We start from the raw sequence: 57,671 nt of genomic DNA, 5'->3' as shown, positions 1-57,671 counted from the left end.
TCCCGCAGCCATTCCAATTCCCATGATTGGCCCCATAAGAGGAGAGATTAGCATGGCTCCAATGATCACAGCAGTAGAGTTGACATTCAAACCAACGGATGCCACAAAGATGGCAAATATCAAAATCCAAAGGTTGGCTCCACGGAACTCGATATTTTTTCGGATGTAGTCGATGGTCTCCAATTCATCCTCTTTCCCTTCATGCAAATCAAATCGGTCACGAAAGAATAGGAGGAGGCTCATGATCTTATTTCTTAATCCAAAAGCGGTATTTTTTGAACTCATAGCTATGTTTATTTCGAAGCCCAAACTACTCAAAAAAAAGGAAATTCGATAAAGCCCCTAGTTAGGTCAGCAAAAAGCCCTAGAATACTCAGGGTCCCTAGTCCAATTTTTTCTTAAAAAGGGTATACCGATTTATGCTAATACTTTTTAAAGCTTTAAATCGCGTATATGGATATAACTGTCAGAAAAAAAGCGAGTTAAAGTACATTTAGCCGAATCTAAATTTGCCAAGGCTAAATTATTTAGCCTATCCTAATAGTTAAAAGACGTAAAATTTTGTCACTACCCACGTTTAAGTTTTTATATTTGTATGGTTACAAAAGGCAACACTTCTATTTTGCCATGTGGGAATGTGTGAGAAGCTTAATTTCAATGAACTAAATTTTATCCCAGATTATGAGTAAAGCAATCCAAACAATTGTTTTTGTTGATGATGATAGGATCCAGCATATGATTAATCGAAAGAATATGCTTCGGTTGAAGGAGGATTTGAATTTGCAATTTTTTGAAAATCCATTTAGCGCATTGGACTGGTTTGCTTCAAATGATGCAGATCTATTGATATTGGATGTGAATATGCCAGAAATGAAAGGATGGGAATTTCTGGATAGATTGAAAGTGTTGAATAAGACAATTGAAGTTAAAATGCTCACCTCATCGGTAGATCCAGATGACATAGAAATCAGTACACAGTACAACATGGTTTCGGGTTTTTTGGTTAAGCCTTTGAAAAATGATATCATGGCTGAAATCCTAGGCCTATAAAGGACTCTAAAATGAATTTATGATAAACTTAACCAACGATAAAAAACCAGTTTTATCAAAAAAGATAGATAAATTTTTTCTAGGCCTTTACAATGCATTTTCTTTTGTAAAGCGCTTTTTCAAAGAGGTGTGGTTTCCTCCTTACGAATTTAGGGAAATCATGCGTCAGTGTTATGAAATTGGCTACCGATCCTTGCCTTTGATATCCTTAACAGGATTTATTATCGGAGTTGTATTTACCAATCAGTCTAGGCCTTCCCTAGCTGAATTTGGGGCTACGTCCTGGCTGCCAGCCTTGATTTCTATTGCCATCGTGCGAGCTATGGGACCATTGGTAACGGCACTGATTGCTGCTGGAAAAGTAGGTTCAAGTATCGGAGCCGAAATTGCATCCATGAAAGTTACCGAGCAGATTGATGCCATGGAAGTTTCTGCCATCAATCCTTTCAAGTATTTAGTGATAACCCGTGTATTGGCTACCACATTAATGATTCCTGTATTGGTGATGTACACTGATTTTGTTGCTTTGATGGGAGCTTTTGTCAATGTCAATCAAAACGAGTTAGTGTCACTTTCTACTTTTTTTGTACAAGTATTTGAAGCGATTTCCTTCTTAGATATTTTTTCATCCATTATCAAATCCTTTGTATTTGGTTTTACAATCGGAATTGTTGGTTGTTACAAGGGATATACTTCAAATAAGGGCACAGAAGGTGTAGGTCAAGCTGCCAATTCTTCCGTGGTAATGTCGATGTTTTTGATTTTCATTGAGGAATTATTGGCTTTGCAAATTGTAAACGCTATCAGATATGCCTAAACAAAGTTCAGAAGCGGTCATTGAAATCAGAGGTCTCTATAAATCCTTTGATGAAAACCACGTCTTACGGGGAGTGGATTTGGATTTGTATAAAGGAGAGAATTTGGTTGTGTTAGGTAGATCCGGTACGGGTAAATCTGTCCTCATTAAAATATTGGTAGGATTATTGACTCAGGATGAGGGGACAATAAAAATATTTGGCAAAAGTACGGCAGGATTAAGTTTAAAAGAGCTGAACGCACTAAGATTGAGAATTGGTTTTTCATTCCAAGCTTCTGCCTTATATGATTCTATGACCGTAAGAGAAAACTTAGAATTTCCCTTGGTTAGAAATGTAAAAAATCTAACTAGGAAGGAAATAGATATGCGGGTAGAAGACTTGTTGGATTCAGTTGGATTGTCCAAGACGATCAATCAGATGCCTTCTGAGCTCTCCGGTGGTCAAAAAAAGCGTATTGGTATTGCGAGAACGCTGATTTTAAATCCTGAGATCATGCTCTATGATGAGCCTACGGCAGGTTTGGACCCAATCACCTGTATTGATATCAATAACTTGATTAACGAGGTTCAGCAGCGTTATCAGACGACTTCCATTGTAATTACCCACGATCTTACCTGTGCTAAGCAAACAGGCGATCGTATGGCTGTCCTCATCGAGGGCAAGTTCAAAGCAGTTGGAGGTTTTGAGGAAGTATTCCATAATGCTGAAGACCAAAATATTCAATCATTCTATGATTATAACTTCATTAACTAATGAGAAACGATAGTAAAAAGTCAGTCATTGTAGGTGTTTTCGTACTGATTGGCATCATCATCTTTGTTGCGGGTATTTTAACCTTAGGAGGGCAACAGAAAAAATTTGTTAGGAGCATTTCCCTAAATGCCGTCTTCGATGATATTGCAGGTCTTCAGACTGGTAATAATGTCTGGTTTTCCGGGGTAAAAATCGGAACGGTCAGAAGAATTAACTTTTATGGGGATTCTCAGGTGGAAATTGTCATGAATGTAGAATCCAAAGTGCGTGAATATATCCGAAAGGATTCCAAAGCGACAATTGGTTCAGATGGCTTAATTGGTAATAAAATTATCGTAATTTACGGAGGGACTACCCAAGCCCCCGCAGTGGAAGATGGAGATCGCCTCATGTCCGAAATGCCTTTGGATACGGATAAAATGATGGAAACACTGCAAGAAAACAATAAAAACTTGGTAACGATAACCGAAAATCTAAAGGTGCTAACCACAAAAATTGCCCAAGGACAAGGCATCGTGGGTACGGTTATGACGGATAGCTTGTTAGGTGAAAACTTCAAAAATATCATCACCAATCTAGATAGAGCGGCAACCAATTCCAACCGCATGATCAATGAGATGAACAGATTTACTTCCAATTTAAATAAAGAAGGGAATCTGTTTCATGACTTAACCACAGACAAAACACTCTATTCAGACCTTCAAGCTTCAATCAAAGATCTTCAAGCGACTGCAAATAATGCAAATAAGCTTACTGATAATCTGAATGATATTACAGCTAAACTCAACGATAAGAATAATACGGCTGGAATGATCCTAAATGATGAAGAGTTTGCCAATAGTTTGAAAAACACATTGGTAAATATCGACAGTTCTTCCGTAAATCTGAATCGTGGTTTAGAAGCCTTAGAATACACTTGGCCCTTCCGAAGAGGATTCAAAAGAAAAGCTAAAGCAGAAGGGAATTAAGTAGTGAACAGTGAGCAATGAAGAGTGAAAGACCCGGCAGGTTTCAAAAACCTGCCGGGTTTTTACTTGGATTCGGGAAAGGGTGGGGAATTTAGAATTTAGAATGAAGTGAACAGTTTGGACAACTTGGTGGCTGAGTGAAGTCGAAGTCAGTGAATAATGGTCCACCGTCGCATGTAAACTGTTCACATTTCAAACAAACAAATTAGAAATGAATTTAAAACAGTGTTCCTATGGGCTTGCTTTACAAATTAATAGTTAACAAAAAGCAGCTGAAGTTCCAGTTACAGGAGCTCCCCTAAAGCGAATCAGAAGCAAAAGTTTAACTAGAGTCATGAATAAGAAGGATGCTAACATGTTCTCTCTTAGGATTGGCGTAGGTCTTTTCCAGACACACATTCAAAAGTAGAGTCTCACTAATCACTAATCACTAATCACTAATCAACTAATCAACTAATCACTAATCAACTAATCACTAATCACTAATCAACTAATCACTAATCAACTAACCCCCCACCTACCTTTCATAAAAATTTTAATCAACACTAAAGCCTTTTTGATTTTTTTTTGAATATTTAGGAGTTCATTCATTCCTGCATTATGTCAAGTAGAAGAGTATTTATAAAAAAGAGCTTTTTAGCAGGTTCAGCCCTGCTTCCTATTCAACTATTGCATTCTTGTTCGGAGCCCGATAGGGTTTCTAGCACAGAAAAATTCAAGCCACTCATTTTAGCAACTTGGGATCATGGTATGCCAGCCAATGACCGTGCTTGGGAGGTTTTAAGCCAAACAGCTTCTGTTGTGGATGCTGTAGAAGAAGGGGTAAAAGTAACCGAATTAGATATGGATAACCTTTCTGTTGGACTTCAAGGTTTGCCCGATAGAGAAGGGATTCCGACGCTTGATGCTTCAATCATGAAAGGAGACGGTTCTTGTGGTTCAGTAGCCTTTTTAAGGCAAATAAAGCATCCTATAGCTGTTGCCCGGAAAGTGATGGATGAAACGCCTCATGTGATGCTTGCAGGTGAAGGTGCCCGTCAGTTTGCAATTTCCCAGGGTTTTCCCTTGGAGTCGGAGGTTTTGAGTCCTAAGGCAGCGAAAGCTTTTGAAGAGTGGAAAGTAAATGCGCAATATAAGCCCATCATAAATATTGAAAATCATGATACCATTGGCATGATTGCTTTGGGGGCTGATGGGAAAATGGCTGGTTCATGCACAACCTCTGGTCTTGCTTATAAGATGCATGGAAGGGTAGGAGATAGTCCAATAATTGGCGCAGGTTTGTTTGTAGATGATGAAGTAGGTGCTGCTACTGCCACTGGACTTGGAGAGTCTATTATTCGGATTTGTGGGTCTTTTTTGATTGTGGAATTGATGCGTCAGGGGAGAACACCCCAAGAAGCATGTGAAGAGGCTGTAAGACGGCTAATTGCTAAAAATAGGAAGGATTTGGATAACCTTCAAGTTGGCTTTTTAGCGATCAATAAGGAAGGGGAGTACGGTGCTTATGCGCTTCGGGAGGGCTTTACCTATGCTATGCACCATGCAAAAGAAAAAGCCCTTAAAAATTCAACCTTTGCACTATAACCATGATATTAGAAGTCCCTGTATTTACAGTTGAAGCTGCTTTAATAGCAGCAAGTGCCGGTGCTCATAGACTTGAATTGTGTTCAGATTTTGCGGAAGGGGGAACAACCCCATCTGCTGGTATGCTTCAATTTTTAAAAAGTAAATTAGACATACCTATTTTTGTTATGATACGGCCTAGAGGAGGAGACTTTGTCTATTCCAATGAAGAAATCGAGGTGATGGAACGTGATATTCATCTTTTGGATAAGCTAGGGGCTGATGGATTTGTATTTGGTGTTTTGAATGAAAACGCTCAGGTTGACTTTCAAAAAAATGCAAGATTGTTGACTGCTGCTAAGAGAAAGCCGTGCACCTTTCATCGAGCATTTGACCTCACACCTGACCCCTTAGAGTCATTGAACAGGATTCAAGAAATCGGTTTCCAGAGAATTCTTTCCTCTGGAGGTGCCCCAACAGTTAGCGAAGGATGGGAGGTTTTACTGAAACTTATTAGTTTAGCAGCTGACCAGGTAATCGTCATGCCTGGGGGTGGTTCCAAACCTGAACATGCATCCGAGCTAAAATCAAAGGGGATGTTAAAGGAAATTCATGCCTCTTGTAAATCAGAAAGGCCTTCTCAATCCATTTTCAAAAAATCGGACATGAGCTTTTCCATTCCTGAAGAGCGATTTCATCAAGTTTTGAGTGTAAATCCTCAATTAGTGGCGCGGTTTCTTCAAGTGATGAACTAGTTTTACAACCAAAGAAAGTTTTGGGGTAAGCATGGTTTTTGCAAAGAATTAGTCGTTAAATCTTTTATTTATACACTAATTTTTAGTTTTTCAGATTTGCAGCTGATTTATTTTTATTTCTGATAAAATTTCCGTAAGTTATTTGGCTCAATTAAACCCCTACAACTATGGTAAAAAGTTTTCAAGGAGTGCGCGTAGTAGAAAGTAAAAAATCTACCGCCCCCATACTAGTCAAAGACCACATGAGTACGAACCTCGTAACATTTAAGCCAAGTGATTCGATCGATCATGTTTTGGATATGTTGACCAAGCGCAAAATATCGGGAGCGCCGGTAGTAGATAATTTGGGTCATTTGGTTGGAATTATTTCAGAGGTTGATTGTCTCAAAGAAATTATCAAAGGAAAATATTCTAATACTCCTAAATTTCCAGGCTTGGTAGAAGAGCACATGACAAAAGATGTCATCACCATGTCACCAGATATGACCTTGTTCGATGCGGCTCAAAAGTTTTTGGAATTAAAAATCAGAAGATTTCCAGTCCTTCAAGATGGTTTTTTGGTAGGACAAATTTCCCTTTCAGATGTAATTCGAGCATTTCCTAAGCTGCAGGCAACTACTTGGTGATGGAAACATGAATTAAGAGCGGGCTTCTCTGAGGGCAGTCCAGATTTCTTGGTCTCGATTGTAGATATCTCTTCGGAAAAAATACTCGCCTCGGGAATTGGCCCAGTAGGTTAAGTAAAGGATTACTACAGGGATCTTTCGGTTAAGTGTGACTGTTCGTTCGGTACTTTGGTTCATAGCTAAGCGAATGCGGTCATCTGTCCATGATTCATCGTGAGCAAGAAGAATTTTGGCGAATTCAAATGGCTTTTGAATTCGAATGCAACCATGTGAAAGTGCTCGATCCTCTCTAGCAAATAAGCTTCTGCTAGGAGTATCGTGGATATATACCGAGTATTTGTTTGGGAACATAAATTTTACTAGACCCAAGGAATTTTGCTGTCCTGGCTCTTGTCTAATGGTATACGGAAAGTTCCTTGGGTTTACTTTTGACCAATCAATACTGGAAGGGTCTACAACAGAACCAGAACTTGTCAATACCTTCATGTTTTTTTCTTGAAGGTAGTTATTGTTACGTTTGATAGCTGGGATAATTTCATTCCTAGTGATTGAGGCAGGTACTGTCCAAGTAGGGCTAAAAACTAAGTAGGACATTTCGGCATTGAATTGGGGTGTGGAATGATAGGATTTACCTACGATCACCCGAGAACTTAGTAAAGTATCCCGATTGACAAGGTAATCCAACTGAAAATTAGCCGTATTGACCAGGATTAGTTCCTGTTCTTTGATCTGATGAGGAAGCCATCGTAAGCGCTCTAGATTGACAGCGGCGGTTTGAACAAGCGCTTCAGGGCTTTGATTCAGTGCATGTAGTGTTCCCTGTCCAATAACTCCATCGGCTTCCATTCCAAAGCGTTGTTGGATTCGCATGACAGCAGTAACAAGTAATGAGTCGTATACGCGCTCATTTTCTATGGGATAAGCCTCTTTCAAAAAGCCCCAAAACTGCAATCGTTGCCTAATTTCTGGGATAGCTGCATGGCTGTCTCCTACTTTGATGGATTTATCGGCCTTCAATGGCTTCCAAGAATTATTATTGGATTGTCTAGCCTTTTGCTCAAAATCATAGGTTTCTCTCAATCCATCACGCATCCGTTTGTAGATACTTAATTGGGGGTAAAGCTCCTCTAAACTTTTCCGAATACTCCCATTAGCTAAGGCATCACTTAAACGCTGGTCAATTTTCAGTTCAGGAGCGTTTCTTTGAATATTCCAGGATGTTTTTAAACTTTCCGGATCTACTTTTCCCAGATACAAATGGGAGGACAGTAGAATATAAGCATCTGATAATAAGATATCAGCCGAGGCTAATGCTAGTGGGTCAGGTGCAACTCCTGATTTTTGTTGATTTTCCAGTTGACCAAATAAGGTATTGATAGCATCCAAGTGGTAGTCAAAAGGATTGAGTCCATCAAATTTAGCCTGCTGTATTTCATAGCGCATTTCGTATGCTATTTCATACAGCTTTTGATCATTGGACCAAGCAAATTCAAAGCTGCGATCCTGATAGAAATTTTGGATGACCACTGAACTGTACAATAACCTCCCTGCAACCCTTCTTTTGGATTCTGTTTGGGTAGATTCAATCAATTGTCTAATCAATAAATCTTGCGAAGGAGGCAAATTTATCACTTCTTGACCAAGGGTCAGTTGATATATTAGTAGGAAAAGCACTGTGAATGTTTTTCTCATAATCCTGTAGTGTTTAGATGCCACCTGCTTGTTTTGTTCGTTATCCAATTAATCAAATTAAATTTGATTGCACTCTTTATTGCTTATTTTTTTCGTTTCCACTGCACGGAATATAAGTCTAATCTTCGTTGTTCAAGATTTCGCACAGAACCAGCCTTACGCTGTTTGGTTAAGAGGTCAAGGTCGACGTCTGCAACAATAGTTGTTTCTGCATTTTCAGACGCTTGAGCTACTGTGGCATCGTGAGGGAATGAGAAATCTGATGGAGAGTAAATAGCAGATTGTGAAAACTGAATATCCATATTTTCTACTCTTGGAAGGTTACCCACTGAACCTGTGATGGCTACATAACATTCATTTTCTATCGCTCGGGCTTTTGCACAGATATTTACCCTTAAAAAGGCATTTTTTGTATCGGTCCAAAAAGGCACAAATAAAATATCCATTTCCTGCTCTGCAAGAATCCTTCCCAATTCAGGAAATTCCACATCGTAACAAATGAGAATCCCGATTTTCCCTGCATCTGTATCAAATACTTTGATGCCATTACCACCCTGAAGACCCCAATAAGATTGCTCATCCGGAGTGATATGTAGCTTGTATTGTTTGTCGGTAGTACCATCTCTTCTACAGAGGTAACTAACATTTCGCAGCTTCTTGCCATCATACTCCGGCATACTACCAGCAATGATATTGACATTGTAAGAAAGTGCCAAATCGCTCATTCGACTGACAATTTCATCTGTGTAATCGGCAAGGTTACGGATAGCTTCGGAAGCATCCATATCATTGAATTCTGCTAGGAGAGGGGCATTGAAAAACTCAGGTAGCAAGCAAAAATCCGATTTATAACCAGATACTGTATCAACAAAAAACTCTACTTGTTGCATCAAATCATCCACGGAATTGAAGCGACGCATTTTCCATTGAACCAAACCTAATCGAACGATTGATTTCTTATTACCAATGAGCTTTTCATCCTTTTCGTAATAGATATTGATCCATTCGAGTAAAGTTGCATAAGCCCTCGAATCAGTGTCTTCTGGTAAATACTTGGTGATTACTTTCCGTACGTGAAATTCATTGGCTAGCTGAAACGATAGCACTGGATCAAAAATCTCTTTACTTTTTACCAAGTCAATGTATTTCCTCGGTGTCATCTGATCCGCATACTTGGAATAACCGGGAATCCTCCCGCCCGCAATGATCGAGCGGAGGTTGAGGTTTTCGCAGAGCTCTTTTCGAGCATCATATAATCGACGGCCAATCCGCATTCCACGGTAATCCTGATGTACGAAGACATCTGTACCATATAAGGTGTCCCCATCATCATCGTGGGTATCAAATTTCCCATAACCAGTAATTTGATCATAGGTGTGGTTATCCCCAAATTTGGCATAGTCTACTACCAAACTTAGGGCAGCAGCCACCACTTTACCATTATCTTCTATACAAATCTGTCCTTCAGGAAAGGCTTTGATTTGATTCTTAAGTTCTTGCTTGGTCCAGGCACCTCCTTGGTCCCTGTAAATACTGACCATGATTTCTCGAATGTCCTCATAGTCTGAAAGTTTAATATTCCGAAGCTTCAGCCGGTGTTCTAATTCATCTCTCATATATACAAATATACGGAATTTGAGGGAAAGAGGGAGTAGCGGTTAGTTGTTTAAGTGATCAGTAGCAGTGAGCAGTGAACACAGTAAGCATGTTGAAATGTAGAATTAGGAATTTAGAATTTAGAATGAAAAAGGGTTTATTTGGACCTGCGGGGGTGGTTACAAAGTGTTAATTGTTAAGATGTGAATTGCAATTATTTAACTGAATTGTTTTTTAATGAAATTTATATACTGCGAATTGATCTTCAATCATTGATGATCTTTACCTACATTGTAGTTACTTTTTGCATCGCCCGTTTGGAATTAGCAATTAACAATGAATAATTTGAAATGAAAGGGGGGGCTTTTGGACCAGCGTGGGTGGTTGTTTTTGTTAAGTGTTAATTGTTAAGATGTAGAGGCGTTTGCATTTTATCTCTATCCTATAATTATAAATCTGCGGATTTTTCTGTGGATTCTGCGCATTCTGTGAGAGACTTTCGGTTTTCTGACATCCCACCTGCAGCAGTTCTGCTAGCGATTATTAGAAAAAAAAACATGAAGGACTTTTTTTATTCCTGATAAATCTAAAATCTACCCTTTAAAATCTAAAATCATCAATCTGTGCTGGATCCGTTCAATCTCCTAGATCTGTGAGGGGCTTGTTGAAATTTGCGGCTAGTATGTCGGTCGTCTCTACGAGACTTTTGTATTAAACCCAGGTATATGAATAAGGAGATAGCCATGTTTACTAGGGTTAAATCCAGGACAATTGATGGAGTTTATTGGTTGATTGTTAATTTCTCTCTTTGGATACAAATTTTTCAATGCAAATTTTTCTGCGTTTTCCGTGAATTCTGCGAGCTTTACCTATCTCGCTTCTCACATCTCGCTTCTCGCTTCTCGCCTCTCGCCTCTCGCTTCTCACTCACACTTTGTCTGTCGCTTCATCAACACTCTTACAAAGGATTATCCATTTAAATCGCTTGCGATATAAATTCTAATGCATATATTTGTATCGCTCACGATATAAAATGATTCACTATGCAAAAATTGTATGAAACTTCGGCTACGGCTGTTGGGGGAAGAAATGGAAGCGTAAAGTCTTCCGATGGGGTATTGGAATTGGATGTTCGATTACCAAAAGTATTTGGCGGTCAAGGAGGAAGTTATACCAACCCAGAGCAACTATTCGCTGCGGGTTATGCTGCCTGTTTTGATAATGCATTGAATTATATTGCAAAAGCCCAACGTTTGGCTATTTCCTCCAAAGTGACTGCTCATGTAGCTTTGATTCAGGGAACACCCACTGCATGGGATTTGGCCGTGACGTTGGATGTTGAAATCAATGGATTGGAAGATTCAGAAGCACAAAAGTTATTGGAGCAGGCCCACGAGAGTTGCCCCTATTCAAGAGCAATCAAAGGAAATGTTGAGGTTATTATCAATTTAAAATAAATCATGGCAACGAAGTTTTTTGAGTTTACCGCTAAAACACTCCAGGGAAAAGATGTTTCCATGGAGGAGTTTAAAGGAAAAACAATTTTGGTGGTCAACACTGCAAGTCAGTGTGGGTTGACACCTCAATTTGAGGGATTGGAAAAATTGTATGAGAAGTACAAAGATAAAGGCTTGGTGATCCTAGGCTTTCCTTGTAATCAATTTGGGAATCAGGAACCTGGTGATGAGGCGAGTATCGCTTCCGGCTGTGTACTCAACTATGGTGTCACCTTCCCCATGTTTGCAAAAATCGAGGTTAATGGCCCGAATACGCATCCTATTTTCAAATACCTGAAGGAGCGCTTAGGAGGATTATTTGGATCTAGAATCAAATGGAATTTCACTAAATTTTTATTGGATGAACAAGGGAGACCTTTGAAGCGGTATGCACCCATTACCAAGCCTGATCAAATTGAAAAGGATCTCGTGAAATTATTTTCAAAAAAAGCTTCGTAACCAAACACAGCATACTAAATGGGATACATCATGAATGAAGAGGTTTTAAAATTAGAGAACCAGATTTGTTTTCCATTTTACGCCCTTTCCCGTGTGATTATCCGTGGGTATCAGCCCCACTTGGATAAATTGGGGCTGACTTACACCCAATACTTGGTCATGTTGGTGCTGTGGGAACGGGATGATTTGACTGTGAATGAAATAGCCGAAAAACTCGTATTGAATACCAACACAGTGACTCCTTTGCTTAAGCGCATGGAAACGGTGGGCTTATTAACACGAATCAAAGGAGAGGAGGATGAACGGAAAGTATTTATACGCTTGTCCGAGCAAGGTGCTTCACTTAAAGAAGAAGCTTCCTGCATACCTCAGCAACTATTGGAATCTTTCGGACAAGATGAAGAAGTGTTAGAAGACCTTCTTCAGATGCGGAATACGATCCAACGATTATTGCATTTGTAAATTGGTGTCCGGATTAGTGGGAATACGCTTATTCATTAACCAAATCCATAAGGGAGGCACCAAGGCCATTAGCATACTTCCCGGGTACCCCGTAGGAAGTTGTGGGCTTTCATCCATGTGCCGAAGTACTTGATATTTTCTAGAAGCAAGATAATGATGATCTGAATGCCTCGTCAATTCGAATAAAACAATCCTTCCCATCTCATGGTCTGAATTCCACGAATGTTTAGGCAATACCCGCTCATATCTTCCATTTTCCATTTTTTTTCGTCTGAGTCCGTAATGCTCAATATAATTGATGGTCTCTAATAACAAGACAGCAATCAGTGCTATCCCAAGCGCATACGGTAAAATTTGCCATCCAAAAACCCAACTAATCAAACCTAAGTAGGATAGTTGGTAAATTTGGAAACGAATCATTTCATTTTCCCGACTCCAAAATTTCATTTCTTTTTTGGCTAAACGCTCTTTCTCTAAGTTCCAAGCACTGAAATATTGTCCAATAATTGATCGAACAAAAAATAAATAAACCCATTCACCTTTTTTAGCAGTAGCAGGATCCAAAGGAGTGGATACTTGCTTATGATGTCCTCGGTTATGCTCGATGAAAAAGTGCATATAAAGTACTGGGAGTAAACCCATTTTTGCCAAGAATTGCTCTTTTTTATCAGCACGATGCCCCAATTCATGAGAAACATTGATTCCGAGTGCTCCTAAGACCACCCCCAAACTAAATGTTAGGCCGACTTTTTCACTGAGCAAAAGTTCTTGTTGACTAATGGTATAAAAAAACAAACCAATTAGTACATAACAAATGGGAGGGCAAAGATATAGCAGTAGATCAAAAAAGCGATTGGATAGCCTTGCTACTTCCTCTTCAGCACTAGGGTTTTGAGTGGATGCCGGAAGGATTGCGTCTAGTATAGGGAAGATACCAAAAGCAAGTATGACCGATGCCCAAGACCAGATTCCTCCCCAAGCTAATGCGAGTAGAAAGGATAAGGGCAGGAGATAAGCACTGAGATATTTTAAGTCTTTGATCATTTGGGTTTAAGGAATTGTAAAATTAAGTACTTAAGATGGCCAGTTTTTTATATTTTGGACTTCTGATGCGTTAATTTAACAAAAACAGGCCAAAGCAATAGCTTTGGCCTCTTTTATTTTAGTAGGAGTCATGTTCCTTCATTCTTCCGATAGGATTATTTTTTCTCAGGTACTTTCGTTCCTTTGACTACATCCCCCTCTTTTAATTGTTTAGACACCACAAAGTAAGGACCTACGATAAGTTCTTCACCCTCTGCGATACCTTCTAAAATTTCAATATTGTCAAAGTCAGAGATGCCAGTTTTGATTTCTCGGAAGCTCGCTTTTCCATCTTCCACCACAAAGATCAATTCTTTTGGTTTGGTACTGCCATCAGCATTGGTCGTGGTTTGCTCTTCTCGTGTAGTTACTGCACCAAGTGGGATAGAAAGCACATTTTCTCTTTTTTGAGTAATGATATCTACACTTGCAGTCATACCGGGACGGAAAGGAAACTTATTTCGTTCAGAAACCAAATCTGCATAAGACTCATTGATGATCCTGATTTTCACTTCAAACTCAGTTACCGCATCAATACTAGCCTTGGTATTGGCAGAGTTGGCGATAGAAGTAACCACTCCTTTGAATTTTTTTCCAGTAGAAGCATAAGAATCCACATCTATGATTGTGGTATCCCCTAAACTTATACGAATAATATCATTTTCATTGACATTTACACGTACTTCCATACGTGAAAGGTCAGCTAGGCGAAGCATTTCTGTTCCTGCCATCTGTTGTGTACCTACCACACGCTCACCCTTTTCTACCAAGAGTTTGGAAACTATTCCGTTTACAGGAGAATATACATTCGTTAATCGAAGGTTTTCTGCTGCTTCGTCAACGGTAGCTTGCGCACTTTTGATGATAAACTCTGCTGCAATCACTGATTGTTGTGCTGCATCTAGGTCGTTGGCAGCAGTAAAATAAGTCGCTTGAATCTGCTCCCAATCTGCATCGGAGATTACTTTGTCCTTATACAGACGTTCGTTTCTTTTAAATTCCAGTTCTGCCCTTACAAATTGAGCTTCCGCCCGCTTTAAGTTGGCTTTGGATTGAGCTAGATTAGCTTTGTTTTGATTCAAGTTGGCACGAGCTCTATCCAAAGCGGATATGAAATTGTCAGGTCGGATTTTCACCAACAAATCACCTACTTTTACTGAATCACCATCGATCACATTCAATTCGATAATTTCTCCTGCCACATCCGGGCTGAGTTTTACCTCAATTTCAGGTTCGATTACTCCTGAGGCGCTGACTTTTTCTATAATGGTAGCTTTTTTAGCGGTACCGATTTCAACATTTACCTCTTTTGGTCCACCGATCCAGCCGGCTTTACGACCAACAATTGCGAATACAATTACAAAAGCCAATACCCCCAAGAGGATGTATATCAATTTATTGGATTTTTGCTTCTTAGCCATTGGTATAGTTCTATTATAGTTTTAATGGATTTCCTAAATAAAAGTCGAGTACCTTCACCCGGAAGATGTAGGTGTATTTAGCTGTAATCAAGTCTGCTTGTGCGTTGAAGAAGTTGTTTTGGCCCAACTGATAGTCTGCAAAATTGATGGCTCCTGCGTCAAAACGCTGTTGCGCAATTCTAAATGCTTCTTCCAATGATTCCACTCTGGTGACAGATGCTCTGTACGATAATCTGGCAGCAAAAGCATTTGTATAGGCACTTTCAATATCCTGACGCAATTGGTTTTTAGTCTCTACCTCTTGGATTTCAGCCAGTCGTTTTTGAAGACGTGCACGCTGTACATTGGCACGGTTTCGCATATTGGAAAGTATTGGGATATTCAACTGCATATTGGCAGAATTGGAAAAATTATTTCGAATCTGCGTGTTGAATGCTGGTACTTCACCAAACACTGCTTGATCAATAAAGTTTGAGAAAGCACTCATCCCAAATCCAAGCGTCGGGGCATATCCTCCACGGGCAATTCGTACACCTATCTCTGCACTTTCAATCCCTAGTTCAGCAGCTTTGATTTCCGGCATCAAGCCTAAGGCAATTGCGAAAATTTCATCTACATCATTTTGGGCCATTTCAAATGACTCTGCCTCCAATTCCGGTGCAAATACATCCATGCGGTCATCAAATGGAATCTGCATAGCCTGTGCAAGGTTCAGTTTAGCAATTCTTAAGTTGTTGCTAGCATTGATGACTTCCAATTCATTGGTGGCATTTTGTGCCTGAATGTCCAATTTATTAGCCAAAGGTAAAGATCCTGCATCCACAAGTTTGGTGGTGACTGTCAATTGCTCTTTGGTAGTATTGAGTTGGTTTTGAGCGATATTCAACTGCTCTTTGGCAAAAACAACATTGATGAATAGATTGATAACATTCAAGGTAATGTTATTTTCAGTGGCAGCTACATTGTAAGCAGCCGCTTCAATATCTACTTTGGACTGTTTGACACTATTATTGATTTGCTGACCTGCAAAGAGGGTCACATTGGAGTTGGCAAAAAGGTTAATATTTCCAATCCGATTGTTTTCAAAAAGGTTGGTAACCGGGTTGATGGATCTACCCCAACGATAACCAGAGCTCGCTCCCGTACTGAAGGTTGGTATCCGCTGACCTTGATTGGCAAGGTAGTTGGCTTCTTGTTGTGCTAAGGCTACTTGGCTCCTTTGTAAATTTAAGTTGTTTTCTAAAGCAACTTCTATGCAGGTTTCCAAGTCCATTACTGTACCTTGGCCTGTTTGTGAGAATCCAGCGACTCCTGTGGTGAAGCACAGGATTACTAAAAGGTAAAGTTTTTTCATATTAAAGGTCTATGTCTGGAATGTAAATCAAGTCTTTAATCCAAGGGATGGTTTTGAGATAGTCAATTGTCGTAGCTCTGATTCCCGAATCCATTTCAATTACATGGCAAGCCAAGTCGTTTTTCCCTTTTCGGGACACCGACATGGTGGCAATATTTGTTTGTTCCTGTGCGATAATGTTGGAGATAAACGCAATGGCACCGGCAACATCCTGAGCTTTGATAATCAGTGTGTGAGATTGGGCAGTGAAATTGGCATTGAATCCATCCACTTCGGCGATATTGATTAATCCTCCTCCCAAACTTTCACCAATTACCTCAATTGTTTTAGCTCCTTTTGTCAGTACTAATTTGATGGTGTTGGGGTGATATACAGAAGCATTCCCAATAGACTTGAAGGTGTATTGGATGCCTCGCTCCTTGATGATGTCAAATGCTTCTCGGATGTGTGGATCATCAGTTTTGAAATCCATCAATCCCCCTAGAATTGCTTTATCACTTCCATGTCCTTCATAGGTCCTTGCAAAGGAATTATAAAAGGTTATGACCGCATTTTCTGGACTTCCTCCTAACACTCTGATTGCGGCGCGAGCTATTCTGACCACGCCTGCGGTGTGTGAAGAAGAAGGCCCAATCATTACCGGACCAATCATGTCAAAAACACTACTTTTTGAACCCATATATTTACTTTTGTCAAAAGATGTGCTAATCTAGCAAGTATTTAGTAACTAACACACGAAAGCGGTTACTTAAGTACTTAAATTACCTTTAAAAAACATTAAATAGTATGAACGGTATTTCTGGAAGGTGTTCCATCTTCAATAAATGTCCATAATTGAACAGATTTATGCACGATTTTAATACACTTTTTCTTCAAAAAGAAATACATGGAAATTGGTCAAAAGCAGAGGACCTTGTTCATAATCGAGCATTTCTATTTGGAGATGGCCTCTTTGAAACCATGGTTTTTTCGAAGGGTGAATTGAAGGATTTTTACTTGCATCAACAACGCTTATTTCGGGGGATGGATCTGTTAGGTTTATCAAAAAACACGATAAGTCCTGAGGATGATTTAAATCAGCTTATCAGGAAACATGTACCTGACCGGGAGACTGCCCGAATCCGCTGGAATGTATTTAGGTCGGGAATGGGGAAATACAGCCCTGAGAGTAGTGAAGCCACAGAAACTTTGCAGATTCAAGCGTTGATACTAGCACCTGCTGTGAAAAAGTCTGCTAAAATCTCTCAAGAACATTGTCTTTACCCCCATCCTTGGGCAAATTGTAAAACCAGTAATGCCTTAGTTTATGTCTTGGCCAATAAAGAACGAATAGCGCATCTACAGGATGAGATTATTCTGTTGGACCATCTAGGTAATATCTCCGAGGCAGGTGCTGCTAATATTTTTTGGAAAAAAGGTGGAGTGTATTTTACGCCTTCCTTACAAACGAACTGTATTGCAGGAATTGGAAGAGCAAAGATTTTGGCTGCGCTTACGGAGCAAGGTCTAGACGTGCAAGAAGGAGAGTTTCCTGTTTCGGAATTGCTTGCAGCGGATAAGATTTTTGTTTCCAATGTAACGGGGATCAGTTACCTCGCTGAAGTGGAGGGCAAATATTTTGATACCCAACTCGAGGTACATTTGGAAAAACTCTTTCAGTTATAATAAATGGCTAAACAGCAACCGCAGCTTTTATATGTGGGTGAGGGTCGTAATTGATCAATTCGAAATCCTCTATCTTAAACTCGAAAATATCTTTTACCGCAGGATTGATTTTCATAGTTGGTAAAGGCCTACATTCTCTGCTTAGTTGAAGATTTGCCTGCTCTAAGTGATTGCTGTACAAGTGTGCATCTCCAAACGTGTGCACAAATTCTCCCGGCTCAAGGTCACAAACTTGAGCTATCATCATGGTAAATAAGGCATAGGAAGCAATGTTAAATGGAACACCTAAGAATACATCCGCACTGCGTTGGTATAACTGACAGGATAATTTTCCTTCTGCTACGTAAAATTGAAAAAGTGTATGACAGGGAGGTAAGGCCATTTCATCTACGTTGGCAACATTCCATGCACTCACGATATGTCTCCTACTGTCCGGTTTGGTTTTGATCTGATGGATCAGATTTTTGATTTGATCGATTTCACCACCTTTGCCATCAGGCCAATGTCTCCATTGGTATCCGTACACGGGACCTAGGTCACCATTTTCATCCGCCCACTCATCCCAAATACTCACTTTGTTTTCTTTGAGATATGCTATGTTGGTGTCGCCCTTCAAAAACCAAAGTAATTCGTGAATGATGGATCGAAGATGTAGTTTTTTGGTCGTCACTAAAGGAAATCCTTCCTGTAAATCGAATCGCATCTGATAACCAAAAACACTGATGGTGCCTGTGCCTGTTCTATCCTCCTTTTTAACTCCCGTATCCAAAATATGCTGCATCAGGTCATGGTATTGTTTCATAGCGATAATCGATTTTTGAGTAGTAGATGAAAAGCTAAAATTGAAAAAGTTGCGTAACTTTTCCAACATTTTCCACAGGAATAAGTATCCTCTATACATGAATTTTACAAAGAAGCGGTCTTTCATTGGTTTAGCAATAGCACTTATAATCACACTTACCTTAGGGCTGTTGCAACCCCAAGTACGGTTTGATTACGATTTTGAAAGCTTTTTTCCTCAAGAAAGTGAAGACCTACAGTTTTACATCACCCATAGAGCAACCTTTGAGAACGATAATGATTATTTGCTCATAGCCGTCAAAAATCAAGAGGGGATATTCAATCAAGCGTTTCTCAAACGTGTGGAAGAAGTGCAACAACAACTGTTGGACTTAGATAAAGTGGAAGGAATTCAATCCTTGTTGACCCTCAGTCAGCCAGTAATTAGTCCATTTGGTATGCGTAGGAATCGGGTATTGGATCCCGAAGATGTAGATAGGTTTGAAAAGCAAGTATTGGCTATCAGGGATTCAGATACTTGGAAGGATTTTTATTCTGAGGATGAAACCTATTTATTGTTACTCCTCCAAAATGAACAGCGGATTGTAAAAGAGGATGGAGATGAACTTTATGAAGAAATACAAGCGATTTTGGAGGGTGCTTTTCTCGATTCATTCCTAACTGCAGGCAAAATTAAAGCGCAGGGAGCTTTTGTAACCTTACTTCAAGGGGAGTTTGCTTTCTTTTTGGGGATTGGATTCCTATTGATTGTCACGATTTTGTTTGTGCTCTTTCGCTCTGTTTGGGGAGTGCTGATACCATTGATTGTAATTGCGTTTGGGATTCTTTGGACCTTGGCTTTCATGTTGCTAATGGGTAAGCCCTTAGATGTTATGACAGTCATGCAACCAATTATTCTGGCAGTGATTGGTGTGGCAGGCTTGGTTCACTTTATCAACTATTATTTGACCTACGTTAGGGAGGGGAAATCCCATACTCTTGCTGTTCAAGCAGCATTCTCAGGCTTGGTTTTGGCTGTCTTTTTGACAAGTTTGACCACTTCACTTGGATTCTTATCCCTGTATTTCACCCAAATACCCACTTTAAAGTACTTTGGTTTATACACGGGTTTGGGAGTGGCATGGATGTTTTTGTCCATGGTCTTAATTACACCTGCATTATTGTATCTTTTGCCTCCTTTGCCTGCTGTGGACCGACCGCACATCGTTAGCTTTTGGAGGAAATCTATGCGTACTGCATTTAGTTGGGTGATTGCTCATAAAAAAAGTATTCCATGGGTATTTGGTGGAATTACGTTGGTTGCTGTGATAGGTTTGAGTCAACTGAAAGTCAATGGATATATCTTAGACAACTTACCTGAGGGGAATGAATTGATGGAGTCTTTTCTGTTTTTTGATAGGGAATTTGGAGGCAGTAAACCTTTAGAGCTGGCATTGGAAAAGGGAGCGGCTGTCAATTCTTTGGTAACTATGGAAGCTTTGGAGGCAATTGAGCGTTTGGAGGAATTTATAGCTGAAACTTATGATGCAGGGGTAATTCTTTCTCCCTTGACCTTAGTGAAAACAACCAATCAGGCCCTTAATAATGGGAGCCCGCGCGCGTTTACTATCCCATCCCGCGGACAAATCAATCGTGTAAACCAAATGATTCCATCCATCAGTGAAAATTCACCCATTCCTTTGATATCAGAAGATCTCTCGAAAGGAAGGATAAGCGCTCGAACATCGGATATGGGAAGCTACACAGCCAAAAGAATGAATGCTGAGTTAGAAGCATTTGTCCAAGAACATATTTCCCCTGAAATTTTGCAAGTTCGAATCACTGGAACTTCTCACTTGATTGATATCAGTCATGAAGCCGTCAGCAAGCAATTAGCGAAAGGCCTTTTGTTGGCTTTCTTTTTAGTTGCGCTCATTGCAGGGATATTATTTCGCTCTTGGAGAATAGGTTTGATTGTGCTGATTCCCAATTTAATACCTTTACTATGGTTGACGGGTATGATGTGGGTCTTTGGGATTGATTTCAAATTGACCACAGCTATAGTATTTACAGTGGCTTTTGGTATCGCTGTAGATGATAGCATTCACTTTATGACTAAGTTTTATTTGGAGTTGAAAAAGCGTCGAAGCATGTTGTATGCACTCAAAAGGACCTTCTTGGAGACCGGGAAAGCAATTATTTTGACTACTGTTATTTTAGCTGCAGGATTTGGAGTATTAACGCTCAGTCAATTTGGAGTGACCTTTTATTCAGGGCTTTTGATTGCTTCTTCGCTTATTTTTGCCTTGATAGCAGACTTGATTTTACTTCCTGTGTTACTCTTGGGGATTCGAAAATCATGGATGAATTTGGAAGGGAAGGCTTACTCCTGAATTTTTCTTGCAGTTGAATTGATTGGCTTGCGAAATGAAGCTGAGATAGGGTAATGGTCGGAGTAATCTACTTCCCGATGGGTTTTGAAATTTAAAATATCAAAAACAGGGTCGAAGAAAATATTATCAATCCGTAAAAAGAATAGGACTCGGTTATATGTAAACCCAAATCCTCTGCCTGCTTTTTCAAAAGCATTTTCCAGATTTTTACGAAGGAAGAAATATGTGTAAGAATAGGGGACATCATTGAAATCTCCTACTATAATCGTAGGGTAGGGACTGTTGTCCATGTGTTCTTTCAATATCTCTAACTGGGATGCTCGGACTACCTGACCATTTTTCAATTTCTTAAGCGTGGATCGGTAATTTTCTTTGATTCCATCCAAATTGTTCAGGTTATCCTTGTCTATATTCATAGACTCTAAATGAGCATTGTAAATTCTTATGGTATCTCTATCAATCTTGATGTCAGCGAATATGACGCCATTATTTCTTCGGTTTTCAAATACAATTCCGTCATTGATTATTGGATATTTACTCAAAATTGCCATTCCATAGGATCGTTTATTTTTTTCTCCTTCATTGATTTGATAACTATATTCATAGCCGCTCTCAATAGCTAATTGCTTGATATGGTTTTTTGACGGGGTAGTAAAATCTTGATAAAACTCTTGAAAGCATTTGATTTCAGATGGATTTTCTTTGATCCATTTGACGATGTTTCCACTCGTCAATAATTGATTAGAAGAAGGTGGTTGATAATTAAAAAGATGGACATTGTAGCTCAGAACACTAATACTTTGCTGACTTTCTTTAGGGAGGTTAAACTGTATTGTGGTACCTACGTACTTCCATCCTGCGATTAGAGCGATTAATGGAAGGATAGCCAATTTTCTCTTGGCAATTACTAAACTAGTGAATAAAAAGGCATTGATGAAAAAAAGAAGTGGATTGGTTAGTGTAAGTAATCCAACATAAGGGAAATACTCTGGCGATATGTATACACTGTAAAAAAGCGCAAGGGACACCAAGAAAAAAACAACAACAATAAACCTAATCATAGTACGCATTAGAAATTATTCGAAAATATAGCTTTGTGTTTGTCTTTGCAAATAGTAGGTATCATTCTTCAATCCCAATAATCTCAATATCCTCTTTACCAAAGAAGAATTTCTAAGGATTTAGCTGTTTTTGTGAATTAAGGAAGAAGCACAAAATAGAACTCATTAAAAGCCCTTTGGCAGGTGCAAGGTTAAAGAAATGATAAGATAGTTTTGAACATTTCAGATTCTATTTTGTGTCAAGCCATTTAGTTTTAAAGCAATCCATGGAAAGCATATCTGATGTTTCGTGTTTAGGTTGATTTGATTATTAGAAAAAAGTAAGGGCTGACTTTATTTGAATGATATTTATCAACTCTTCCTTACTTATAGGGTCTTTTTGGTGGATCGTAGTTTCATAAGTTAACTGGTAACACTCTTGCCTAATTATGATGTTGCTATGGGTCTGATTGTGTACATTTGCCAAAAAAGATATAAACCCAATAATGGAAGATACAATAAAGAAAATTCAGCTCAATGACCTCCATATTGCTTTGGGAGGTAAGATGGTTCCTTTCGCAGGTTACAATATGCCTGTTCGTTATTCATCTGATATCGAAGAACACAAAACTGTTCGTGAGGGGGTAGGTGTTTTTGATGTTTCACATATGGGAGAATTCATGGTTACTGGCCCTCATGCGCTAGACCTGATTCAGAAAGTAACCTCCAACGATGCGTCCAAACTTGTTAATGGTCAAGCACAATACTCTTGCTTCCCAAATGATAAGGGAGGAATTGTTGACGATTTGATCGTGTACAAATTTGAAGATGAAAAATATATGTTGGTTGTGAATGCTTCCAATATTGATAAAGATTGGGCATGGGTTAATCAGCATAATACCATGGGTGCTAACTTAGAGAATATCTCCGATCATCTTTCCCTTTTCGCTGTGCAAGGTCCGAAAGCTATTGAAGCTGTTCAAGCTTTAACTCCTGTCAATTTATCAGAAGTGAAGTTTTATCATTTCACAGTAGGTGAGTTTGCGGGTGTCCAAGATGTAATCATTTCAGGAACAGGTTACACCGGTGCAGGTGGCTTTGAGATTTACGTTAAAAACGAAGATGCCGAGCATGTGTGGAAGGCTGTTTTTGAAGCAGGGGCGGCCTTTAATATCAAGCCAATTGGTTTGGGGGCGAGAGATACCTTGCGAATGGAAATGGGCTACTGCTTATACGGAAACGATATCAATGATGAAACCTCTCCACTCGAGGCAGGTTTAGGGTGGATTACTAAGTTTACCAAAGATTTCATCAACTCAGAAAACCTCAAAAAACAAAAAGAAGCGGGAGTGGAGAAAAAGTTGGTTGGATTTATATTAAATGAACGCGGAATTCCAAGGGCTCATTATCCAATTGTCAATGAAGCAGGAGAGGTGATAGGTGAGGTTACCTCTGGAACGCAATCCCCATCAATGGGAGTAGGCATTGGCTTGGGCTATGTTCAGACAGCTTATGCTAGTCCAGGAACCAAAGTTGCTATTGCTATCCGAAACAAGTATATTCCGGCTACGGTGGAAAAACTTCCCTTGTTTAAAAAATAAGTAGCTACTTGACGGAACGGAAAACAAGGTGTTTTCCGTTTCTTTTTTATCCTAACCTTCTTTGGATAATTCACCCACTTAATCCCACTATTTGTCCTATGGCAACAATTGAAACTTGCTTGAGTCCCGAGCTTTTATCGCTGCATGAAGTAGCAGCAAAGAATGTAGTGATTGTAGATATCTTTCGTGCAACGTCTACTATGACAGCTGCCTTGGCCAATGGTGTCAGTGGTATTCTTCCGGTTATGGACTTGGAAAGTTGTCGTGCGAAAGTTTCTGAGGGCTACGTGATTGCAGGTGAGCGAAATGGGCAGACAGCAGCAGGATTTGAGTTGGGAAACTCTCCTTTGGCATATACTCAGGGGCAATATATTGGCAAAAAAATCGCTATGACTACTACCAATGGAACAGTTGCCATTGAAAAGACAGCGACTTTAGCCAATCAAATCATTCTTGGGGCATTTGTAAATTTAGAAGCCACAGCTAATTACTTGTTGGAGCAAAATGAAGATGTGCTGATTGTGTGTGCAGGCTGGAAGGGAAGATTTAATTTGGAAGACTCTTTGTATGCAGGAGCGTTAGCACAGGCCTTGGTGCCTTATATGTCCACTGACTGCGATGCCACAATTGCCATGCGCAGCCTTTATGAATCCAATCAACATCGACTCAAATTGTTTCTAAGCCAAGCCGCTCACTCCAAGCGTCTCCAAAATCACGGAATAGAGGAGGATATAGATTTTTGCCTGACCCTTAATCAGTATCCTGTTGTGGGAGTTTTAAAAGGTGGGGAATTGGTGGCAGTGAGTGATGGACAGTGAGGAGTGACACAATTTAGAATGTGGAATGAAGAACTTGGAGTGATGGGATATCCCTTACGAACTAACAATAGGAGTAGGGGTATTTAAGACACCAAGAATTAAGTGAATTGAACGAATTTTTTTCAATTTTTACTCGCATGGCTCGCAATTGCACGAATTCCTCCAAAAAAATATTTCTTTGTGGATTTTTCTGCGCTTTCAGGCTGACTGAGATTTGCAATCTCGGTCAGGAGATAATGAGGATTTGTAATCCCCTAGGTTTATTTTTTTGAGAAGAGTTTTTTCCTTTTTAGGTATCTATAAGCTGCATATTGGACTTATCTCATTGAGGATCTTTACTTTCATTGTCGTTACTTTTGTCATTGCCACAAAAGTAACCAAAAAGGCTAGTCAGAAAAATCCTTCTGCCCGCAAGGCTCACGCCGGCCCGGTTTTCTGACGTCTCAATGCGCAAGTACTACCTACGATTATTGGTATAAGAAACGTAAAGGACTTTTTTCATCTGTATGAATCTAAAATTTTCAATCTGCGACAAATCTGTTCAATCTCCTGTACTTGCGAGAGGCTTGTGAGAGGCTTTTGGCGTTTAAAGGAGAAGAGAGAGATTAGAAGCGAGATGCGAGATGCGAGAGATTAGAAACAAGAACCAAGAATCAAGAAGCAAGACAGATTCGCATATTTGAAAGAAGTTTTTTCTTGCCTACTAATTATTGGAGCAGTCTCGTAGAGACGACCGACGTATTAGCCGAGGGTTTCAACCCTCGGATCAAATGGGTCGAGCTCTTTTTCCATAGTCCCATCGGGACGGCCGACATAAAATTCTTTAGCTCATGTCAATCGTGTCTACGACACTTCGCCATTAATTATGATTTATCATCAACGGGTTGAAACCCGTTGCTAAAATGTAGGCCGCTCCGATGGAGCTGCTAGATGAATTATAGCATGATAATTTGACATATTTTCACGCCAATTATATTGATCTATGCGCCTTCAAACCAATTATTCTGTGCCAATCTGTAAAAACTGTGGACACCTTATTTTGCGGTCGTTGCGATCAATCGTTGTGCTCGTGGCGTGAAACCTTCCGCGGCTTGGTGCCTTTGCGAGACACCCAAAGTTACGGGTTACTGATGTTGGAAAATTTCGAATGATAAACTGGTGGTTTACTGTGTCATTCCTCCTTCCTACTTTCCCTTTATTAACACCAACTCCGTCTGTGGTTCAATAAGGTATCTTGCCCCATCTTTGGTGACTACGGCCATTTCTTCCACAGAGATGGTTTTGGTATAGCCATCAGGTAAATCCCAGGCATGGAAACCATCAAATGCGAAAATCATTCCTTCTTTAAGAGGTTTTATTGCTGCCGGTCTAACACTTGGGTCAGGAAGCAAGCCTCCGCCCAAGTTTGGTCCGATGTCATGGGCTACATACCCTACTGGATGTCCGGTACTCCACATCACAGGAAGTGATCCTCTTTCAGTCATCCAGTCCCTCTGAGCTTTGTCCACTTGATAGCCTAATACTCCTGGTTTCATTGCATCAAATGCAGCTTTACCTCCTCCTATAGATGATTCGAAGTAAAACTGCACAGAATCCGGTGCATGACTTTCTCCTTCACGTAAAACATAAGCAAAACGCTGAATGTCAGAAACCCAAGTATCCCAAACTCGGATGCCAAAATCAGTTTGGATCACATCGCCAGGCATGATAACTTTATCTGTAGCGTGGGAGTGCCCTCGGTCATAACCGGAGTTCACACTTGGATTTTGATCGGGAGACCAGCCATCCTTTACTCCATACTGTTCCATTTTCTTTTTCAAGAAACGGGCTACATCCGCATCTGTGGTTGTTCCGGGGATTACCTGAGCGTATGCTTCCAACTGCCACTGTGCAGTCAATTCAGCAGCTTTGGTCATGATATCGATTTCAGCAGGAAGTTTCACTGCCAACCATTCATAAATCAGTTCTTCGGAAGAAACTAACTTAGAAGCTAAATTACCTAAGGATTTTTCTAGTGTTTGTCTTTGTGTATAGCTTAGACCATCTGCCAATAATTCATTGAATGAACTGTTAACCGCAATGCGATTAAAGCTTTTGCCTTGCATGTAAGTTGCTCCAATGTTTATTGCTGAATTTCCTCTATCAACTGGAATAACTTCATCATGAATCGCTAATTCAGCTAAAGCAGTAGCCTCTCCAACAGGTGAGAAAGCTTTGGATACTACTTTTTCACCATCTAAGTAAAATAAAAATAGGGCCGTACCGCCTGCATTTTCACCACCGATGTGTTTGGCAATGGGGTCATTATTATTTTCTCTGCAAATAATTGCCCAAGCATCTACTTCAGCTGCTTTCATAGCCTGGGGAAGTAAATCGGAGATCCGTTGCTTTCGGATTTCAGGCCATGGACTTGGTCCAGCAAATGGGTTGTCAAAATTTGCTTCTTCTTTAGATGTATCCGTATGGCAGGCTGTAAAAACCGTGGAAAGCATCAAAATAAAGGCAGAATAGATGGTTATTCTCGATAAGGACTTCATGATTAGAGAGTAAAAGTTAAGTGAATCAACGGTGAAAAATACGAACTTAACGCTGATGACAAAAGGATTTTTATTTATCTTCGGGGATAAAATTCATGAAACTATGAAAAAAATCAATCTATTCTTAACAGCAATCTTTGCTACTTCTATGCTTTTATTCTCTTGTGGTGCTGAAAAAGCAGCAGAAACAGAAGAATCAGCTGATGATTCACAAACAGAGGTCAAAGCTACCGAGCAAAGAGCTAGCCCACTTCGGACCCTAGAAGGCACTATTGGAAATGCTCAAGCACTTGTTCAATATGGAGCTCCTTCTGTCAAAGGTCGCGTGATTTGGGGAGACTTAGTACCATATAATGAAGTTTGGAGAACCGGTGCCAATGAATCCACCTATATTGATATCGATCAGGATATCACTGTGGAGGGCGAGATCTTAGCAGCTGGTAGATATTCTATTTTTACAATTCCTAAAGTGTCGGGAAAATGGACAGTAATCTTTAATTCCGAATGGGATTTAGAGCATGGGCATTTTCAATACAAAGATGTCAATGATGTGCTTCGTGTGGAATCTACTCCAGAATGGCAGGAGGAAAGTCAGGAACAATTGAGCATTGCTATCGAATCACCGGGATTGGTCGTACGATGGGAGCGTTTGAAGTTGCCTATTGTTATGAAATAGATAATCACAATTATCTTAATCAAGCCTACTACTCTATTGAATAGTAGGCTTTTTTATGGCCTGTTTATTAATACAAGGGGTTCTTGAAAAGATCCAAATTTTTTTTGAACTTTTAGTAATTTTAATTCAGGTAACAACTATATTTGTTTGATTCACCCTACATCCTATTTATCCTTTCTATGCGCTATTTAGGCTTTCTAGTTTCAATAATAATTACTGCTTCTCTTGGAGTAATATTATCCATTTCTATCAAAACAGTCCCTCCGTTAGGTATTCTTTTAGATCCTCATCATGGGTTTTGGCAGCATGCGTATAGTGAAGATGAACTAGCTAAAAAAGAAATTAATTTAAAAAATCTGAAGGGGGAGGTAAATGTAGTTTATGATGAATATTTAGTCCCCCATATTTTTGCAGAAAATGATGAAGACTTGTATCGGGTTCAAGGATATGTTACGGCACAGCATCGATTATGGCAAATGGAATTTCAAACCATGGCTGCTTCAGGTCGAATAACCGAAATCGTCGGGGATATTGCTCTAGACTTGGACCGCATGGCGAGAAGAAAGGGATTGCCTTATGCAGCTGAAGCAGCGATGCAGTATTTGGGAAAAAATGAGCCTGAAACCATGCGATTGGTGGAAGCTTATGCAGATGGTGTGAATCAATACATCGATCAGTTATCTCTCGCCCGGTTACCCTTGGAGTATAAGATACTAAACTACCGTCCTGAACCTTGGTCTGCTTACAAATCCATGCTGCTTTTAAAGTATATGGCAGATATGTTGGTAGGCGATCGGGATTTAGAATTTACCAATCTTCGAAATATATTGGGTATGACAGTCTTGGGGAAATTCTATCCAGACTTTCCTAGAGATAATGACCCTATTATTGAGTCAACAAAAAATTGGGATTTTACTCCTGTTTCTGTTGAAAAACCAGCCACAATAAAGTACCCTAATGAGACCGTTGGTTTTCAAAATTTAGTGCAACCTGAGGAAGGTACTGGTAGTAATAATTGGGCGGTTCATGGTTCAAAGACCGCTTCTGGAGCGCCTATTTTGGCCAATGATCCACACTTGAGCATGAATCTACCGTCTATTTGGTATTCCTTGCAATTATCCACTCCAACTCATACTGTCAAGGGAGCAAGTTTACCAGGTGCTTTGGGGATTATTTCAGGATTTAATGAACATATTGCTTGGGGTGTAACTAATGCTACCCGTGATACTAGGGATTGGTATAAAATCACTTTCAAAGATGATAATCGCACAGAGTATTTGTATAATGATCGCTATATACAAAGTACTTTTCGTGTTGAAACCTTTAAAATTAAGGGTAAGGTGGATTTTATCGACACCATTGTGTACACACATCATGGACCAATTGTATTTGATCGAAGTTTCCGAGGAGACCGTGACGATATGAATTATGCTTTGCGTTGGACAGCCCATATGGAATCCAATGAGCAACGAACATTCCTAGAGCTTAATAAAGCAAAGAATCATGCAGACTATATAGCTGCGTTGAATCACTATACTTCTCCGGCACAAAATTTTGTTTTCGCTTCAAAATCCGGTGATATTGCGATGAAAGTTCAAGGGAGATTTCCTTTGAAATGGAAAGATCAAGGTAAATTTTTGATGGATGGAAATGACCCTGCTTATGAGTGGCAAGGTTTTATTCCTTTCGAACATAATCCTGCCACTTTAAACCCTGAAAGAGGTTTTGTTTCATCGGCAAATCAGCACCCTGTAGACCCATCCTATCCGTATTATGTTTTTGATGCTACGTATGAGCATTATAGAAACAGAAGATTGAATTCTCGATTGGAAGAGTTGGAAAATATTACGATAGAGGATATGCAGGCACTACAATTTGATAATTTTCACCTTCATGCTGCCGAGGCTTTGCCAGTGATGTTAAATTTGTTAGGGTTTGATGAATCTTTAAATTCTGACTCTATCGAAGCAAAGTACTTTACCCAATTGGCGGATTGGAACTACTTCACTCACCCCAATCAATCTGAACCTACATTATTTCAGGTATGGTGGGATAAATTGTATGAGTTAATATGGGATAAGTGGAAAATGGAAGGGAAACCAATTCTTTTGCCCAATAAGTATCAGACTACATTATTATTAGCAGAAGAGCCAGAAAGTGAGTTTTTTGATAAAACTGAGACTTCCCAAAAAGAACAAGCTAGAGATTTGGTTAAAGAATCTTTTGAGGCCTTGGTCGCATTTATGAAAACTTGGGAGGAAGAAAATGCTGATTATACATGGGCAACTTATAAAAATACGACTGTTCAACATTTAGTACCTAATTTTAAATCTTTCAGCCGAGCGAATGTCTACACTGGTGGAGGAGCGGGGATTTTAAATGCTACGGGTTCCAGGCATGGTGCGAGTTGGAGAATGGTGGTAGAAATGGGTGATCAAATCAAAGCCTTTGGAATCTATCCGGGAGGACAGTCAGGTAATCCAGGAAGTAGATTTTACGATCATTTTCTCAAGACTTGGGCAAATGGAGAATATGTTAATTTTGATCTCCGTAGTCGTGACCAACAGTCCGGAGTATTATTCACTACAAAATTTAAAAATTGAGATGATAAGATTCGCTACACAATTGATTGTTGTATTTTTGATTGTCTACTTTCTAGGAGGCTTGTTTTCCTTTTGGATTTCTATGTTGTTTGTAGGTTTTACGGCATTGCTGATCTTAGAAAATAATGTGGCAGCATTTTTTGCGACTGGGTTAGGCTTTGGGATAGCTTGGTTGAGCAAAGCATTAGTGATTACGGTATCTACTGCTTCCCAGTTACCCCAACAAATGGCAGATTTAATGGGAATTAGTAATGAAAACCTACTATTTGTAGGTACTTTTCTCGTTGGTTTTTTGCTAGGAGGATTTTCAGGACTTACCGGAACTAGCTTGAAAGGAGTATTTCAATATAAGAAGGAAGGATATTATAGAGTGTGAATTTAGCATGATAAAATAATTTTTAACAAATATGTTTTTCATACCTTTTTTAAAGGTAATATAGATTCCCTTCAAGTTCCTAATTCACACTCCATAATTCGCTAATTCCGGCTCAGAAGATACTTACTACCCAACCAGTACTTTCTCATTTTCCTGTTTTTCTGTCCGATAAGCTGTTTCATTTTTCATATCGATTTTATTCAATTCCCGTTTGATGATGGAATATCCCGACAGACCTGAGATCAGGGAAGCTAAAAGGATCCCCATTTTGGCTTGCTCTTGATAGATAGCTGTCTCAAATGCAAGCGAATTAATAAATAGGGACATGGTAAATCCAATCGCAGCCAAGAAAGAAACTCCCAACAATAAACGGGTATTCAATCCAGCAGGCATAGTGAATAACTTCATTTTGATGCCTAGCATTGACAAGCCGAAAATACCGATAATTTTACCAAGTAATAACCCTAAGCCAACACCTAAGGCCACTGGACTGGTAATCATTTCCATCCAATCACTGTCAATGACAACTCCCGCATTGGCTAGAGCAAATACCGGCATTACAAAGTAAATAACCAATCCATGCATGCTGCGCTCTAGACGCTGCAGTGGGGAGATGGATGCCTTTGAAATACGCTTAATCTCACCGATGATATTTTCTTCATCCGCTGAAAGTAAATACTCATCTTTCTCAGCCTTGTTGGCTGTTTTAAACTTTTTAGTCAGGTTACTAATAGAATTTAGGTAATCAGATTTATCAATTTTTCTATCAGCTGGAATGGCAAATGCCGCTAATACAGCCGCAATGGTAGCGTGTACACCAGATAATAAGGTTGCCAACCAAACTCCCCCTATACCTAACACAGCAAAAATAAATACTCTACGGACGCCCAAGAGGTTGAGGGCAAACATCAAACTTAAAATCCCAAGGCCAATTGTCAGATTAAATGTAGAAATTTCTGAAGTGTAAAATAACGCTACTACCAATACAGCACCAATATCGTCTATAATTGCCAAAGCAGTTAAGAAAACTTTTAACTGTATTGGAACTCTAGGACCCAAAAGGTATAGTACGCCCAACGCAAATGCGATATCGGTTGCCATCGGGATTCCCCAACCGTTTAAACTTTCAGTGCCATTTCCTGCATTGAAAGCAATGTAGATGGAAGCTGGTATTAACATTCCTCCAATGGCGCCAACAATCGGCATCAGTACATTTTTAGGGTTGGATAATTCGCCTGCTACGATCTCACGCTTCAATTCAAGTCCTACTACAAAGAAAAAGATGGACATCAAGCCATCATTGATCCATAATAAAAGTGATTTGTATACACTGAATTCACCAATGCTGAAGCCTATTTTTTGGCTAAGGATCCATTGCATAGAACTATTGGCAGGCGTATTCGCTAAAATTAGCGCCAACAATGCTGCAAAGAACAACAAGAAAGAGCTAAATGTACTCTTCTGAATGAATTGAATCAAAGGACTCAAGGCACTGAACTTTAACTTTCCTGAATTCATAGTGTTGAAGTTTTTTAGAACAATGTTTTGAATTCATCAGATATACTTATCGAAACCATTAATTATTTTAATGATTGAACTGATTTGAAATAATATACTGATGCAGAAATTTCTCTACGCAAAAAAATATTCAAAGGTTTAGCTTGTAATGATTCCAAATCAGACTCCATCATCACATGGTGAAGACTTTTAGCTACAGGTAAATATTGAATTAATGCAACCTCAATAGACGGTGAGATTTCTAGCTTTGAATTGGCTACGAACCCTTTCCACAAGTTCAAGTGTAGGGGTTTCTGTTTCTGCCAACGTATAATTGATTCCTAACTGTTCCCATTTACTTTTTCCCAATTGATGAAAACGAAGGATTTCTACACGTTCAAGAGATTGAATGTTGGCACAGATATCTGCTACTTTTTCAACATTCTCCCAACTATCCGTAAGACCAGGAACCAATACAAAACGAACCCAAACGGGGCGATTCAGTCTGGAAAGACGCTCAGCCAGTTCCAATGTTGGTTGAATGGGTTGTTTGGTCACTAGTTTGTAGACTTCAGGATCACCTGATTTGATATCCAGCAAATGGAGGTCAATGTCCATTAAATCTTCATCAGAAAAATTTGCCCCTAAAAAGCCTGAGGTATCCAAACACGTGTGCAGCCCTAGTTTTTTTGCAGCTTTAAAGATTTTTTTGACAAATGCATGTTGAAAGCCAGGCTCTCCCCCAGAAATCGTCAGTCCTCCTTTTGAAATTTTCAGTACCTCTGTGTAAGAGTTGATTTTTTTCATCATTTTATCAAAGGCATAAGGCTTGCCATTTCGGATATCCCAAGTATCGGGGTTATGGCAATACTGACAGCGGAGTTTACAGCCTGTCAAAAACAACACGAAACGAATCCCTGGGCCATCCATGGTACTTCCGATTTCATACGAATGTACATAGCCCATAGAGCCATCATCTATGTGAGTTTGTATAGTGGAGGTAGTGAGTAATTCTGCGTTAGAAGAAACTTCTGGTAATTCAGAGTTTCCCTCATTACCAGAAGTTTTAAATGCATACCTGCTACGTGCTAGTTTATTTGAACCCATAGTATCTAATTAGATCGATCCGTGGAATGTCCTGTTCAAAACATCCACTTGCTGTTCTTTGGTCAACTTCACGAAGTTAACAGCATAACCGGATACACGAATGGTCAATTGTGGATATTTTTCAGGATGGTCTATAGCATCTTGAAGTGTTTCTTTTGTCAATACATTCAAATTAGCATGAAAGCCATTGGAAGCCATAAATGCATCGAGTGCACCTACTACCTTTTCTGTTTTTTCCTCTTCAGGCCCCAACGAATTTGGAATCATGGAAATTGTCAAAGAAATACCGTCTTCGCAATCATCATAAGGTAGTTTTGCCACCGAAAGCATGGCAGGCAGCGCGCCATATTTATCGGCTCCATTGGATGGGTTTGCCCCAGGAGCAAATGGTTCCCCAGCCCTTCTTCCATCAGGCGAGTTACCTGTTTGCTTGCCATAGACCACATTAGATGTAATGGTCAGAATGGATTGTGTATGAGTAGCATTTCTATATGTGGGATAATTTCTTATTTTCTCCATCATTTTAGAACAAAGCATTACCGCAATGTCATCTGCCCGTTCATCATTATTGCCATATCTTGGGAATTCTCCTTCTACCTTGAAGTCTACGATCAAGCCAGCTTCATTTCGGATAGCCTTGACTTTTGCATATTTGATCGCAGATAAACTGTCTGCTGTATGTGATAATCCGGCCAAACCAAAAGCCATAGTTCGGAGAATGTCACGATCATGGAAGGCCATCAAAATCGATTCATAACAATACTTATCATGCATGTAATGAATGATATTTAGTGCGTCTACATAGGTACGTGCCAACCAATCCATCAACACTTCAAATCGCTTCATGACTTCTGTATAGTCCAGATAGTCTCCTTCTATTTCCTGAATTATTGGGCCTATCTGAGCACCACTAATTTCATCTTTTCCACCATTTAGTGAATACAGCAAGGTTTTGAGTAAGTTGACTCTTGCTCCAAAAAACTGCATTTGTTTTCCAATAGCCATAGCCGAAACACAGCATGCGATGCCTGCATCATCCCCATATTTAGGGCGCATCAGGTCATCGTTCATATACTGAATCGAGGAGGTGTCTATGGATACTTTGGCCACAAAATCTTTGAAACCTTGAGGAAGTCTGGTAGACCAAAGAACTGTCAGGTTTGGTTCTGGAGCTGGACCTAAGGTATATAGGGTATTCAGCATCCGGAAGCTATTTTTGGTTACGATGGTTCTGCCGTCCTGCCCCATACCACCAATAGATTCGGTAACCCAAGTTGGATCCCCTGAGAATAATTGATTGTAAGAAGGTGTGCGTAAAAAGCGTACAATTCTGAATTTGATAACCAAATCATCGATCAGCTCTTGAGCCTGTGACTCCGTTAAGGTGCCTTCTTCTAGGTCACGTTCAATATAGATGTCCAAAAAAGTGGAAATCCGCCCGACTGACATTGCTGCACCATTTTGTTCTTTGACTGCAGCTAAAAATGCAAAGTATAACCACTGAACGGCTTCGCGTGCATTGGTAGCTGGATGTGAAACATCAAAACCATAGCTTTCGGCCATCGTTTTCAGTTCTTTCAAGGAGCGGATCTGACTGGAAAGCTCCTCTCTTAATCGGAGAATGTCCTCAGTTGACCATCTTGTATCAATTTCTTGCTTTTCCTTGATCTTTTGTTGAATCAAAAAATCAAGTCCATAAAGGGGAAGTCTTCTATAGTCTCCAATTATCCTACCGCGCCCATAGGCGTCTGGAAGACCGGTAATGATTCCTGATTTTCTGCATTTCCGAACTTGTTCTGTATAAGCATCAAATACGCCATCATTATGGGTTTTGGCATATTTGGTAAATATCTCTGCGATTTTCTGATCAGGTTCATATCCATAAGCCTTCAAGCTATCCTCTACGGTACGCCAGCCACCCTTTGGCATGATGGCACGTTTCAGAGGTTCATCAGTTTGAAGACCTACGATTATTTCTAACGCTTTATCAATATAGCCTGGTGCATGTGCAGCTACTGTAGAGGGTATCTGTGAAACTCCCAGAACTCCTTTTTCTACTTCTTCTTTCAGTAACGGCTTTAGAGCCTCCCATAGTTTTTTTGTTCTATCAGTTGCTCCTGCCAAAAATGAGTCATCGCCTGAATAGGGCTGATAGTTTCTCTGAATAAAGTCTCTGACATTGATGGTTTTTTCCCATGTGCCTGAACGGAAATTTCTCCATGCGATTTCAAACTTTTCTTCCTGGGTTAACATATATTTTCAATTTAGTACTGCTTGATTTGCTCTGCAAAATTAGTGTACGCTAAGGTAAGAGACTAGTTGCTGAACATGATTAAAATCATGTTTATGTATGAATTTTTCTATGATTAGTTATTCTTTTATTGGAGTATTTTTGTATTTGTTAGCTTTTGATTGTTAACTATAAAGTTATATCCAAAAATATGCAACTGAATTTAATCTATTCTTTTGATATTTGCGTAAGAAACTTCATGTTCATTTGTAAGTGTAGTATTTTATGAAAAATTATTTTACCATCATCGCTTCCTTCATAATCATGTTGTGCTTGGGAAGTTTGTATGCATGGAGTGTTATTGCCAACGAACTCGTAAAGGACTACGGGTTTACCATAGGGCAAGCTCAGCTTATTTTTGGTGTTTTAATTGCTGTCTTTCCCTTGACTATGGTGATTGTTGGTCAACTGGATCAGAAACTGCCGCATAAGTATTTAGGAGTGATATCAGGGATTCTTTTCCTATCCGGGTATCTCCTAGCGGGACTGTCACAAGGGAACTTTTTTCTTATTTTAATTGGCATTGGTTTACTGGGAGGAATAGCTACCGGTTTTGGCTATTGGGTTGCATTAAACGCCTCTGTTCGCTGGTTTCCTGAGAAAAAAGGATTGGTAACAGGTATTGCTACCGCTGGCTTTGGCTTGGGGGCCATGGTGATGTCTCTGGTGATAGAGTATTTGTTAAACAGAGATTTTTTGATTTTTGATATTTTAAAACTTTTTGCGCTGAGTTATGGAAGTATAGTAATTGGGATGTCTTTCTTGATTTATCAAAATCCGATTACGATAGATTCCAAAAGTGACCAATTAAAAGTGTCTATGGTAATCAGGACTAGGTTATTTCAAAAACTATTCTTTGGTTTATCACTGGGCACATTCGCAGGTTTACTGATTATTGGCAGTTTAAAATTGATCGGAAGCGAGTTAGGAGTTTCTTTACAAGTTTTGATCTTAAGTGTATCCTTATTTGCAATTGCCAATTTTTCCGGAAGGCTAGTTTGGGGTTTCGTCAGTGACTATATCGGGGCAAGTTTGAGTATATTTTTAGCGCTTTTGGTACAAGGAGTGTTCATTTTCTTATTGAATGTTATGGACCACAGTGATTTTTCTTTTTTGGTAGTGGTTGTTTTGATTGGTTTTGGCTTTGGAGGTAATTTTGTTCTTTTCGCAAAGGAAACAGCGCATGTATATGGAATACAAAATCTAGGGGTTATTTATCCTTTCGTTTTTCTTGGAAAAACAGTTGCAGGAATCACTGGGCCTTTGGCGGGTGGATTTCTTTATGGGGTATCATCATCTTTTTATTATCCAATCTTATTTGCAGGTGCGATCAGCATCCTTGGGAGTCTCTTATTTTTGCATCACTTTCTAACATCCCGTAAACTTTCAGAGCAACAATTTTAACTATTAAAATTGGTTATCAGCTATCAGTTGTTATTAAAAATAGGAAGGAAGCTTTAACGATATGGAAAAAATTCCCATGTATTTGAGTAGATTTTCTAAACTTCATGAGGCTTTTGTAGGTTATATCTTGAGTAAATAATAGCATCATGGAAAAAGCACCTGCTAAAAAAACTGCGAAAGCAGACCCGAAAAGTACAATCATTAAAGGTTACGTGTCATATGTGCTAGAGCATGGACATGAACCTGCTTCAGTATTTAAATTTGCCAAAGAACTCAAAATGGCTGAGGAAGAGTTTTACAACTACTTCACTTCTTTCGAAGCTGTGAAATCCTCCGTTTGGGGACATATATTCGATCAAACTATCCAAAATATAGAATCTCAAGAGGTTTATCGTAGCTACAGTGCGCGAGAAAAACTACTTAGTTTCTTCTTTACTTGGATTGAGGAATTGAAGAAAAATAGATCCTATTTACTGGCTATTTATCATGGCAAAAAGGATTTGAAGAACATGCTTCCTTCGGAGATCAAGTCCTTTAAGTCCAAGTTTAAGGATTTTGCCAATGAGATTATCCTAGAGGGTAAGGAGACCGAAGAGATTGCTAACCGTCCTTTGATTACAGAGCGCTATGATGAAGCCATGTGGCTACAAGTATGGTTTGTATTTCAATTTTGGTTGAAAGACACTTCTCCGGCTTTTGAAAAGACCGACGCAGCTATTGAAAAATCAGTGAATTTAGCCTTCGACCTGATGGGTAAAAGTGCAGTGGATACTTTCATTGACTTTGCCAAGTTTTTATATCAAAACAAATAATTTTCAGGTTTATGGAAAGGAAGTTGAAAGAGCAGCAGAGTATACCTGTATCGAAAGTACAGCGTGCAGCCAAATTTATCACTACAGGTGCAAAAGTAGGTGGAAATTACGTCAAGCATTATGCGAAGAAGGTGGTGAACCCATCCCTTTCTAGGGAAGAATTGCATAATAATAATGCCGAAGATATTTATAATTCATTGAGTGAATTGAAAGGCTCTGCCCTGAAAGTAGCTCAAATGATGTCCATGGATAAGAATTTGCTCCCACGGGCTTATCAGGATAAGTTTACCATGGCTCAGTACAGTGCGCCTCCTTTATCTTATCCTTTAGTGGTGAAAACTTTCCAAAAGTATTTTGGCAAGACACCCGAGCAATTGTATGATACATTCACCAAATCAGCAGTGAATGCAGCTTCTATTGGTCAGGTACATCAGGCTACGAAGGACGGAAAGAAGTTTGCTGTGAAAATACAATATCCTGGAGTTGCTGACTCAGTAAGCTCGGATTTGAAATTGGTTCGGCCTTTTGCGTTGCGATTACTCAATATGAACGAGCGTGAACTCGATCATTACATGGAGGAAGTAGAAAGCAAATTGATTGAGGAGACAGATTATGTGTTGGAGGTACAGCGTTCCTTGGAGATATCTGCCGCTTGTAGTCATATCGAGGGATTAACTTTCCCTGGTTACTATGAGGAAATGAGTTCCGAGCGCATCATCACCATGGATTGGATTGAGGGGATGCATATCAAAGAATGGTTGGAAACCAATCCTTCTCAAGAAGCTAAAAATAGAGTAGGGCAATCGTTGTGGGACTTTTATCATCACCAAGTTCATAATATCCAACAAGTACATGCTGACCCGCATCCTGGTAACTTTATCATTACCACTGACAACCGATTGGGAATTATTGACTTCGGATGTGTGAAAATTTTGCCTGAGGATTTCTACCAAGGTTATTTCTCTCTGATCAAGCGAGAATTACTGATCAATGAAGAGGAGTTGAATCAGATTTTCTACAATCTGGAATTTATTTCAGATAAGGATACAGCAGAAGAAAAAGTGTATTTCAAAGGTGTTTTCAAAGAAATGATATCCTTGCTTGGAAAGCCATTTCATGTAGATACCTTTGATTTTGCGGATGATTCATATTTCGAGCAGATTTTCCAATTAGGAGACAGAATATCTAACGATAAAATGTTTAAAAAATCCCGTCAGGCCAGAGGTTCCCGTCACGGATTGTATATTAACCGTACGTATTTTGGGTTATACAATTTGTTAAATCAGCTTCAGGCTACTATTACTACCACGAAGCCGGATTGGTTGAAATGAGGCTTGTCTTCGAGCAATTAGATGGTGGGAGATGACGGAAACAATAATTCCGTTTAAGACCTTGAGAATCATAAATTTAATCCTACATCGAATTGAGCTAGGATTTAATAACAAAAGAATCCTTTAGAGTATATAAATTTTCAATAAAATTCAATCTAAAAATGCCGTGGGTGTTGGTCCACGGCATTTTATTTATGGGTTCATTTTTTCGGAAAATCTTTTTTGTACAATTCACTCCCCACGATACCAAATTCTATAGACACAATTCGCCATATCATCAGAGACGAGCATGCTTCCGTCAGGGAGTTGAAGAACATCCACAGGGCGGCCCCATACTTCTTGCGTAGCGTCATTGAGCCAACCATCGGCAAATACTTCTTCTCGGACTACTTGTTGTTGTTCATCAAGTATTACACGGACAACATTGTAACCGATTTTTTTGCTTCTGTTCCAAGACCCATGTTTTGCGATGAAGATATTGTTTTGGTAAGAGGATGGGAATTGGTTTCCGGTATAAAACCGCATACCTAATGGTGCGGTATGTGGGCCTAATTTCGCTGCCGGAGCTGTGTAAGCTGCTTGATCTTTTCCTTTGTTTCCAAATTCGGGGTCTTTCACGTCCCCTGCATGCCAATAAGGATACCCAAAGTGCATACCCTTTTGCGGCGCATGATTCAATTCACAGTCGGGAATGTCATCTCCCATCATATCCCGTCCATTATCGGTAAACCATAAATCCTTGGTTTCAGGATGCCAGGAAAACCCAACGGTATTTCGCACGCCATGCGCAAAAATCTCTGGTTTACTAGGATTGGTCACATCGATGCGGGAGATACTGGCAAATATCTCTTCGGATTCACAGATATTGCAAGGTGCACCTACGGGCACATATAGGAGACCATCTGGTCCAAAGGCTATAAATTTCCACCCATGATGCGCTTTATCTGGATATTGGTCATAGACCACTTCAAAAGAAGGATTCTCCAAATTCTTTGCAATGTCTTTGAATCGTAAAATTCTGCTGACTTCGGCTACATAAAGATCACCATTTCTATAGGCTACTCCATTGGGCATGCGAAGCCCGGAAGCCAAGGTGTATTTTTTGTCGGCTTTGCCGTCTCCATTGCTGTCATGGAGTGCATAGACATTTTTCCCTTGTCGATTCCCCACAAAAATGATGCTGCCATCTTCATTGGCAGCCAAGGACCGAGCATCAGGAACATCTTCTGCCCAGACTTCTATGCTGAAGCCCTCTGGCAGCCGGATGCTTTCCAACTGAATTTCTGGATTGGATTTCTTTTGGGCATTGCAGCTCAAAGAACTGAAAATTATAAAAACTGCGATTACAATATGTGACTGTCTCATGATGGATTTATTCAATTGTTCCAAGGTTTGAAGGTATCAAAATTAGTACTCTTTGACTAGCGTATTTGTTTAATTGGTGTGAAGGGTTGGATTATCGAATATTTTCTAAGCCTTAGTTGGTTTGTTTGGTTATTTTTGTGCCATGTTATCGATTTCTAATCTCTCGTATTTTATTGGTGGAAGGGCCCTGTACGAAAATGCTTCCCTTCATATACGTCCAAAGGACAAAATTGGCTTGGTTGGTATGAATGGAACGGGTAAATCAACCCTACTCAAAATCATCAATGGGGACTATCAGCCCAGTTCAGGTGAGGTCCAAAAAGCTAAAGATTGCACCATTGGGTTTTTGAACCAGGATTTGCTTTCCTATCAATCTGAGGATAGTATTTTGGACGTTGCTTTGGAGGCTTTTAAAGATACCCTTGCCTTGCAAGCAGAAATAGATGAAGTGCTCAAACAGATGGAGACGGATTATTCCGACGAGATCATCAATAAATTAGCCAAGCTGCAGGATCGCTTTGAGGCGAATGAAGGATATACCATCAAAGCCAAAGCGGAAGAAGTTTTGGAAGGAATTGGTTTTCAAACGGCTGACTTGAAAAGACCGTTGAAAACGTTCTCTGGGGGGTGGCGAATGCGGGTGATGCTTGCGAAGTTGTTATTGGAGAAGCCTGCCTTACTTATGCTCGATGAGCCTACCAACCACTTGGACTTGCCGTCTATACAGTGGGTAGAAAATTACCTAAAATCTTATGAAGGTGCGGTAGTGGTGGTTTCCCACGATCAGGAATTTTTGGATAATTGTGTTTCCATCACAGTAGAGGTAGCCAATGGTACGCTGACGAGCTATTCCGGGAATTATTCTTTCTTCCAAGAAGAGAAAAAAGAGCGGATGGAAATTCAGCAGAATGCCTACGAAAATCAACAGCAGATGATAAAGCAAACGGAGCGGTTTATTGAGCGCTTCCGTGCCAAAGCTACCAAATCCAATCAGGTTCAATCCAGAATTAAAGCCTTGGATAGATTGGAACGGGTCAATGAAGTGGTAGATGATAATATTTCTGTCAATTTCAAATTTAAATTCTCCCAAAAGTCAGGAAGAGATTTGGTTGTGTTGGAAAATGTTTCCAAGGCTTATGGAGATTTAGTGATTTTAAAAAACTCAACAGCCCGGATTGAGCGAGGAGATAAGATTGCCTTGATTGGGGCTAATGGAAAAGGTAAATCTACCTTGTTGAGGATCATAGATGGGACAGAACCCATAGAGGGTAAGCGTGAACATGGCTATAATGTCATCAAGTCCTTTTATGCACAGCATCAATTAGAAGCTCTAAATGTAGATAATGAGATTTTGCAGGAAATGCAGCAAGCTGGAAGTGGGAAGTTGGATACAGAGTTGCGAAATGTCTTGGGTTGCTTTTTATTTACCAATGAAGATGTTTTTAAAAAAATCAAAGTACTGTCAGGTGGTGAAAAATCCAGAGTCGCGCTAGCTAAAACCTTGATTTCAGAAGCGAACTTCCTCTTGCTTGATGAGCCTACCAACCATTTGGACATGCAGTCTGTTAATATTTTGATCCAAGCCTTGCAGCAATACGAGGGAACATTCATTACAGTTTCTCACGATAGGCACTTTATCCGAGGAGTTGCCAACAAAATCTGGTATATTGAAAATCAGCAAATCAAGGAATATCCAGGTTCATACGAGGAGTACGTGTATTGGAAATCTCAACAGGAAGATAGCGCTGTGCCCAAAGTAGAGGTAAAAACCGCTGCTCCCAAGAAAAAAGAAGTAAGTCCTTCGGATGAGCATTTGTGGAAAAAAGAATTGAAGAAAAAGGAACAGGAGCTCGCGCAGATTGAAGAGCAGGTAATGGCAGTAGCCTTGGAAAAAGAAGTAACAGAAGAAGCCATGGCCTTACCTGAAAATTACGAATCTTCGGAAAAATTACAGGTATTGAACCTTTCATACGAGCAATTAAAGAAAAAGGAACAGGATTTGAATGCTAATTGGGAGCTATTAGTGGAGGTGATTAGTGATTTGCAGGACAAGTTAGCCGGGAAATAAATCTAGGTATTAAACAAGGAACTTATGAGAATTTTACTGAGTCTTATTTTTTTAACAGTTGTCAGCCCAATTTTTTCACAAACGGTCTATGAAGACAGGGTATTTGATGAGAATATTCTTTCTGCACGTCTGTTTCCAAGAGCGGGAGATTTCTCAGCCCAATTCAATACGCCTGTGATTGAGTTGAACAGCGGTGTTCAATTGTTGCTGAGTTTTGATGATTTGGCCTATGACCCAGATTTGTATTCTGTCAAATTGATTCATTGTACCATGGACTGGACTCCATCGGATTTAAAAGAACCGGAGTATTTAAATCAGTTCAATGAATTCAACGTCTTGGATTACAATTACTCAATTGACACAAGGATTCCTTATATACATTACAATTTCGTCGTGCCTCCTGTGACAAAATCGGGTAATTATGTCCTAGTGATGTACCGAGGTCGCGATATTAATCAGACAGTGCTCACGAAGCGTTTTATGGTTTATCAAAAAATGCTGGGAGTGGCTGGCAGGGTCGTGCCTCCGAGTCAGAATGAAAATAGGAGGGAAGTACAACAAATCAACGTTTCTGTAAATTACAAAGGCAGAGAGCTCTTTGATCCCCTTAATAATGTTCGGGTGGTGATTCGTCAAAATCAGCAATGGGATAACAAGCGTGTTTTGAAGCAGCCAACTATGCTTCGGGAAGATACTCGGATGATGGAGTACAATTTATTTGATGGCTCCAATGTCTTTTGGGGAGGAAATGAATTTCGATTCATAGACCTACGCTTTGTAAGGGCTCGTGGAATGAATGTGCGCTCAATTCAGATGGAGTCTGATGTGGTTTATGCGGAGGCGGTTGTAGATAAAGCCAGACGCAATACTACCTACAATGAGTACTTAGATGTCAATGGGCAATTTGCAATCATGAATGTAGAGCGAAGGAATTATGATTTGGAGAGCGAATATATGGTGACTACCTTCAATTTATCTGCTGAAGGAGTAACAGACACACCTTATATAGTGGGAGCCTTTACGCAATGGGGAAAAGATCCCGCTGCAAAAATGGAATTGAATAAGCGGACCAATACGTATCAGGCAACGATTTTGATGAAGCAGGGCTGGTACGATTATATGTACGGCTATAAGTCAGGAGAGGGATTTGACATCCGATCCTTAGAAGGGAGCTTTTTTGAGACGGAGAATGAATATGAAATCTTTGTTTATTACCGGGATATGGGCTCCAGATACGATGAGTTGATCGGGTATTTCAATCTTAATCCCAATAAGCGAAGATTCTAAGCATAAAAAAATCCGGCTGAAAAGCCGGATTTAATTTTTTTATAGTTCTTCTGAACCACCTTCCTCCAATTCTGAAGGTCTCTGTCTTTCGCTTGGCTTGTAAGGAACGAATCCTTCTCTCTTAAACTTGTAAGGTGTCGTACGCTGTACTGTAGCATGATTTGCTAAGTCGAGCATACCAAAGCCTTTGTGGGTGAAAGCACCCAAGCCACACTTGAAGACAAAGTCTTGTACTTCCGGAGCTGCATACAAAGTGAATGGAAGCGTGTAGCCTCTTACTTCATATTTCACATCCATATCATACACAGAGTAGATTCTAGCAAATTTCTTTTGCTGCTCTCTCAGCTTGTTTACGTAATTCATATCCGGTACCACTTGGAACTTATAGAATGACTCCATTTGCTCCTGGGTATACCATCCTGACCTCTCCATACGCGTTAGCGTGGATTCATACAATAGATCCGAAAATTCATCGGTATCTGGGTTGATGAATCTTTTGCCTGACTCATCGTTGAATGCTGGGGTCAATAACACCAAAGGAGAGATGCAAACGAATTTGTTTGAAGTCTCTAGTTCAGGTTCTGATTCCAGTTCAGTGTACTCAGGAGATAGAATGAGGTTTCCTAACTCAATTTTAGGCGTAGCAAATACCTGCTCAAGTAAATAGTCCATAAATTCCTCATTTGGTGACGATAAAACGAGGGTGACTAAACTGGAGTAGTAATGAAGCCCACTTCTACTAACCTTGGTTTGACCTTTCAAACCAGAGAAATTGAAGTAATTGTAATTGAAAAACTCTTCATTGCCCCCTTTTACGATGAGGCCTTTTAGGAACTGAGCCAGTATGTACTGGTGATGAAAGGGTAAATAAGCTCCTTTGTTTTTTAAAGAAAATATTAATCTTATTCTCACGGGTAACAAAAATATTAATGAAACAATAATTAAGATTTAAATTTTAACGAAATTTATTAAATTAAGTTTCTAACAAATTTAGTAATAATTTTTTACAAATGTCAGACATTGAATCTAAAATGCATAATGTCTCCATCCTTAACAATATATTCTTTTCCTTCAATGGCAATTTTACCATTTTCACGGCAAGCTGCCTCTGTTTTAAATTTTTCGTAATCTTCCAATTTGATCACTTCGGCTTTAATAAAACCACGTTCGAAGTCTGTATGGATAACACCGGCGGCCTGAGGAGCTTTCCATCCTTTTTTAATAGTCCAAGCACGGACTTCTTGAACGCCTGCGGTAAAGTATGTGATTAAATCTAGTAATGTGTAGGCGCCTCGAATTAATTTATTCAATCCGCTTTCATCCAGACCGTACTCAGACAAAAATAATTCTTTTTCTTCAAGATCTTCAAATTCAGCAATTTGAGATTCGATCGCAGCGCATAATACGATCACATCCGCTTGCTCTTCTTTCACTTTCTCACGTAGTTGCTCTACAAATTCATTACCTGTCAGAATACTGCTTTCATCAACATTTGCAACATAAAGCACAGGCTTAATCGTCAGTAAATGAAGATCTCTTACGGCTTCTAAGTCCTCTTTTTCCACTTGTACAGCACGGGCATTTTTACCAGCTGTCAATTCAGCTTTGAATAATTGAAGAATTTCCAGCTCTTTTTTTGCTTTGGCATCACCTGATTTTGCGATTTTTTCTAATCGTAAAATTTTCTTGTCTACTGACTCAATATCTTTTAGCTGTAATTCAGTATCGATAACCTCTTTGTCAAAGATAGGGTCTACACCTCCTGCCACATGAACAATATTATCGTCATGAAAACATCTTACTACATGGATGATCGCATCTACCTCACGGATATTTGCTAAGAATTTATTCCCCAATCCTTCACCTTTTGAGGCACCTTTCACCAATCCTGCAATATCTACAAACTCAATAACTGTAGGTACTACCTTATGTGGGTTTACCAAGTTTTCCAAGATTTTTAAGCGTTGATCAGGGACTGTAACCACACCTACGTTAGGTTCGATGGTGCAAAATGGGAAATTTGCTGCTTCTGCTTTTGCACTTGATAATGCATTGAATAGGGTTGACTTTCCAACATTGGGTAACCCAACAATACCGCACTGTAATGCCATTGTTCGTTTTTTTACAATTTAAATATTTTGTACTCCCTATAACCTTTTAGAAATTCCAAAAAAGAAACCCTAAAAATAGTATAAACTGGAATAGCAAAAATCATCCCTAAGATACCGGCGATTTTTGCACCGGCAAAGATAATAACAAATATTTCAAGCGGATGCGCTTTTACAGATTTCGAAAAAATTAATGGCTGCAACAGTACATTATCTGTTAGCTGCACAATTGCAAATACTGAAAGAATCTTGAAAACCATGAAAAGTATCTCGTTTGTCTCTGCAAATGTACCAGTAGACAACCCTACTAGTACACCAAAAGTTGACCCTAATAGAGGGCCTGCATATGGGATTAAGTTGGCTACAGCTGCAAAAAACGCAATTGTCAGCGCATATTCAATTCCCATCAAGGTTAGGCCAATAGAAGCGATCGAGAATATTGTGGTAATTTGAATCAATAAGCCAACCAAATAATTGGAGAGTAGGCGCTCAACTTTACTGAAAGCCGCTACGGAGAGTTCAAAGTAGGCATTAGGTATTAAATTGATAATGTTTCTTCTCAAAAGTCCATTTTCTAATAATAAAAAAAAGGTTATGAATAATATCGCCATTAATGCTACTAAAATAGAGCTTGTCGTATTCAAAATGCTATTGATGACACCTTGGAAATTTATGGCTTTAAAACTGTTGACCATTGTTTCTCTGACTTGTGTAATCAAAAATCCTGGTTCCGCTTTGATAATTTCGTATTGGATCAAAATGTCTTCTACTTTTCCTACTGGATTTTGAATCTGTTCATAAATATAATCTAAGTCGTAGGAAGAAATTACTTCAATTTGATTACCAATCAATGGGAGAAAAAGTAAACTCATCAAAAAGATTAATAACCCGATAACTGAGAAAGAAGCGAAAATGGCAAACCAACGTGGGATGTTTTGACCAAATAGTTGAAATGAATTCAAACGATTGGTCAATGGGCGGAGAATTGCTGCTAATACAATTGAAAAAATAAAATAGAGTGTAATGTTAGAGAAATACCACCCTAGAATAAACACTAATACTAAAAGAATACTTAGGATGATTATTGGTTTTTTCATATGTCCAAAAAAAAGAGAAAGTGTTGTATCTGCAAATTTACTCTAGATTACAAAATCTAAGGCGCTGTTGCAAATTTTAGCACTTTCTCTTTAAGAAAATTCTTTATGAGATTAATCCCACTTTAATTCATCATCTAATGCAGTCTCAGATTCTTCATTTTCAAATTGGGAAAAATCAAAATCAGGCATCAAGTCATTTTTCACATGATCAACGGCCTCTTGTAAAGCTTCTACAAATTTGCCAAAATCTTCTTTGTATAAGAAGATTTTGTGTTTTTCAAATGTAAAAGAATCTTGGTTATTTCTCCTTTTACTCTCTGTGATCGTCAAATAATAATCATTTGACCTGGTAGACTTCACATCGAAAAAGTATGTCCTTTTTCCCGCCTTTACCCTTTTAGAGAAAATCTCATCTCGCTCGTTACCTCTGTTATCTTCCACTGTTGAAGTATTTTATGTAGTTTGACTTAAAATCAGGTGGCAAGATAATCCAATTCGAAAAAAAAAATCAAAAACTTTTCAATATTTTTTGAACAAAGTATTAAAATTTGGGTTGCTATTCCTCAAAATCAAGTGTTTTAGTTTTACGAAATAAAAAATGAGGGCTAAATCAGCCCTCATTTATATTATTCGCCGTGCATTTTTACTTTTTTGGCAAGTAATTCTTCTTCTGTTTCTCTGTGGTCAGGGTCATCAACACAACAATCCACAGGACAAACAGCAGCACATTGCGGTTCTTCATGGAATCCTGTGCATTCTGTGCATTTATCCGTAACGATGTAATAAAACTCATCTGATACAGGGGTCTGCTTTTCATGTCCGTCTACCACAGTGCCATCTTCAAGTGTTACCTCGGTTAGTTGCGTTCCACCAGCCCATGTCCACTCAATACCACCTTCATAAATTGCCGTATTCGGGCATTCTGGTTCGCATGCACCGCAATTGATGCATTCGTCAGTTATCATTATAGCCATATACTTCTCAATTATAATTCGTAAACAAAAGTAAGAATCATAGGTTCAAAGTTGCAAAAAAAACTTGTCATGCTAAGTAATTTAAATTCGTTCTATCCAATCTTAGCAATTGATTTGATACCTTTGGGCTGGAATTCCGATGAAATATGAATAGTTTAAATAAGATTGAGGCATTTAGTGCCCTTGGTCAATTAATTGAAAGTTTTCTTAATGATCCTTCGTTCGAAGATTTTGCTAAACAACTACAAAACTCAAATAATTGGTTTACTCCAGTGCAAGCAAGATTTGCTTTTGAAGAAATTAAGAATAATTTAACCATTGACTCACTCAAAAAATGGTTGGAGTCTTATCAGCTGCCTGAAAATATCGAGCCCAAGAAAGTTGGTATTTTGATGGCAGGGAACGTTCCTGCGGTTGGGTTTCATGATTTACTCTGTGTTCTCATGGTGGGTCATGATGCATATGTTAAGTTAAGCAGTACAGATTCCATTTCAATAAAATGGCTTGTAAGTGAGCTGAACGAAATCGCTCCACAACTGGCAGAAAAAGTGCACTTTCAAGACATGCTTAAGGGAATGGATGCGTATATAGCTACTGGAAGTGATAACTCTGCTAGATATTTTAATTACTATTTTGGTAGATTTCCGAGTATTATACGAAAAAACCGTACCTCTGTAGCGGTGCTAAATGGCACAGAATCATCTGAAGATCTTCGAAAATTAGGACAGGATATTTTTCAATATTTTGGACTTGGATGCCGAAACATATCAAAGATTTTTGTTCCAAACGAGGAAGTGTTGCAATCATTCTTGGATGGAATGGAAGAATATTCTTATGTCAAAGACCATCATAAATACTTTAATAACTACGAGTATAACAAATCTATTCTTTTGGTAAATAATGAGCCTCATTTGGATAATGGATTTTTATTGATGCAAAAAAGTGAAGAATTGGTTTCGCCTATAAGTATGCTTTACTATCAAGTTTATAAGAATCAAACTGATTTGGAATATGATTTGACTTCTATTTCTGATAAAATTCAAATAATTGTTTCTAAAAGTGCTTGGTTTCCGAAAAGCTTAGCATTTGGGCAAGGTCAGTGTCCTTCTTTAAGTGATTATGCAGATAATATTGATACCATTAAGTTTTTGCTTTCAATCTAGGGTCCAATAGCTTTTTTGGGAAGTTCAAAATAAAATGAGCTTCCTTTTTTGACTTCACTAGAAATAACTAATTCACTTTCGTTTTTCTTCAAGTAATCTTTGACGAGTAAAATACCCAAACCAGTTCCACTTTCATTATTTTTTCCAAGGGTAGAAAATGATTCTCCTGAATTTAATTTTTTAATATTTTCTGCATTTATTCCCAAACCTGTATCTACAACTTCTATACTGACAGTATTATTTTTATCTTCAACAAGGATTCTAACCTGATCTCCAATCCCTGAAAATTTAAGTGAATTACTTACAAGATTCCTTAATACTAAATCTATCATATTTTTGTCAGCATATACAATAACTTTTTTTGGTTTTTCTGTTTTGAAATTTATCCCCTTATCAATTGCACGATTAATGAAAAGTTCAAAAGTTTGATCAACTAACTCTGAAATATCAAATTCTTTTTTATTTACCACTTCACCTTTTAATTGTGAACTTGACCAAGCCAAAAGGTTGTGCATAAGGATAGAGACATTGTCTACATTTTTTGAAATATCAGGTAATATTTCAAAAAATTCATCTTTGGTGACAATTCCCCGATTAGTAAGTTTCATTAGCTCATTCAGACTTTGGATAGGTCCTTTCAAATCATGTGAAATAATCGAAAATAATCTATCTTTTAGTTTATTCAGCTCTTGGAGTTCCTTGGATTGCTGCTGTATCTGACTTTGGTTAGCTTTTAGTTGGCTGATGTCATCGATTAATAAAAGCACTCCTAAATGATTGTCTTTTTGATCTTTAATAAGTGTAGTCTCTACTGCAAGAAATCCCTTTTGCTTGATTTTAATTAACTCTAACTTTACTTTTTCTTTGGATTCAATCGCTTTGATTAGATTAGGATATACCTCTAATAATTGACGACAATGCATACCAATTAGTGTACCGTTATTTTTCCCCAATAGTTTGATTGCAGCTATATTTATATCAATAAGCCTGTTTAAAGGGTCAAATACCATAATCCCTTTATCAATTACCTCTAATGTTTTGTGTCTTGCGATCGGTTTTAGCTCAAACAAATCAAACTTTAATAAACCAAAACCAACTACAATATATATCGATAAAAAGGCGTAAGGAGTAAGGTCTATATGTTCAAATGGCCTTATTCCCAGTAAGTATAAAAAGTTGATAAACCAAGGTAAAATTCCAGCAGCAATCAGGAAGCTGATCTGTTTTCGATAAATTTTTTCTGCATTTTTAAAGCTCAAAAAAAGAAGATAGTTTCCTGTAAAAAGAGAAAAATAGAAAAACAAAGTATGTACAAAATACCAGGGTCCAGGAGTAATTGCTAAAAGAGGAAAAGGGCCCGATTTATCTAATTCTATTTCTCGATAATGGAAATAATGATAATCATTAGTGATGACCATTAAAAATGTCAATAATGGGATAAAAAAAATTAAATATAGGAATCTCTTTTTTTGCAGACGTTCTCGGTTTGTATAGACGATACAAAACCAAAGCCAGGTAGCGGGAGCAAATGCTATTCCGATATATTCTAATTTAATCCAGAAAAGAATGTAAGTTAGACTATTGGAAGCCAATTCAAAACCATAAGCTATAGACCAAAAGGAGACCAAGAGCATAGTCATGGAAAACCACCGTATATTTTTATCAAGTCTCTTTACTAATACCAAAGAGATGATAGCAACAGTCAAACCGCTGATTAAGAGTGTGATTGAAAAAACGTTGAATTCCAAAGTATTTGGGTATAATTTTCTCTAAAATACGGACTTTTGTAATTAATCTCGATGATTCTATAGATTATTTATGGCAATTTTATTATATCTAAGCATGAAAAATAAAAATCCAATTCCCTCTACTTTTGAAATAGCACTTATATTGTCTTTATTGGTTTTTATCGCAGCGTGGATATTAACAATTCCTGTTGATTCTTCTCGTATTGAGTATGGAGCAATAGTCTTAGGTTATTGGAAAAAAGGATTTTGGGAACTTTTAGAATTCACTATGCAGATGGTGTTAATTCTAATTCTTGGACATGCACTTGCCTTGACGAAACCAGTGGATAAGTTTTTAAATAAGCTTATTCAGAATGTAAAGTCAAATACCTCAGCTGTTTTGACTACTGGGTTGATAGCCATGATTGCTGGTTATTTCAATTGGGGCTTTGGATTGATTTTAGGAGCTATTTTAGCAGTCAAAATCGCCCATCATTGCAAACGGAAAGGTATTGCTATTAATTATCCCTTAATTGGTGCTGCTGCATATCTTGGGATGATGGTCTGGCATGGGGGATTTTCGGGTTCAGCAACGCTTAAAGTTGCAGAGGAGGGTCATTTTTTAGCTTCCGCAGTAGGTGTGCTTCCAATCTCCAAGACAGTTTTTTCCTCATTCAATATATGGACCAATGTGGTATTAATTCTAGTGATGACTGTGGTCCTGATTGTTTTGTCCAAGCAAAAGCCATTGACAGAACATCCCTTTGAAGTGCCTGTTTCCGAGATTCATTCAGACAGTTTTTCCGATAAAAAGGGATTGTGGGTAGGTTCTGTAATGTTGTTGTTGGCTTTGGCTGATTTCTTTACCTCTGGGAAAAAAGGATTAAGTTTTATTGATCTCAACTATATTAATTTCTTGCTTTTTGCTTTGGGCTTGGTTTTTTACCAGAGCCTTAAAGGCTTTGTAGCCGGGGTATCACAGGCAGTTAAAGGAGCAGTGGATATCATTATTCAGTTTCCATTGTACGCAGGTATCCTTGGAGTGATGAAGTACTCTGGATTATTGGAGCAACTTTCCTTAGGGTTGATTCAATTGGGAGGAGAGCGATTTTTCCCCTTACTTACCTTTGTAAGTGCAGCGCTATTTAACCTGTTTGTGCCTTCCGGGGGTGGTCAATGGGCTATTCAAGGACCAATTATCATGAATGCAGTGCAAGAATTGTCTTTAGAGCCGGCCTCTATGGTGATGGTATTTGCGTTTGGAGATCAAGTCAGTAATATGTTGCAACCATTTTGGGCCTTGCCTTTATTATCCCTGACTGGGCTTCCTGTCAAGGAGCTATTCAAATACACAAGTATCTTTTTTATTTGTGGTTTTGTAGTGTTTGGGCTAAGTATTTGGCTTGGCTTGTAGAGAGTGTATATAAATTAGCAGGCTTCTAGTCAATTGTCTTCCGATTTTGCCCTTATTTTTTATCTTTGCAAACGATTTTAAAATAAACCATTTAACATAAATACAATTTCCTAATGGCGTTTGATATAGAAATGATCAAAGCGGTATACGAGATGTTTCCTTCCCGTATTGAAGCCGCACGCAAAGCAGTGGGTAGACCACTAACTTTGACGGAGAAAATATTATATGCACACCTGTCAGAGGGTGCTGCTACTCAGAGCTATGATAGAGGAGTTTCCTACGTAGATTTCCAGCCAGACAGAGTCGCGATGCAAGATGCGACTGCTCAAATGGCATTGTTACAATTTATGCAAGCTGGTAAAAGTCAAGCTGCTGTTCCTTCTACTGTACACTGTGATCACTTGATTCAGGCTGAGATAGGGGCAACTGCTGATTTGAATAAAGCAAAAGATAAAAACAAAGAGGTATATGATTTCCTTGCCTCTGTTTCCAACAAATATGGTATTGGCTTCTGGAAACCAGGTGCAGGTATCATCCACCAAGTAGTATTGGAAAATTATGCTTTCCCAGGAGGTATGATGATCGGGACTGACTCCCACACGCCAAACGCAGGTGGTCTAGGAATGATCGCTATCGGTGTAGGTGGTGCGGATGCTTGTGATGTAATGGCTGGTCTTCCTTGGGAACTAAAATTCCCTAAACTAATTGGCGTTCGTTTGACTGGAAAATTATCTGGTTGGACTTCTGCTAAAGATGTGATTTTGAAAGTGGCTGGTATCCTGACAGTAAAAGGTGGTACTGGTGCAGTAGTAGAATATTTCGGTGATGGAGCGCGTTCACTTTCTGCAACAGGAAAAGGTACAATCTGTAACATGGGTGCTGAGATCGGTGCTACTACTTCCATTTTTGGATATGATGAGAAATCCGAAGCATACTTAAGAGGTACCGATAGAAATGATGTAGCTGATCTAGCGAATACCGTAAAAGAACATTTAACAGGTGATGAAGAAGTATATACAAACCCTGAGAAGTATTTTGATCAGGTAATCGATATCAACCTTTCCGAATTGGAACCACATATCAATGGGCCTTTCACTCCTGATTTGGCTTGGCCTTTGTCTAAATTTGCCGCAGCTGTTAAAGAAAACGGCTGGCCTGCAAAATTGGATGTAGGGTTGATTGGTTCTTGTACCAACTCTTCCTACGAAGATATTTCAAGAGCTGCTTCTCTAGCACAACAAGCGGTTGATAAAAAATTGGTTGCCAAGTCTGAGTTTACCATTACGCCTGGATCTGAGCAAGTTCGCTATACTGTAGAAAGAGACGGCTTCTTAGACGTATTTGGTAATATGGGGGGTGTGGTTTTGGCAAATGCTTGTGGGCCATGTATTGGACAGTGGGCAAGACATGGCGCCGATAAGCAAGAGAAAAACTCCATCATCACTTCCTTCAATAGAAACTTTGCAAAAAGAGCGGATGGTAACCCAAATACCCACGCTTTTGTAGCTTCTCCTGAAATCGTAACAGCCTTGGCTATTGCAGGTGATTTGACTTTCAATCCAGCTACGGATACCTTAACGAATGAAGATGGTCAGCAAGTGAGATTGGATGAGCCAGCAGGTTTGGAAATGCCAACTCAAGGCTTCGCTGTGGAAGATGCAGGTTATCAGGCTCCAGCAGAAGATGGTTCTTCTGTGGAAGTAATTGTAGATCCAAAATCTGAGCGTTTGCAGTTACTAGCTCCGTTCAAACCTTGGGAAGGTACAGATCTGACTGGGTTGAAGTTATTGATCAAAGCAAAAGGAAAGTGTACCACAGATCATATTTCTATGGCAGGTCCATGGTTGAGATTCAGAGGTCACTTGGATAATATTTCCAATAACATGTTGATCGGTGCTGTCAATGCATACAACGGCGAGACCAATAAAGTGAAAAATCAACTAACAGATGAGTATGGCGAAGTACCAGCAGTACAGCGTCACTACAAAGCAGAAGGTATAGGAACAATCGTCGTAGGTGATGAAAACTACGGTGAAGGTTCTTCCCGTGAGCATGCTGCGATGGAGCCAAGATTCTTGGGTGTAAGAGCAATCTTAGTGAAATCATTTGCACGTATTCATGAAACTAACTTGAAGAAGCAAGGGATGTTGGCATTGACTTTTGCCAATCCTTCTGATTATGACTTGATCCAAGAGGATGATGCTATTGACATCTTAGGCTTGACTGAATTTGCTCCAGGCAAACCATTGACTGTGAAATTGACACATAAGGATGGTTCTACAGATGAGATCACTGTCAACCATACGTACAATGCAGGTCAGATTGGATGGTTCAAAGCAGGTTCTGCATTGAATTTGATTAAAGAAGGTGTGTAAGCCATCTTTTTGAAAATAAATTAAAGACCAGTCATTTGTTGACTGGTCTTTTTTTTGGAGATTTAAGGACAATCAACGCTTAATTACAAACATTTTATTGGTTTATTGCATGAAACATAGCTGGTTAGCAGTTCTTTTTGTAGTTTTTCTATGTACTTTATCAATACATGGGGTTGCGCAATCTGTGGAGTCGGATGAACGAGCCTTGTTATATGTGGATGATGGGATTAGTTTTTCGAAAGACTCTTTATTCCTAATGAATCTTCGTTTTCGGATGCAAAACAGGGCAGGCTTCAATACCTTAGGAGGAGATGATTTTGAAATCAATGATTTTGAAATGCGTGTCAGGCGCCTCCGACTAAGATTGGATGGATATGTCTTGAATCCTCGCTTTCAATATTATATTCAATTGGCTTTTTCTCGAGCGGATTTGGACTTAGAAGCTGGTTTTATAGCTCAGCCCCTGCGTGATGCCATTCTTTACTATGTAGTCAATGATAAATTTTATATAGGTTTTGGGCAATCCAAGCTACCAGGAAATAGGCAGCGGGTAATTAGTTCGGGGAATTTACAATTTGCGGACAGGTCCATTGCTAATGGAATATTCACTCTTGATCGTGATTTTGGTTTTTTTGGGTACTATACAGAAACTTTTTCCAATCAATCCATTCTTCAACTGAAAACAGCCATAACCTCTGGAGATGGTAGAAATGCAGTTGCTATCAATAACGGACTAGCTTATACAGGAAGGATTGAATACCTTCCACTGGGAAAGTTTACAAACAAAGGAGATTACTCTGAAGGGGATTTAGAATTTGAGCCTAGGCCTAAGTTTTCTATTGCCTTGACTTATTCAATGAATCAAAAGGCGGTGAGAACAGGTGGACAACTTGGACCACAGTTGTTTGATGAGCGTGATATGAATACCTTGATTATTGATGGGGTTTACAAACATCTGGGTTGGGCAGTTAGTGGAGAATACCTAAAACGGACAGCTTTGAACCCTATCACGGAAAATGAATCAGGGGAGATCCGCTACATAGTGGTTGGTGATGGACTTAATCTCCAAGTAAGTAGAATGGTGTCCAGAAAAGCCGAGTTAGCGGCAAGGTATTCGAATGTATTGCCTTCAGAAAGTATCCGTGAATTACAGAAAAGAACTGATACAGCCTTATTGGGCTATACCTATTATATGAATGGACACCGAATTAAAATCCAAGCCAATGTTGGATACAAATGGTTGGAGGGGTTCTCCAAACTCGATAATTCGGGGAATTCATGGACTGGAATGCTACAAGTAGAGTTTGGTATCTAATCAACTAACTTTAGCAATTCGATTGACCTTTTTTAGTACTAAAAGAACTGATAATCTGTCTTTATTCGAGTGCCTGGGTCATTATGTAATACTTTTCAACCAATTCCATTTCGGGGAACTTTTCATGCAAGTCCTGAAGGTATTGCATTGCCAAAGCTTTCTCACCTTTGTAATAATAATAGATTCCCTTATTGCGTAAGGCAAAGTTATTTCGAGGATCTTGCTTGATACTTTGATTAATATCTTTGAGCCCTTCATCTAAGTCGCCTAGATAGACTTTAAACAGTCCTCTGTTATTATAAAAGTAAGGATTTCGAGAATCTAACTCTAAAGCTTTTTCTACCAAGGCCAAAGCTTTTTCGAATTCCTCCCGTTCGAATGCCACCATGCTTTGTAGGTTGTAAATATTGGCTTCTTGCGGATTTATGACAACTGCCTTTCCTAGTAGATTTTCTGCTTCTTCCAATCTTTGCAAGTAATACAGAATAGTGGCTTTGTTGGTAATCAAATCAACATTTTCGGGCTGCAGGGCTAAACCGGTGTCGAAAGCTGTCAATGCTTCATCATTTTGCTTAAGTTTTTCCATAACAAGGCCCAGCAGAAGAAAACTTTTCCATTCCTCAGGGAAATTAGTAACAAGATTTCTAGCATCTGCTTGGGCTTTGTAAAACTCCCCATTATCAACAAAGGCAAGGCCTCGTTGGAAAAGAAGATTGAAGTCATCGGGATTATTTTGCAGAGCTAACGTAAAATCTTGAATGGCCTCATCCAATCTATTTAAACGCTGATTCATCAAACCCCTATTATAAAGGGCATCTTTGTATGTAGGGTCAATTCTCAAAGCTTCTGAGTAAAAATTAATGGCTCCAGTCAAATCATTGTCTTTGACCTTTTCATTCCCTTTCAATAAAAACCTCCCTTTTCTGCTGTCATCATTGTCGCATGCGGTAAGTGTACTTATGATGATTAAACAGAGAAATAAAACATATTTTTTCATTACTTTTCTTCTGATTGTTGAATCTTCTCTTCTCCTAACAGAAAAGCGTAGGGTTTTGTGCTATCGGATAACTCAAATATTTTTCTAAGGATTGCTAGAGAGGGGATGATGATGATCATACCTGCTACTCCCCAAATAGATGCCCCTATAAGTAAACCTAAAAACGTTACAAATGCATTCAAGTTTACATTACTTCCTACAATTTTTGGGGTAAGAAAGTTGCTTTCGATCAATTGAATAACCTGGAAGCAGGCAAATACAGCTATGGGATAAAATAAGGTGTCCATGGTGAGGAATGCAAAGGTCATCGGTAAAACTGCTCCTAAGAGAGGACCTAAATAGGGGATGACATTCAAAATTGCTGCGAAAACAGCAAAGAAAATTGCATGTTTGATACCCAAACTAAATAAGGCGATACTATTGAGTATCGCCAAGATACTCATGACTTTCAGCAATCCTAGAATATAATTTTGAATGAGTTTTCGATTATCTTTTATTTCAGATTTGATGCGCTCAGGATTTTCTGTTTTAAAAAGATTTACAAAAAAATCCGTCAAATGACCTCTATACAAGACAAAAAAGAAAATAAAGATCGGTAACAAAATAAAACTGGATAAGGAGCCCAGGGTACCTAAAATTGCTTGAGCTATAGAAGAGCCATTGGTTTCGATTAAATCTATCAAGTATTCTTGATTAAAGCCATTTTCCAGTCCCGTTTCAATTCCAAACCTATTAAGGACAGTGTCATTAAA

The 57,671-nt window shown here is 39.0% G+C and carries 48 protein-coding genes (2 of these 48 cut by a window edge); 26 read left to right on the top strand and 22 right to left on the bottom strand.

What is annotated here, in order from left to right; all coding sequences use genetic code 11:
* Positions 1-285, bottom strand: the 5' end (the start) of a protein-coding gene (locus tag IE080_RS08935; protein ID WP_189580911.1) for a TIGR00341 family protein. 1,089 nt of this gene lie to the left of the window's left edge; the window shows 285 of its 1,374 coding nt (coding positions 1-285); it begins with the start codon at positions 283-285; the stop codon falls past the left edge of the window.
* 396 nt (positions 286-681) lie between these two features.
* On the opposite strand from IE080_RS08935, the gene IE080_RS08930 reads away from it, so the two are divergent.
* The 7 genes from IE080_RS08930 (at position 682) to IE080_RS08900 (ending at position 6,536) form a co-directional block, all read left to right on the top strand.
* Positions 682-1,050 carry a response regulator gene (locus tag IE080_RS08930; RefSeq protein WP_189580906.1) on the top strand — a complete coding sequence of 123 codons (369 nt, stop codon included), beginning with the start codon at positions 682-684 and terminating at the stop codon, positions 1,048-1,050.
* 19 nt (positions 1,051-1,069) lie between these two features.
* Complete coding sequence (locus tag IE080_RS08925; protein WP_189580903.1) at positions 1,070-1,867, top strand: MlaE family ABC transporter permease; 798 nt, start codon at positions 1,070-1,072, stop codon at positions 1,865-1,867.
* Positions 1,860-2,621, top strand: coding sequence for an ABC transporter ATP-binding protein (locus IE080_RS08920; RefSeq protein WP_189580900.1), 762 nt, complete (start codon positions 1,860-1,862; stop codon positions 2,619-2,621). Before IE080_RS08925 ends, IE080_RS08920 begins: the two co-directional genes overlap by 8 nt.
* Entirely contained in the window at positions 2,621-3,589 is a 969-nt protein-coding gene (locus IE080_RS08915; protein ID WP_189580897.1) for an MlaD family protein, read from the top strand. Before IE080_RS08920 ends, IE080_RS08915 begins: the two co-directional genes overlap by 1 nt.
* Positions 3,590-4,189: 600 nt before the next feature.
* Positions 4,190-5,176 carry a glycosylasparaginase gene (locus IE080_RS08910; RefSeq protein ID WP_189580894.1) on the top strand — a complete coding sequence of 329 codons (987 nt, stop codon included), beginning with the start codon at positions 4,190-4,192 and terminating at the stop codon, positions 5,174-5,176.
* Between the two features lie 2 nt (positions 5,177-5,178).
* On the top strand, positions 5,179-5,910 hold the full coding sequence (locus IE080_RS08905) for a copper homeostasis protein CutC (protein WP_189580891.1): 732 nt from the start codon (positions 5,179-5,181) through the stop codon (positions 5,908-5,910).
* A gap of 167 nt (positions 5,911-6,077) precedes the next feature.
* Complete coding sequence (locus IE080_RS08900) at positions 6,078-6,536, top strand: CBS domain-containing protein (RefSeq protein ID WP_189580889.1); 459 nt, start codon at positions 6,078-6,080, stop codon at positions 6,534-6,536.
* Between the two features lie 12 nt (positions 6,537-6,548).
* Here IE080_RS08900 and IE080_RS08895 read toward each other — a convergent pair whose 3' ends face one another.
* Together IE080_RS08895 and IE080_RS08890 are read right to left on the bottom strand one after the other, a co-directional pair.
* Positions 6,549-8,228 (bottom strand): L,D-transpeptidase family protein, encoded by a 1,680-nt coding sequence (locus tag IE080_RS08895; RefSeq protein WP_189580887.1) that lies wholly within the window; start codon positions 8,226-8,228, stop codon positions 6,549-6,551.
* Between the two features lie 83 nt (positions 8,229-8,311).
* The gene (locus IE080_RS08890) at positions 8,312-9,844 is read right to left on the bottom strand and encodes a bifunctional GNAT family N-acetyltransferase/carbon-nitrogen hydrolase family protein (RefSeq protein WP_189580885.1); all 1,533 of its coding nucleotides are present in this window, start codon (positions 9,842-9,844) and stop codon (positions 8,312-8,314) included.
* A gap of 1,023 nt (positions 9,845-10,867) precedes the next feature.
* Between IE080_RS08890 and IE080_RS08885 the strand changes: the two genes are divergently transcribed.
* From IE080_RS08885 to IE080_RS08875, 3 genes are read left to right on the top strand one after another with little or no spacing between them, the layout of a single operon-like run.
* Positions 10,868-11,281, top strand: a complete 414-nt coding sequence (locus IE080_RS08885) for an organic hydroperoxide resistance protein (protein WP_189580883.1) — start codon at positions 10,868-10,870, stop codon at positions 11,279-11,281.
* Positions 11,282-11,284: 3 nt separating this feature from the next.
* On the top strand, positions 11,285-11,779 hold the full coding sequence (locus IE080_RS08880) for a glutathione peroxidase (protein ID WP_189580881.1): 495 nt from the start codon (positions 11,285-11,287) through the stop codon (positions 11,777-11,779).
* An 18-nt stretch (positions 11,780-11,797) separates the two neighbouring features.
* A complete protein-coding gene (locus tag IE080_RS08875; RefSeq protein WP_308428163.1) occupies positions 11,798-12,241 on the top strand; it encodes a MarR family winged helix-turn-helix transcriptional regulator in 444 nt (147 codons plus the stop codon).
* Here IE080_RS08875 and IE080_RS08870 read toward each other — a convergent pair.
* From IE080_RS08870 to sdaAB, 4 genes are all read right to left on the bottom strand, one after another.
* On the bottom strand, positions 12,227-13,285 hold the full coding sequence (locus IE080_RS08870; RefSeq protein WP_229800563.1) for an alkane 1-monooxygenase: 1,059 nt from the start codon (positions 13,283-13,285) through the stop codon (positions 12,227-12,229). The two genes, IE080_RS08875 and IE080_RS08870, sit on opposite strands and share 15 nt — an antisense overlap.
* Before the next feature lie 155 nt (positions 13,286-13,440).
* On the bottom strand, positions 13,441-14,745 hold the full coding sequence (locus IE080_RS08865) for an efflux RND transporter periplasmic adaptor subunit (protein WP_189580879.1): 1,305 nt from the start codon (positions 14,743-14,745) through the stop codon (positions 13,441-13,443).
* A 13-nt stretch (positions 14,746-14,758) separates the two neighbouring features.
* The gene (locus IE080_RS08860; RefSeq protein ID WP_189580876.1) at positions 14,759-16,099 is read right to left on the bottom strand and encodes a TolC family protein; all 1,341 of its coding nucleotides are present in this window, start codon (positions 16,097-16,099) and stop codon (positions 14,759-14,761) included.
* A 1-nt stretch (position 16,100) separates the two neighbouring features.
* A complete protein-coding gene (sdaAB, locus tag IE080_RS08855) occupies positions 16,101-16,778 on the bottom strand; it encodes an L-serine ammonia-lyase, iron-sulfur-dependent subunit beta (RefSeq protein ID WP_189580873.1) in 678 nt (225 codons plus the stop codon).
* A gap of 167 nt (positions 16,779-16,945) precedes the next feature.
* Here sdaAB and IE080_RS08850 point away from each other — a divergent pair, with 167 nt between their 5' ends.
* Entirely contained in the window at positions 16,946-17,764 is an 819-nt protein-coding gene (locus tag IE080_RS08850) for an aminotransferase class IV (RefSeq protein ID WP_189580870.1), read from the top strand.
* 7 nt (positions 17,765-17,771) lie between these two features.
* Here the strand turns inward: IE080_RS08850 and IE080_RS08845 are convergent, their stop codons facing one another.
* A complete protein-coding gene (locus tag IE080_RS08845; RefSeq protein ID WP_189580868.1) occupies positions 17,772-18,566 on the bottom strand; it encodes a thymidylate synthase in 795 nt (264 codons plus the stop codon).
* Between the two features lie 97 nt (positions 18,567-18,663).
* Between IE080_RS08845 and IE080_RS08840 the strand changes: the two genes are divergently transcribed.
* Positions 18,664-20,937: an efflux RND transporter permease subunit gene (locus tag IE080_RS08840; protein ID WP_189580866.1), complete on the top strand. Its 2,274-nt coding sequence runs from the start codon at positions 18,664-18,666 to the stop codon at positions 20,935-20,937.
* Here the strand turns inward: IE080_RS08840 and IE080_RS08835 are convergent.
* Positions 20,928-22,007 (bottom strand): endonuclease/exonuclease/phosphatase family protein, encoded by a 1,080-nt coding sequence (locus IE080_RS08835; RefSeq protein ID WP_308428161.1) that lies wholly within the window; start codon positions 22,005-22,007, stop codon positions 20,928-20,930. The two genes, IE080_RS08840 and IE080_RS08835, sit on opposite strands and share 10 nt — an antisense overlap.
* 476 nt (positions 22,008-22,483) lie before the next feature.
* On the opposite strand from IE080_RS08835, the gene gcvT reads away from it, so the two are divergent.
* Positions 22,484-23,578: a glycine cleavage system aminomethyltransferase GcvT gene (gene gcvT / locus IE080_RS08830; protein WP_189580864.1), complete on the top strand. Its 1,095-nt coding sequence runs from the start codon at positions 22,484-22,486 to the stop codon at positions 23,576-23,578.
* A 98-nt stretch (positions 23,579-23,676) separates the two neighbouring features.
* Positions 23,677-24,396 (top strand): 2-phosphosulfolactate phosphatase, encoded by a 720-nt coding sequence (locus tag IE080_RS08825; protein WP_189580862.1) that lies wholly within the window; start codon positions 23,677-23,679, stop codon positions 24,394-24,396.
* Positions 24,397-25,580: 1,184 nt separating this feature from the next.
* On the opposite strand, the gene IE080_RS08820 is transcribed toward IE080_RS08825, so the two are convergent.
* Positions 25,581-26,933: a M24 family metallopeptidase gene (locus IE080_RS08820; RefSeq protein WP_189580860.1), complete on the bottom strand. Its 1,353-nt coding sequence runs from the start codon at positions 26,931-26,933 to the stop codon at positions 25,581-25,583.
* 103 nt (positions 26,934-27,036) lie between these two features.
* Between IE080_RS08820 and IE080_RS08815 the strand changes: the two genes are divergently transcribed.
* The 3 genes from IE080_RS08815 (at position 27,037) to IE080_RS08805 (ending at position 30,588) form a co-directional block, all read left to right on the top strand.
* Positions 27,037-27,609 carry a DUF2911 domain-containing protein gene (locus IE080_RS08815; RefSeq protein ID WP_189580857.1) on the top strand — a complete coding sequence of 191 codons (573 nt, stop codon included), beginning with the start codon at positions 27,037-27,039 and terminating at the stop codon, positions 27,607-27,609.
* A gap of 179 nt (positions 27,610-27,788) precedes the next feature.
* Positions 27,789-30,212, top strand: a complete 2,424-nt coding sequence (locus IE080_RS08810) for a penicillin acylase family protein (protein WP_189581069.1) — start codon at positions 27,789-27,791, stop codon at positions 30,210-30,212.
* Position 30,213: 1 nt separating this feature from the next.
* A complete protein-coding gene (locus IE080_RS08805; protein WP_189580855.1) occupies positions 30,214-30,588 on the top strand; it encodes a hypothetical protein in 375 nt (124 codons plus the stop codon).
* A 126-nt stretch (positions 30,589-30,714) separates the two neighbouring features.
* Here the strand turns inward: IE080_RS08805 and nhaA are convergent, their stop codons facing one another.
* The 3 genes from nhaA to pflB form a co-directional block, all read right to left on the bottom strand.
* Positions 30,715-32,106, bottom strand: coding sequence for a Na+/H+ antiporter NhaA (gene nhaA, locus IE080_RS08800; RefSeq protein WP_189580853.1), 1,392 nt, complete (start codon positions 32,104-32,106; stop codon positions 30,715-30,717).
* Between the two features lie 222 nt (positions 32,107-32,328).
* A complete protein-coding gene (pflA, locus tag IE080_RS08795; protein WP_189580850.1) occupies positions 32,329-33,192 on the bottom strand; it encodes a pyruvate formate-lyase-activating protein in 864 nt (287 codons plus the stop codon).
* Between the two features lie 9 nt (positions 33,193-33,201).
* Positions 33,202-35,445, bottom strand: a complete 2,244-nt coding sequence (gene pflB, locus IE080_RS08790; protein ID WP_189580847.1) for a formate C-acetyltransferase — start codon at positions 35,443-35,445, stop codon at positions 33,202-33,204.
* Between the two features lie 262 nt (positions 35,446-35,707).
* Here pflB and IE080_RS08785 point away from each other — a divergent pair, with 262 nt between their 5' ends.
* The 3 genes from IE080_RS08785 (at position 35,708) to IE080_RS08775 (ending at position 39,029) form a co-directional block, all read left to right on the top strand.
* Complete coding sequence (locus IE080_RS08785) at positions 35,708-36,886, top strand: MFS transporter (protein ID WP_189580845.1); 1,179 nt, start codon at positions 35,708-35,710, stop codon at positions 36,884-36,886.
* Positions 36,887-37,032: 146 nt separating this feature from the next.
* Entirely contained in the window at positions 37,033-37,698 is a 666-nt protein-coding gene (locus IE080_RS08780; RefSeq protein ID WP_189580843.1) for a TetR/AcrR family transcriptional regulator, read from the top strand.
* Between the two features lie 11 nt (positions 37,699-37,709).
* A complete protein-coding gene (locus IE080_RS08775) occupies positions 37,710-39,029 on the top strand; it encodes an ABC1 kinase family protein (protein ID WP_189580841.1) in 1,320 nt (439 codons plus the stop codon).
* 231 nt (positions 39,030-39,260) lie between these two features.
* Here IE080_RS08775 and IE080_RS08770 read toward each other — a convergent pair whose 3' ends face one another.
* Positions 39,261-40,394 (bottom strand): PQQ-dependent sugar dehydrogenase, encoded by a 1,134-nt coding sequence (locus IE080_RS08770; protein ID WP_189580839.1) that lies wholly within the window; start codon positions 40,392-40,394, stop codon positions 39,261-39,263.
* Positions 40,395-40,536: 142 nt separating this feature from the next.
* Here IE080_RS08770 and abc-f point away from each other — a divergent pair, with 142 nt between their 5' ends.
* Positions 40,537-42,462: a ribosomal protection-like ABC-F family protein gene (abc-f, locus tag IE080_RS08765; RefSeq protein WP_189580837.1), complete on the top strand. Its 1,926-nt coding sequence runs from the start codon at positions 40,537-40,539 to the stop codon at positions 42,460-42,462.
* Between the two features lie 24 nt (positions 42,463-42,486).
* The gene (locus IE080_RS08760; protein WP_189580835.1) at positions 42,487-43,749 is read left to right on the top strand and encodes a type IX secretion system plug protein; all 1,263 of its coding nucleotides are present in this window, start codon (positions 42,487-42,489) and stop codon (positions 43,747-43,749) included.
* A 39-nt stretch (positions 43,750-43,788) separates the two neighbouring features.
* On the opposite strand, the gene cas6 is transcribed toward IE080_RS08760, so the two are convergent.
* From cas6 to IE080_RS08735, 5 genes are all read right to left on the bottom strand, one after another.
* Positions 43,789-44,661, bottom strand: a complete 873-nt coding sequence (cas6, locus tag IE080_RS08755; RefSeq protein WP_189580832.1) for a CRISPR-associated endoribonuclease Cas6 — start codon at positions 44,659-44,661, stop codon at positions 43,789-43,791.
* A gap of 101 nt (positions 44,662-44,762) precedes the next feature.
* Positions 44,763-45,860: a redox-regulated ATPase YchF gene (gene ychF, locus IE080_RS08750; protein ID WP_189580828.1), complete on the bottom strand. Its 1,098-nt coding sequence runs from the start codon at positions 45,858-45,860 to the stop codon at positions 44,763-44,765.
* 11 nt (positions 45,861-45,871) lie between these two features.
* On the bottom strand, positions 45,872-46,954 hold the full coding sequence (locus IE080_RS08745) for an AI-2E family transporter (protein ID WP_189580825.1): 1,083 nt from the start codon (positions 46,952-46,954) through the stop codon (positions 45,872-45,874).
* A 111-nt stretch (positions 46,955-47,065) separates the two neighbouring features.
* Positions 47,066-47,395 (bottom strand): DUF3276 family protein, encoded by a 330-nt coding sequence (locus IE080_RS08740; protein WP_189580822.1) that lies wholly within the window; start codon positions 47,393-47,395, stop codon positions 47,066-47,068.
* Between the two features lie 185 nt (positions 47,396-47,580).
* Positions 47,581-47,928, bottom strand: a complete 348-nt coding sequence (locus tag IE080_RS08735; RefSeq protein WP_189580801.1) for a 4Fe-4S binding protein — start codon at positions 47,926-47,928, stop codon at positions 47,581-47,583.
* Positions 47,929-48,074: 146 nt separating this feature from the next.
* Here IE080_RS08735 and IE080_RS08730 point away from each other — a divergent pair, with 146 nt between their 5' ends.
* Positions 48,075-49,091, top strand: coding sequence for an acyl-CoA reductase (locus IE080_RS08730; RefSeq protein ID WP_189580798.1), 1,017 nt, complete (start codon positions 48,075-48,077; stop codon positions 49,089-49,091).
* Here the strand turns inward: IE080_RS08730 and IE080_RS08725 are convergent.
* Positions 49,088-50,839 carry a sensor histidine kinase gene (locus IE080_RS08725; protein ID WP_229800562.1) on the bottom strand — a complete coding sequence of 584 codons (1,752 nt, stop codon included), beginning with the start codon at positions 50,837-50,839 and terminating at the stop codon, positions 49,088-49,090. The genes IE080_RS08730 and IE080_RS08725 overlap by 4 nt on opposite strands.
* Positions 50,840-50,933: 94 nt before the next feature.
* Here IE080_RS08725 and IE080_RS08720 point away from each other — a divergent pair, with 94 nt between their 5' ends.
* The 3 genes from IE080_RS08720 (at position 50,934) to IE080_RS08710 (ending at position 55,922) form a co-directional block, all read left to right on the top strand.
* Positions 50,934-52,232 (top strand): TIGR00366 family protein, encoded by a 1,299-nt coding sequence (locus IE080_RS08720; protein ID WP_189580795.1) that lies wholly within the window; start codon positions 50,934-50,936, stop codon positions 52,230-52,232.
* Between the two features lie 113 nt (positions 52,233-52,345).
* On the top strand, positions 52,346-54,607 hold the full coding sequence (locus IE080_RS08715; protein WP_189580793.1) for an aconitate hydratase: 2,262 nt from the start codon (positions 52,346-52,348) through the stop codon (positions 54,605-54,607).
* 109 nt (positions 54,608-54,716) lie between these two features.
* The gene (locus IE080_RS08710; protein WP_189580791.1) at positions 54,717-55,922 is read left to right on the top strand and encodes a porin; all 1,206 of its coding nucleotides are present in this window, start codon (positions 54,717-54,719) and stop codon (positions 55,920-55,922) included.
* Between the two features lie 61 nt (positions 55,923-55,983).
* Here the strand turns inward: IE080_RS08710 and IE080_RS08705 are convergent, their stop codons facing one another.
* Together IE080_RS08705 and IE080_RS08700 are read right to left on the bottom strand one after the other, a co-directional pair.
* On the bottom strand, positions 55,984-56,919 hold the full coding sequence (locus tag IE080_RS08705; RefSeq protein ID WP_189580789.1) for a tetratricopeptide repeat protein: 936 nt from the start codon (positions 56,917-56,919) through the stop codon (positions 55,984-55,986).
* Positions 56,919-57,671: the 3' portion of an AI-2E family transporter gene (locus IE080_RS08700; protein WP_189580787.1), read on the bottom strand. It continues 324 nt past the right edge of the window; only the last 753 of its 1,077 coding nucleotides appear in the window; its start codon lies beyond the right edge, outside the window; the stop codon is at positions 56,919-56,921. The genes IE080_RS08705 and IE080_RS08700 overlap by 1 nt, the downstream gene beginning before the upstream one ends.

It is taken from the genome of Mongoliitalea lutea (assembly GCF_014652135.1).
GTDB classification, from domain to species: Bacteria; Bacteroidota; Bacteroidia; order Cytophagales; family Cyclobacteriaceae; genus Mongoliitalea; species Mongoliitalea lutea.
This window is presented reverse-complemented; position numbering and strand designations above follow the sequence as displayed.

Coding starts and splice junctions, on each gene's coding strand:
- IE080_RS08770 (WP_189580839.1), bottom strand. CDS start 40,394: ATGAGACAGTCACATATTGTAATCGCAGTTTTTATAATTTTCAGTTCT.
- IE080_RS08780 (WP_189580843.1), top strand. CDS start 37,033: ATGGAAAAAGCACCTGCTAAAAAAACTGCGAAAGCAGACCCGAAAAGT.
- IE080_RS08915 (WP_189580897.1), top strand. CDS start 2,621: ATGAGAAACGATAGTAAAAAGTCAGTCATTGTAGGTGTTTTCGTACTG.
- IE080_RS08840 (WP_189580866.1), top strand. CDS start 18,664: ATGAATTTTACAAAGAAGCGGTCTTTCATTGGTTTAGCAATAGCACTT.
- IE080_RS08735 (WP_189580801.1), bottom strand. CDS start 47,928: ATGGCTATAATGATAACTGACGAATGCATCAATTGCGGTGCATGCGAA.
- IE080_RS08705 (WP_189580789.1), bottom strand. CDS start 56,919: ATGAAAAAATATGTTTTATTTCTCTGTTTAATCATCATAAGTACACTT.
- pflB (WP_189580847.1), bottom strand. CDS start 35,445: ATGTTAACCCAGGAAGAAAAGTTTGAAATCGCATGGAGAAATTTCCGT.
- IE080_RS08875 (WP_308428163.1), top strand. CDS start 11,798: ATGGGATACATCATGAATGAAGAGGTTTTAAAATTAGAGAACCAGATT.
- pflA (WP_189580850.1), bottom strand. CDS start 33,192: ATGGGTTCAAATAAACTAGCACGTAGCAGGTATGCATTTAAAACTTCT.
- IE080_RS08785 (WP_189580845.1), top strand. CDS start 35,708: ATGAAAAATTATTTTACCATCATCGCTTCCTTCATAATCATGTTGTGC.
- IE080_RS08895 (WP_189580887.1), bottom strand. CDS start 8,228: ATGAGAAAAACATTCACAGTGCTTTTCCTACTAATATATCAACTGACC.
- IE080_RS08730 (WP_189580798.1), top strand. CDS start 48,075: ATGAATAGTTTAAATAAGATTGAGGCATTTAGTGCCCTTGGTCAATTA.
- IE080_RS08870 (WP_229800563.1), bottom strand. CDS start 13,285: ATGATCAAAGACTTAAAATATCTCAGTGCTTATCTCCTGCCCTTATCC.
- IE080_RS08810 (WP_189581069.1), top strand. CDS start 27,789: ATGCGCTATTTAGGCTTTCTAGTTTCAATAATAATTACTGCTTCTCTT.
- gcvT (WP_189580864.1), top strand. CDS start 22,484: ATGGAAGATACAATAAAGAAAATTCAGCTCAATGACCTCCATATTGCT.
- IE080_RS08920 (WP_189580900.1), top strand. CDS start 1,860: ATGCCTAAACAAAGTTCAGAAGCGGTCATTGAAATCAGAGGTCTCTAT.
- IE080_RS08760 (WP_189580835.1), top strand. CDS start 42,487: ATGAGAATTTTACTGAGTCTTATTTTTTTAACAGTTGTCAGCCCAATT.
- IE080_RS08720 (WP_189580795.1), top strand. CDS start 50,934: ATGAAAAATAAAAATCCAATTCCCTCTACTTTTGAAATAGCACTTATA.
- IE080_RS08825 (WP_189580862.1), top strand. CDS start 23,677: ATGGCAACAATTGAAACTTGCTTGAGTCCCGAGCTTTTATCGCTGCAT.
- IE080_RS08860 (WP_189580876.1), bottom strand. CDS start 16,099: ATGAAAAAACTTTACCTTTTAGTAATCCTGTGCTTCACCACAGGAGTC.
- IE080_RS08930 (WP_189580906.1), top strand. CDS start 682: ATGAGTAAAGCAATCCAAACAATTGTTTTTGTTGATGATGATAGGATC.
- IE080_RS08820 (WP_189580860.1), bottom strand. CDS start 26,933: ATGAAGTCCTTATCGAGAATAACCATCTATTCTGCCTTTATTTTGATG.
- IE080_RS08910 (WP_189580894.1), top strand. CDS start 4,190: ATGTCAAGTAGAAGAGTATTTATAAAAAAGAGCTTTTTAGCAGGTTCA.
- IE080_RS08885 (WP_189580883.1), top strand. CDS start 10,868: ATGCAAAAATTGTATGAAACTTCGGCTACGGCTGTTGGGGGAAGAAAT.
- IE080_RS08715 (WP_189580793.1), top strand. CDS start 52,346: ATGGCGTTTGATATAGAAATGATCAAAGCGGTATACGAGATGTTTCCT.
- IE080_RS08835 (WP_308428161.1), bottom strand. CDS start 22,007: ATGCGTACTATGATTAGGTTTATTGTTGTTGTTTTTTTCTTGGTGTCC.
- IE080_RS08905 (WP_189580891.1), top strand. CDS start 5,179: ATGATATTAGAAGTCCCTGTATTTACAGTTGAAGCTGCTTTAATAGCA.
- abc-f (WP_189580837.1), top strand. CDS start 40,537: ATGTTATCGATTTCTAATCTCTCGTATTTTATTGGTGGAAGGGCCCTG.
- IE080_RS08880 (WP_189580881.1), top strand. CDS start 11,285: ATGGCAACGAAGTTTTTTGAGTTTACCGCTAAAACACTCCAGGGAAAA.
- sdaAB (WP_189580873.1), bottom strand. CDS start 16,778: ATGGGTTCAAAAAGTAGTGTTTTTGACATGATTGGTCCGGTAATGATT.
- IE080_RS08925 (WP_189580903.1), top strand. CDS start 1,070: ATGATAAACTTAACCAACGATAAAAAACCAGTTTTATCAAAAAAGATA.
- IE080_RS08710 (WP_189580791.1), top strand. CDS start 54,717: ATGAAACATAGCTGGTTAGCAGTTCTTTTTGTAGTTTTTCTATGTACT.
- IE080_RS08805 (WP_189580855.1), top strand. CDS start 30,214: ATGATAAGATTCGCTACACAATTGATTGTTGTATTTTTGATTGTCTAC.
- IE080_RS08890 (WP_189580885.1), bottom strand. CDS start 9,844: ATGAGAGATGAATTAGAACACCGGCTGAAGCTTCGGAATATTAAACTT.
- IE080_RS08845 (WP_189580868.1), bottom strand. CDS start 18,566: ATGAAACAATACCATGACCTGATGCAGCATATTTTGGATACGGGAGTT.
- IE080_RS08815 (WP_189580857.1), top strand. CDS start 27,037: ATGAAAAAAATCAATCTATTCTTAACAGCAATCTTTGCTACTTCTATG.
- ychF (WP_189580828.1), bottom strand. CDS start 45,860: ATGGCATTACAGTGCGGTATTGTTGGGTTACCCAATGTTGGAAAGTCA.
- IE080_RS08775 (WP_189580841.1), top strand. CDS start 37,710: ATGGAAAGGAAGTTGAAAGAGCAGCAGAGTATACCTGTATCGAAAGTA.
- IE080_RS08850 (WP_189580870.1), top strand. CDS start 16,946: ATGCACGATTTTAATACACTTTTTCTTCAAAAAGAAATACATGGAAAT.
- IE080_RS08865 (WP_189580879.1), bottom strand. CDS start 14,745: ATGGCTAAGAAGCAAAAATCCAATAAATTGATATACATCCTCTTGGGG.
- IE080_RS08745 (WP_189580825.1), bottom strand. CDS start 46,954: ATGAAAAAACCAATAATCATCCTAAGTATTCTTTTAGTATTAGTGTTT.
- nhaA (WP_189580853.1), bottom strand. CDS start 32,106: ATGAATTCAGGAAAGTTAAAGTTCAGTGCCTTGAGTCCTTTGATTCAA.
- IE080_RS08900 (WP_189580889.1), top strand. CDS start 6,078: ATGGTAAAAAGTTTTCAAGGAGTGCGCGTAGTAGAAAGTAAAAAATCT.